This window comes from Variovorax sp. 22077, assembly GCF_052044195.1.
GTDB lineage: Bacteria > Pseudomonadota > Gammaproteobacteria > Burkholderiales > Burkholderiaceae_C > Variovorax > Variovorax atrisoli.
Genome location: NZ_JBQEQC010000019.1, coordinates 54536 through 108297, shown reverse-complemented (window position 1 = coordinate 108297; position 53762 = coordinate 54536). Strand labels below are relative to the sequence as shown.

58 protein-coding genes and 1 tRNA gene (2 of these 59 running past the window's edge) are annotated in these 53762 nt (G+C 69.4%); 29 read left to right on the top strand and 30 right to left on the bottom strand.

What is annotated here, in order from left to right; all coding sequences use genetic code 11:
- A protein-coding gene (locus ACTJLF_RS24670) for an AsmA family protein (RefSeq protein WP_019656597.1) crosses the window boundary here: on the top strand, positions 1-518 show its final stretch. 1525 nt of this gene lie to the left of the window's left edge; the window shows 518 of its 2043 coding nt (coding positions 1526-2043); its start codon lies beyond the left edge, outside the window; the stop codon is at positions 516-518.
- Here ACTJLF_RS24670 and ACTJLF_RS24665 read toward each other — a convergent pair.
- From ACTJLF_RS24665 to gpmA, 3 genes are all read right to left on the bottom strand, one after another.
- Positions 515-1282, bottom strand: a complete 768-nt coding sequence (locus ACTJLF_RS24665) for a HesA/MoeB/ThiF family protein (protein ID WP_132799332.1) — start codon at positions 1280-1282, stop codon at positions 515-517. The two genes, ACTJLF_RS24670 and ACTJLF_RS24665, sit on opposite strands and share 4 nt — an antisense overlap.
- 114 nt (positions 1283-1396) lie before the next feature.
- On the bottom strand, positions 1397-2839 hold the full coding sequence (locus tag ACTJLF_RS24660) for a S41 family peptidase (RefSeq protein WP_026346582.1): 1443 nt from the start codon (positions 2837-2839) through the stop codon (positions 1397-1399).
- Between the two features lie 126 nt (positions 2840-2965).
- Positions 2966-3709: a 2,3-diphosphoglycerate-dependent phosphoglycerate mutase gene (gene gpmA, locus ACTJLF_RS24655; protein WP_019656600.1), complete on the bottom strand. Its 744-nt coding sequence runs from the start codon at positions 3707-3709 to the stop codon at positions 2966-2968.
- A 105-nt stretch (positions 3710-3814) separates the two neighbouring features.
- Between gpmA and ACTJLF_RS24650 the strand changes: the two genes are divergently transcribed.
- The 6 genes from ACTJLF_RS24650 (at position 3815) to nadA (ending at position 8319) form a co-directional block, all read left to right on the top strand.
- Positions 3815-4198: a rhodanese-like domain-containing protein gene (locus ACTJLF_RS24650; RefSeq protein ID WP_221404345.1), complete on the top strand. Its 384-nt coding sequence runs from the start codon at positions 3815-3817 to the stop codon at positions 4196-4198.
- 155 nt (positions 4199-4353) lie between these two features.
- Positions 4354-4614, top strand: a complete 261-nt coding sequence (gene grxC, locus ACTJLF_RS24645; protein ID WP_126024726.1) for a glutaredoxin 3 — start codon at positions 4354-4356, stop codon at positions 4612-4614.
- A 119-nt stretch (positions 4615-4733) separates the two neighbouring features.
- Entirely contained in the window at positions 4734-5198 is a 465-nt protein-coding gene (gene secB, locus ACTJLF_RS24640; protein ID WP_019656603.1) for a protein-export chaperone SecB, read from the top strand.
- 35 nt (positions 5199-5233) lie between these two features.
- Positions 5234-6286, top strand: coding sequence for an NAD(P)H-dependent glycerol-3-phosphate dehydrogenase (locus ACTJLF_RS24635; protein ID WP_126183073.1), 1053 nt, complete (start codon positions 5234-5236; stop codon positions 6284-6286).
- Positions 6287-6311: 25 nt separating this feature from the next.
- Positions 6312-7190, top strand: coding sequence for a carboxylating nicotinate-nucleotide diphosphorylase (gene nadC / locus ACTJLF_RS24630; protein WP_126183074.1), 879 nt, complete (start codon positions 6312-6314; stop codon positions 7188-7190).
- A gap of 7 nt (positions 7191-7197) precedes the next feature.
- On the top strand, positions 7198-8319 hold the full coding sequence (nadA, locus tag ACTJLF_RS24625) for a quinolinate synthase NadA (protein ID WP_132753971.1): 1122 nt from the start codon (positions 7198-7200) through the stop codon (positions 8317-8319).
- Positions 8320-8435: 116 nt separating this feature from the next.
- Here nadA and ACTJLF_RS24620 read toward each other — a convergent pair whose 3' ends face one another.
- The 7 genes from ACTJLF_RS24620 to ACTJLF_RS24590 all read right to left on the bottom strand — a co-directional run bounded on the left by ACTJLF_RS24620 (position 8436) and on the right by ACTJLF_RS24590 (position 14026).
- Entirely contained in the window at positions 8436-8798 is a 363-nt protein-coding gene (locus tag ACTJLF_RS24620) for a 6-pyruvoyl trahydropterin synthase family protein (protein ID WP_019656607.1), read from the bottom strand.
- A gap of 38 nt (positions 8799-8836) precedes the next feature.
- Complete coding sequence (gene queE / locus ACTJLF_RS24615) at positions 8837-9475, bottom strand: 7-carboxy-7-deazaguanine synthase (protein WP_132753969.1); 639 nt, start codon at positions 9473-9475, stop codon at positions 8837-8839.
- Entirely contained in the window at positions 9472-10311 is an 840-nt protein-coding gene (panC, locus tag ACTJLF_RS24610; protein ID WP_132753967.1) for a pantoate--beta-alanine ligase, read from the bottom strand. The genes queE and panC overlap by 4 nt, the downstream gene beginning before the upstream one ends.
- A 26-nt stretch (positions 10312-10337) precedes the next feature.
- Complete coding sequence (gene panB / locus ACTJLF_RS24605; RefSeq protein ID WP_132753965.1) at positions 10338-11240, bottom strand: 3-methyl-2-oxobutanoate hydroxymethyltransferase; 903 nt, start codon at positions 11238-11240, stop codon at positions 10338-10340.
- Positions 11241-11308: 68 nt separating this feature from the next.
- On the bottom strand, positions 11309-12895 hold the full coding sequence (nadB, locus tag ACTJLF_RS24600) for an L-aspartate oxidase (RefSeq protein WP_132753963.1): 1587 nt from the start codon (positions 12893-12895) through the stop codon (positions 11309-11311).
- Between the two features lie 8 nt (positions 12896-12903).
- Positions 12904-13740: a segregation and condensation protein A gene (locus ACTJLF_RS24595; RefSeq protein ID WP_019656612.1), complete on the bottom strand. Its 837-nt coding sequence runs from the start codon at positions 13738-13740 to the stop codon at positions 12904-12906.
- A 79-nt stretch (positions 13741-13819) separates the two neighbouring features.
- Positions 13820-14026: a DUF3460 family protein gene (locus tag ACTJLF_RS24590; protein ID WP_019656613.1), complete on the bottom strand. Its 207-nt coding sequence runs from the start codon at positions 14024-14026 to the stop codon at positions 13820-13822.
- A gap of 70 nt (positions 14027-14096) precedes the next feature.
- On the opposite strand from ACTJLF_RS24590, the gene ACTJLF_RS24585 reads away from it, so the two are divergent.
- On the top strand, positions 14097-14573 hold the full coding sequence (locus ACTJLF_RS24585) for a hypothetical protein (RefSeq protein WP_019656614.1): 477 nt from the start codon (positions 14097-14099) through the stop codon (positions 14571-14573).
- 32 nt (positions 14574-14605) lie between these two features.
- On the opposite strand, the gene ACTJLF_RS24580 is transcribed toward ACTJLF_RS24585, so the two are convergent.
- Positions 14606-16876, bottom strand: a complete 2271-nt coding sequence (locus ACTJLF_RS24580) for an aminotransferase class V-fold PLP-dependent enzyme (RefSeq protein WP_440884077.1) — start codon at positions 16874-16876, stop codon at positions 14606-14608.
- Between the two features lie 102 nt (positions 16877-16978).
- Here ACTJLF_RS24580 and ACTJLF_RS24575 point away from each other — a divergent pair, with 102 nt between their 5' ends.
- Both ACTJLF_RS24575 and ACTJLF_RS24570 read left to right on the top strand, forming a co-directional pair.
- The gene (locus ACTJLF_RS24575) at positions 16979-17440 is read left to right on the top strand and encodes an Lrp/AsnC family transcriptional regulator (protein ID WP_126024803.1); all 462 of its coding nucleotides are present in this window, start codon (positions 16979-16981) and stop codon (positions 17438-17440) included.
- 113 nt (positions 17441-17553) lie between these two features.
- A complete protein-coding gene (locus tag ACTJLF_RS24570; RefSeq protein ID WP_440884076.1) occupies positions 17554-19266 on the top strand; it encodes an enoyl-CoA hydratase-related protein in 1713 nt (570 codons plus the stop codon).
- 22 nt (positions 19267-19288) lie between these two features.
- Here ACTJLF_RS24570 and ACTJLF_RS24565 read toward each other — a convergent pair whose 3' ends face one another.
- Together ACTJLF_RS24565 and metG are read right to left on the bottom strand one after the other, a co-directional pair.
- Positions 19289-19510: a hypothetical protein gene (locus ACTJLF_RS24565; protein ID WP_019656618.1), complete on the bottom strand. Its 222-nt coding sequence runs from the start codon at positions 19508-19510 to the stop codon at positions 19289-19291.
- A 25-nt stretch (positions 19511-19535) separates the two neighbouring features.
- The gene (gene metG / locus ACTJLF_RS24560) at positions 19536-21638 is read right to left on the bottom strand and encodes a methionine--tRNA ligase (RefSeq protein ID WP_354412481.1); all 2103 of its coding nucleotides are present in this window, start codon (positions 21636-21638) and stop codon (positions 19536-19538) included.
- Positions 21639-21729: 91 nt separating this feature from the next.
- Here metG and ACTJLF_RS24555 point away from each other — a divergent pair, with 91 nt between their 5' ends.
- The 7 genes from ACTJLF_RS24555 to ACTJLF_RS24525 all read left to right on the top strand — a co-directional run bounded on the left by ACTJLF_RS24555 (position 21730) and on the right by ACTJLF_RS24525 (position 26317).
- Complete coding sequence (locus ACTJLF_RS24555) at positions 21730-22371, top strand: LpxA family transferase (protein ID WP_440884075.1); 642 nt, start codon at positions 21730-21732, stop codon at positions 22369-22371.
- Positions 22372-22431: 60 nt separating this feature from the next.
- A complete protein-coding gene (locus ACTJLF_RS24550) occupies positions 22432-23103 on the top strand; it encodes a hypothetical protein (RefSeq protein WP_440884074.1) in 672 nt (223 codons plus the stop codon).
- A gap of 177 nt (positions 23104-23280) precedes the next feature.
- Complete coding sequence (locus ACTJLF_RS24545; RefSeq protein ID WP_440884073.1) at positions 23281-24312, top strand: isocitrate/isopropylmalate dehydrogenase family protein; 1032 nt, start codon at positions 23281-23283, stop codon at positions 24310-24312.
- A 34-nt stretch (positions 24313-24346) separates the two neighbouring features.
- Positions 24347-25036 (top strand): YceH family protein, encoded by a 690-nt coding sequence (locus ACTJLF_RS24540; protein ID WP_019656623.1) that lies wholly within the window; start codon positions 24347-24349, stop codon positions 25034-25036.
- 40 nt (positions 25037-25076) lie between these two features.
- Positions 25077-25322, top strand: coding sequence for a hypothetical protein (locus tag ACTJLF_RS24535; protein ID WP_132753951.1), 246 nt, complete (start codon positions 25077-25079; stop codon positions 25320-25322).
- Positions 25319-25678, top strand: a complete 360-nt coding sequence (locus tag ACTJLF_RS24530; protein WP_132753949.1) for a hypothetical protein — start codon at positions 25319-25321, stop codon at positions 25676-25678. Before ACTJLF_RS24535 ends, ACTJLF_RS24530 begins: the two co-directional genes overlap by 4 nt.
- A 138-nt stretch (positions 25679-25816) precedes the next feature.
- A complete protein-coding gene (locus tag ACTJLF_RS24525) occupies positions 25817-26317 on the top strand; it encodes a hypothetical protein (RefSeq protein ID WP_440884072.1) in 501 nt (166 codons plus the stop codon).
- 56 nt (positions 26318-26373) lie between these two features.
- On the opposite strand, the gene ACTJLF_RS24520 is transcribed toward ACTJLF_RS24525, so the two are convergent.
- Positions 26374-27570 carry a patatin-like phospholipase family protein gene (locus ACTJLF_RS24520; protein WP_019656627.1) on the bottom strand — a complete coding sequence of 399 codons (1197 nt, stop codon included), beginning with the start codon at positions 27568-27570 and terminating at the stop codon, positions 26374-26376.
- A gap of 85 nt (positions 27571-27655) precedes the next feature.
- On the opposite strand from ACTJLF_RS24520, the gene apbC reads away from it, so the two are divergent.
- The 5 genes from apbC (at position 27656) to tsaA (ending at position 32508) form a co-directional block, all read left to right on the top strand.
- Positions 27656-28747 carry an iron-sulfur cluster carrier protein ApbC gene (apbC, locus tag ACTJLF_RS24515; RefSeq protein WP_126183091.1) on the top strand — a complete coding sequence of 364 codons (1092 nt, stop codon included), beginning with the start codon at positions 27656-27658 and terminating at the stop codon, positions 28745-28747.
- Between the two features lie 16 nt (positions 28748-28763).
- Positions 28764-29708 (top strand): LysR family transcriptional regulator, encoded by a 945-nt coding sequence (locus ACTJLF_RS24510; RefSeq protein ID WP_019656629.1) that lies wholly within the window; start codon positions 28764-28766, stop codon positions 29706-29708.
- Between the two features lie 154 nt (positions 29709-29862).
- A complete protein-coding gene (locus ACTJLF_RS24505) occupies positions 29863-31560 on the top strand; it encodes an OFA family MFS transporter (RefSeq protein ID WP_132753943.1) in 1698 nt (565 codons plus the stop codon).
- A gap of 100 nt (positions 31561-31660) precedes the next feature.
- On the top strand, positions 31661-32008 hold the full coding sequence (locus ACTJLF_RS24500; RefSeq protein WP_019656631.1) for a winged helix-turn-helix domain-containing protein: 348 nt from the start codon (positions 31661-31663) through the stop codon (positions 32006-32008).
- Positions 32005-32508 (top strand): tRNA (N6-threonylcarbamoyladenosine(37)-N6)-methyltransferase TrmO, encoded by a 504-nt coding sequence (tsaA, locus tag ACTJLF_RS24495; RefSeq protein ID WP_440884071.1) that lies wholly within the window; start codon positions 32005-32007, stop codon positions 32506-32508. Before ACTJLF_RS24500 ends, tsaA begins: the two co-directional genes overlap by 4 nt.
- Here tsaA and ACTJLF_RS24490 read toward each other — a convergent pair.
- Complete coding sequence (locus ACTJLF_RS24490) at positions 32469-33143, bottom strand: nitroreductase (protein ID WP_309938152.1); 675 nt, start codon at positions 33141-33143, stop codon at positions 32469-32471. The genes tsaA and ACTJLF_RS24490 overlap by 40 nt on opposite strands.
- Before the next feature lie 4 nt (positions 33144-33147).
- On the bottom strand, positions 33148-33405 hold the full coding sequence (locus ACTJLF_RS24485) for a hypothetical protein (RefSeq protein WP_132799350.1): 258 nt from the start codon (positions 33403-33405) through the stop codon (positions 33148-33150).
- 107 nt (positions 33406-33512) lie between these two features.
- Here ACTJLF_RS24485 and modB point away from each other — a divergent pair, with 107 nt between their 5' ends.
- From modB to fdhD, 6 genes are all read left to right on the top strand, one after another.
- Entirely contained in the window at positions 33513-34196 is a 684-nt protein-coding gene (modB, locus tag ACTJLF_RS24480) for a molybdate ABC transporter permease subunit (RefSeq protein ID WP_019656635.1), read from the top strand.
- 155 nt (positions 34197-34351) lie between these two features.
- Entirely contained in the window at positions 34352-35101 is a 750-nt protein-coding gene (gene modA, locus ACTJLF_RS24475; RefSeq protein ID WP_440884070.1) for a molybdate ABC transporter substrate-binding protein, read from the top strand.
- Positions 35098-35889: an ABC transporter ATP-binding protein gene (locus ACTJLF_RS24470; RefSeq protein ID WP_132799356.1), complete on the top strand. Its 792-nt coding sequence runs from the start codon at positions 35098-35100 to the stop codon at positions 35887-35889. The genes modA and ACTJLF_RS24470 overlap by 4 nt, the downstream gene beginning before the upstream one ends.
- Before the next feature lie 85 nt (positions 35890-35974).
- A complete protein-coding gene (locus tag ACTJLF_RS24465) occupies positions 35975-38347 on the top strand; it encodes an FdhF/YdeP family oxidoreductase (RefSeq protein WP_440884069.1) in 2373 nt (790 codons plus the stop codon).
- Positions 38348-38408: 61 nt separating this feature from the next.
- Positions 38409-38696, top strand: coding sequence for a hypothetical protein (locus ACTJLF_RS24460; RefSeq protein WP_184606221.1), 288 nt, complete (start codon positions 38409-38411; stop codon positions 38694-38696).
- 31 nt (positions 38697-38727) lie between these two features.
- Positions 38728-39651 carry a formate dehydrogenase accessory sulfurtransferase FdhD gene (gene fdhD, locus ACTJLF_RS24455; RefSeq protein WP_132799360.1) on the top strand — a complete coding sequence of 308 codons (924 nt, stop codon included), beginning with the start codon at positions 38728-38730 and terminating at the stop codon, positions 39649-39651.
- Here the strand turns inward: fdhD and mnmH are convergent.
- Genes mnmH through ACTJLF_RS24430 form a run of 5 tightly spaced genes read right to left on the bottom strand, consistent with a single transcriptional unit; the run spans position 39579 to position 44028 of the window.
- Positions 39579-40655, bottom strand: a complete 1077-nt coding sequence (mnmH, locus tag ACTJLF_RS24450) for a tRNA 2-selenouridine(34) synthase MnmH (protein ID WP_440884068.1) — start codon at positions 40653-40655, stop codon at positions 39579-39581. The two genes, fdhD and mnmH, sit on opposite strands and share 73 nt — an antisense overlap.
- Positions 40656-40699: 44 nt before the next feature.
- On the bottom strand, positions 40700-41503 hold the full coding sequence (phnE, locus tag ACTJLF_RS24445; RefSeq protein ID WP_126183098.1) for a phosphonate ABC transporter, permease protein PhnE: 804 nt from the start codon (positions 41501-41503) through the stop codon (positions 40700-40702).
- Complete coding sequence (locus ACTJLF_RS24440; RefSeq protein WP_184606388.1) at positions 41500-42309, bottom strand: PhnE/PtxC family ABC transporter permease; 810 nt, start codon at positions 42307-42309, stop codon at positions 41500-41502. Before ACTJLF_RS24440 ends, phnE begins: the two co-directional genes overlap by 4 nt.
- 23 nt (positions 42310-42332) lie before the next feature.
- Positions 42333-43160, bottom strand: coding sequence for a phosphonate ABC transporter ATP-binding protein (locus ACTJLF_RS24435; RefSeq protein ID WP_440884067.1), 828 nt, complete (start codon positions 43158-43160; stop codon positions 42333-42335).
- 10 nt (positions 43161-43170) lie between these two features.
- Positions 43171-44028: a putative selenate ABC transporter substrate-binding protein gene (locus tag ACTJLF_RS24430; protein WP_019656645.1), complete on the bottom strand. Its 858-nt coding sequence runs from the start codon at positions 44026-44028 to the stop codon at positions 43171-43173.
- A 74-nt stretch (positions 44029-44102) separates the two neighbouring features.
- Between ACTJLF_RS24430 and selD the strand changes: the two genes are divergently transcribed.
- Positions 44103-45170, top strand: a complete 1068-nt coding sequence (gene selD / locus ACTJLF_RS24425) for a selenide, water dikinase SelD (protein WP_440884066.1) — start codon at positions 44103-44105, stop codon at positions 45168-45170.
- A 42-nt stretch (positions 45171-45212) separates the two neighbouring features.
- On the opposite strand, the gene ACTJLF_RS24420 is transcribed toward selD, so the two are convergent.
- The 9 genes from ACTJLF_RS24420 to fdxH all read right to left on the bottom strand — a co-directional run.
- Positions 45213-45305, bottom strand: a tRNA-Sec gene (locus ACTJLF_RS24420).
- Positions 45306-45322: 17 nt separating this feature from the next.
- Entirely contained in the window at positions 45323-47230 is a 1908-nt protein-coding gene (gene selB, locus ACTJLF_RS24415; RefSeq protein WP_440884065.1) for a selenocysteine-specific translation elongation factor, read from the bottom strand.
- A 13-nt stretch (positions 47231-47243) separates the two neighbouring features.
- A complete protein-coding gene (locus tag ACTJLF_RS24410; protein WP_440884064.1) occupies positions 47244-48440 on the bottom strand; it encodes a ferritin-like domain-containing protein in 1197 nt (398 codons plus the stop codon).
- Entirely contained in the window at positions 48406-49266 is an 861-nt protein-coding gene (locus tag ACTJLF_RS24405; RefSeq protein ID WP_440884063.1) for a phosphate/phosphite/phosphonate ABC transporter substrate-binding protein, read from the bottom strand. The genes ACTJLF_RS24410 and ACTJLF_RS24405 overlap by 35 nt, the downstream gene beginning before the upstream one ends.
- A 15-nt stretch (positions 49267-49281) precedes the next feature.
- Entirely contained in the window at positions 49282-50397 is a 1116-nt protein-coding gene (locus ACTJLF_RS24400) for an acyl-CoA dehydrogenase family protein (RefSeq protein ID WP_440884062.1), read from the bottom strand.
- Positions 50398-50434: 37 nt separating this feature from the next.
- Positions 50435-51883 (bottom strand): L-seryl-tRNA(Sec) selenium transferase, encoded by a 1449-nt coding sequence (selA, locus tag ACTJLF_RS24395; protein WP_440884061.1) that lies wholly within the window; start codon positions 51881-51883, stop codon positions 50435-50437.
- Positions 51883-52911, bottom strand: coding sequence for a formate dehydrogenase accessory protein FdhE (gene fdhE / locus ACTJLF_RS24390; RefSeq protein ID WP_132753913.1), 1029 nt, complete (start codon positions 52909-52911; stop codon positions 51883-51885). Before fdhE ends, selA begins: the two co-directional genes overlap by 1 nt.
- Before the next feature lie 180 nt (positions 52912-53091).
- Entirely contained in the window at positions 53092-53715 is a 624-nt protein-coding gene (locus ACTJLF_RS24385) for a formate dehydrogenase subunit gamma (RefSeq protein WP_132753911.1), read from the bottom strand.
- Between the two features lie 13 nt (positions 53716-53728).
- Positions 53729-53762: the 3' portion of a formate dehydrogenase subunit beta gene (fdxH, locus tag ACTJLF_RS24380; protein WP_132753909.1), read on the bottom strand. 935 nt of this gene lie beyond the right edge of the window; the window shows 34 of its 969 coding nt (coding positions 936-969); its start codon lies beyond the right edge, outside the window — the gene reads right to left on this strand; the stop codon is at positions 53729-53731.

Here is a 53762-nt window from a genome sequence, read left to right as displayed (position 1 = left end):
GGCAGTTCGGCAACCTGCTGCCGGTGTTCGCGACCCTGGTGGGCGGCGACATCATCAAGTTCATCCTGCGCGGCGACCGCAACGTGGAGCTGCGCTGCGCGGCCCTGGCCTTCGACGTCAACAAGGGCCTGATGACCGGCCGCACCCTGGTGGTGGACACCACCAACGCCGTCTTTATCGCCACAGGCCAGGCCAACCTGGCGACGGAGGGGCTGGATTTCGTGATCCGTCCGGAGCCCAAGAGCAAGAACATCCTCTCGATCCGCACCCCGCTGGTGGTGAGCGGCACATTCGGCGATCCCAAGGGCGGACTGGAAGTCGGGCCGCTGGCCGGACGCGGGCTGGCTGCGCTGGCGCTGGGGGCGGTCAATCCGCTGCTCGCGCTGGCCGCGACCATCGAGACGGGGCCCGGCGAGGATTCGGACTGCAAGGGCGTGATCGCGCAGGCGAACAAGCCCACGGCAGGCGCCGCCGCGACCGGCGCAGCCCGCGCGAAGGGCGCGAAGCAGAAGAACTAGGCGGAAGGCGGAGCCGTGCGCTGCGCACAGACGCTGCAGTGCGGGTCGCGCGCCACGCGCAGCGTGTCGAAGGAGGTGCTGCGCCCGTCGAACATCAGCAGCCTCCCGGCCAGCGACGGGCCGATGCCGGCCAGCAGCTTCAGCGCCTCGCTGGCCTGCAGCGTGCCGATGGTGCCCACCACCGGGCCGAACACGCCGAGCACCGCGCAGCGGGTTTCCTCGAAGCTCGCCTCCGGCGGAAACAGGCAGGCGTAGCAGGGCGAGGCTGCGTCGCGGGTGTCGTAGACGCTCAGCTGGCCGTCGAAGCGGATCGCCGCGCCCGCCACCAGCGGCCTGGCATGCGCCACGCAGGCGCGGTTGACGGCCTGGCGGGTCGCGAAGTTGTCGCAGCAATCGACCACCACGTCGGCCTCGGCCACGAGGCGAGACAGCAGCGCCTCGTCCGCGCGCAGCGCATGGGTTTCGATGGAGATCTCGGGGTTGATGTCGCGCATGGCCTGCGCCGCGGATTCGACCTTTGGCAGGCCGACGCGTGCATGCGTATGGGCGACCTGCCGCTGCAGGTTGGTGAGATCGACCTCGTCGTCGTCGACCAGCACGATGCGGCCCACGCCCGCGGCCGCGAGGTAAAGGGCAACCGGCGAGCCCAGCCCGCCGGCGCCTATGACCAGGACGCGCCCGGCACTGACGCGGGCCTGCCCGTCGATGCCGAACTCTTCGAGGAGGATGTGGCGCGAATAGCGCAGCAGCTGGTGATCATTCATGCTCGCCCCCAGGCCGGCCCGCTCGGTGCGGCCGCCCACCCCTGCCGGGGTCGATACCGGCGGCCCGGCGAGGCCGGTGCCGCGGTACTCCTGAACTGAACCGACTTGCCCGGCTCAGTTCTCCTTCTTCTCTTCCTTGTTGTCGACGATGACCTGCGTCTTGCTCACGAGCACCGGCTGGCCCTTCAGGCGGTTGAGCGCCTGCACGAGCGGGAAGTCCTTGTCGGAGCCGAATTCAGGCACCTTGCGGTCCTGCGGCGGCTTCTTGGCCTCTTCCTCGAGGCGCTTGCGGGCCTCGTCACGGGCCTTCTCGCGTTCCGGGTCCTTGACCTCGGGACCCTGGCCGCTGGCCAGGTGCTTCTCGAGGTCGGCCTCGCGCATGCGCAGGGCGGCGAAGGGGCTGCCCTCGGCGCTTTCGTCGACCAGCACGTTCGGCACGATGCCCTTGGCCTGGATCGAGGTGCCGCTGGGCGTGTAGTAGCGCGCAGTGGTGATCTTCAGGCCGGTGTCGGGGCCGAGCGGGCGAACCGTTTGCACCGAGCCCTTGCCGAAGGTCTGGCTGCCCATGATGGTGGCGCGCTTGTGGTCCTGCAGCGCGCCGGCGACGATCTCGCTGGCCGATGCCGAGCCTTCGTTCACGAGCACCACCAGCGGCACCGTCTTGAGCGCGGCCGGCAGGCTGCGCAGCGGGTCGCTACCCGAGCGGCGCTGGTAGAACTCCGGCGCAGCCTTGTAGACCGCCTTGCTCTCGGCCAGCTGGCCGTCGGTGGTCACCACGGTGACGTTCTCGGGCAGGAAGGCCGACGACACCGCCACGGCCGCGTCGAGCAGGCCGCCCGGGTCGTTGCGCAGGTCGAGCACCAGACCCTTGAGGTTCGGGTCTTCCTTGTACATCTCGTCGATCTTCTTGACGAAGTCGTCGACGGTGCGTTCCTGGAACTGCGACAGGCGGATCCAGCCGTAGCCCGGCTCGATGATCTTGCCGCGGACCGACTGCGTGCGGATTTCCTCGCGCGTGATGGTCACGGGGAAGGTGCGGCTCTCGTCCTTGCGGAAGATGGTCAGCAGCACCTTGGTGTTGGCTTCGCCGCGCATGCGCTTGACCGCCTCGTTCAGCGACAGGCCGCGCACGGCGGTGTCGTCGATCTTGGTGATCAGGTCGTTGGGCTTGAGGCCCGCGCGGAAGGCGGGGGAGCCCTCGATGGGCGAGACGACCTTGATGAGGCCGTCTTCCTGGGAAATCTCGATGCCCACGCCGACGAATCGGCCCGTGGTGCCTTCCCTGAATTCCTTGAAGGACTTCTTGTCGAAGTACTGGGAGTGGGGGTCGAGGCCGGCGACCATGCCGGAGATGGCGTCGGAGATGAGCTTCTTCTCGTCGACCGGCTCCACGTAGTCGCTCTTGACCATTCCGAAGACGGCGGCGAGCTGCTGCAATTCCTCGAGCGGCAGGGGCGCGAGCGAGCCGCGCGCGACGGTCTGCAGCGAGACGGTGGTCAGGACGCCTGCAACGGCGCCGGCGGCGACCCAGCCGGTGATCTTGAGTTTCTGGCCCATCATGAGTGGTTGTCCTTGTCGGCGGCTGTCAGTCCAATATACACAGCTTGGAAGCAAATTGTTTGCCGGGGTTCCACGGGTGGAGCGCCGGACGGGGCTTTTTCTGGGCGCTCCTGGCGGGCCTTGTCAGCCCTTGCCCTGCGATGCCACCGCGGCGGCAGCCTTCTCGGCGGCCGCGGCATCGCCGAGGTAGTAGTGGCGCAGGGGCTTGAGGTCGTCGTCGAGCTCGTACACCAGCGGGATGCCGTTGGGGATGTTCAGCCCGACGATGTCGTCGTCGGAGATGCCGTCGAGGTACTTCACCAGCGCGCGGATCGAGTTGCCGTGGGCCGCCACCACCAGCCGGCGGCCGGTGCGGATGGCCGGCGCCATCGATTCGTTCCAGAAGGGCAGCACGCGCGCCACCGTGTCCTTCAGGCACTCGGTCAGCGGGATCTGCTCGGGCGAGAGCTTGGCGTAGCGCACGTCGCCGCGCTCGCTGCGCGGATCGTCGGCTTCCAGCGGCGGGGGGGGCGTGTTGTAGCTGCGGCGCCAGATCAGCACCTGCTCGTCGCCGTATTTCTTGGCGGTCTCGGCCTTGTTCAGGCCCTGCAGGCCGCCGTAGTGGCGCTCGTTCAGGCGCCAGGAATGCACCACGGGAAGCCAGGTGCGGTCGAGTTCGTCGAGGGTGTGCCAGAGGGTGCGGGTGGCGCGCTTGAGGACGCTCGTGTAGGCGACGTCGAAGTCGTAGCCCTCGGCCTTGAGCAGCCGGCCGGCCTGCTTGGCCTGTTCGACGCCGGTTTCGGTCAGGTCGACGTCGGTCCATCCGGTGAAGCGGTTTTCGAGATTCCAGGTCGATTCGCCGTGACGGATCAATACCAGTTTGTGCATGTGGGAGGCCTTTGGCTGCGCTTGCGAAACCCCGCATTCTAAAATCCCCGGTTTGCCATTCAAGGAACCCCCGTGAAATTGATCGAATTCGTCACCGCGAACTGGATGCTGATCCTGATCGCGCTCAGCTCGGGCGCCATGCTGGCCTGGCCGCTGGTGCGGGGGGCGGGCGGCGGAACACTCACGGCACAGGGCGCCGTGCAGCTCATCAACCGCGAGCGCGCGGTGCTGGTCGACGTGCGCGAGCCCGAGGAGTTCGCCACCGGCCACATGATCGGCGCCAAGAACGTTCCCCTGAACCAGCTCGAGGAAAAGCTCGCCGGCGCGGTCAAGAACAAGAACGTGCCGCTGCTGCTGGTGTGCGCCACCGGTGCCCGCGCCCAGCGTGCGGTGGCCGTGGCCAAGAAGCTGGGCTACGAACAGGCCCAAGCGGTGTCCGGCGGGCTGAAAGCCTGGAAAGACGCTAACCTGCCTGTCGAAAAAGCCTGAATATCGACTCGTCCCAAGGCTTTGCGCACTTCGTGGCGCTGTGCCAACCCCCTGCCGGGGGCAACGTATGCGTTCCGGCCAAGCCGGTTCCGCGGCGTTCCCCCAAGGGCCGGTGGGCGAGTTGAATAAATGAAACTTTCCCCAAGGTAGAGCGCATGCAAGCCGTCAAGATGTACACCACCGCCGTTTGCCCTTACTGCATCCGCGCGAAACAGATCCTGAAATCCAAGGGCGTCGAGCAGATCGAGGAGATCCGCATCGACACCGACCCCCAGGCCCGCAACACCATGATGGAGATCACCCAGCGCCGCACGGTGCCCCAGATCTTCATCGGCGACACCCACGTGGGCGGCTGCGACGACCTGATGGCGCTCGACAGCCGCGGCGGCCTGGTTCCGCTGCTGCAGGGCGCCTGAATCCGGCCCTGCCCCGGAGCCGTCTTCCGGCCGGGCCATAATCGCCAGTTCACTCATCTGCAGCCCGCTGCGGGAGCCCCTCCCCGGCGGGCATTGTTTTGATCCTCGAAAGTTCAGCCATGGCCGACCAGCAAGCCCAAGATCCCGTGTTCCAGATCCAGCGCGTCTACCTCAAGGACCTGTCGCTCGAGCAGCCCAATTCGCCCGCGATCCTGCTGGAGCAGGAGCAGCCCACCGTCGACATCCAGCTCGGCGTGGACGCCCAGCCCGTGGCCGAAGGCATCTTCGAGATCACCGTGGCCGCCACCGTGCAGACCAAGATCGGCGACAAGACCGTGTTCCTGGTCGAGGCCAAGCAGGCCGGCATCTTCGAGATCCGCAACCTGCCCGAAGAGCAGATGGGCGCCATCCTCGGCATCGCCTGCCCGCAGATCGTCTACCCGTACCTGCGCGGCAACGTGGCCGACGTGATCCAGCGCGGCGGCTTCCCGCCCGTGCACCTGGCCGAGATCAACTTCCAGGCCATGTACGAGCAGCAGCAGGCCCAGGCCGCCGGCCAGGCCGCGCCCTCGCTGGCACAGTAATCGCGGCACTGCAGCCGTAGCAGCCACTAACGCCGATGAAGATCTGCGTTCATGGCGCCGGCGCCTGGGGCACGGCGGTCGCCGTCAATGCGGCGGCCCGCCACGAAGTCACGCTCTGGGCGCGCGATGCCGCCCAGGCCGACGCCATGTCGGCTGCGCGAGAGAACTCCCGCTACCTGCCCGGGCTGGCCCTGCCGGCCTCGCTGGCCGTGCGCGCCGGCGACATCGGCCAGGCGCAGGCCGGCGCCGACCTCGTCATCGTGGCAACCCCCATGGCGGCCCTGCGTGCGCAGCTCGTTGCGCTGCGCGGCACCAGCGCCGCGGTGGCGTGGCTGTGCAAGGGCGTCGAGCCCGCGCTCGACACGTCGTCCCCCGCATCCTTCGGCCTGCTGGCCCACGAGATCTGGGCCCAGGTTGCTCCTGAATTGAGAGCGGGCGTGCTTAGCGGCCCCAGCTTCGCGCAGGAGGTCGCCGAAGGGCGGCCGACCGCGCTGGTGGCCGCCAGCCCGCACGCCGCCGTGCGTGACATGCTCGTCGACGCCTTCCACGGCCCCGCGCTGCGCGTCTACGCCAACGAGGACATCGTCGGCGTGGAGGTGGGCGGCGCGGTCAAGAACGTGCTGGCCATCGCCACCGGGCTGTGCGACGGCCTCGCGCTGGGCCTGAACGCCCGGGCAGCGCTCATCACCCGCGGCCTTGCCGAAATGACGCGCTTCGGCCTCGCGCTGGGCGCGCGCGCCGAGACCTTCATGGGCCTTTCGGGCCTGGGCGACCTGGTCCTTACTTCCACCGGCGACCTGTCGCGCAACCGCAAGGTCGGCCTGCTGCTCGCGCAGGGCCGCACGCTGGCGCAGGCCGTCGATTCGCTCGGCCACGTGGCCGAGGGCGTCTACTGCGCCCGCACCGTGGTGCAGCGCGCCCGGGGCCTCGGCATCGAGATGCCCATCGCCGAAGGCGTGGTCGCGCTGCTCGACGGCCGCGTGAGCCCGCAGGACGCCGTGGCTGCCCTCGTCGGCCGCGAGCCGGTGCCCGAATCGGTGCAGCTCCAGCAAGCGGGCGCCGCCGCTTCCCCTCGTCAATCCTCCTGAGAAAAACGCAGAGACAAAGAGAGCCATGAGCCTTCGCTTTGATTTTTCAGCGTCGGCTGTGGCCGCGCTGGCCCTGTCAGATGCCACCCGCGCATTGCAGGAAGACGTCGCCGACGGCGACCTCACCGCCTCGCTGGTCGATCCGGCCCGCAGCGCCCGCGCCCGCGTGCTGGCGCGCGAAGCCGCCGTCGTGTGCGGCGCCCCGTGGGTCGAGGCCACGCTGCGGCAGCTCGATCCGCAGGTGCGCATCCAGTGGCTGTGCGCCGAGGGCGAGCGTTGCGAGGCCGGCCAGACCGTGCTCGAGATCGAAGGCTCGGCCCGCGCGCTGCTGACGGCGGAGCGCACCTCGCTCAACTTCCTGCAGTTGCTGAGCGCCGTCGCCACCAAGACCGCCCTCTACGCCGACGCCGTGCGCGGCACCCGCGCGCGCATCGTCGACACCCGCAAGACCATTCCCGGCCTGCGGCTTGCGCAGAAATACGCCGTGCGCACCGGCGGCGGCCTGAACCACCGCATCGGCCTGTACGACGCGGTGCTCATCAAGGAAAACCACATCGCCGCAGCCGGCGGCGTGGCGGCGGCCCTGCGTGCGGTGGCGCCTGCCGCCGCGAAGGCGGAGTTCGTCGAGGTCGAGGTCGAGACGCTGGCCCAGCTGCGCGAGGCGCTCGACGCCGGGGCGCGCATGGTGCTGCTCGACAACATGGACCTGCCCACGCTGCGAGAGGCCGTGCGCATCAACGACGAGGCCGGCGAAGACCGCAAGGCAGTGCTCGAGATCTCCGGCGGCGTCACGCTGGACGGCCTGCGCGCCCTGGCCGAAACCGGCGTCGACCGGATTTCCGTCGGGGCCCTGACCAAGGACGTCAAGGCGATCGACTACTCGATGCGTTTCCAGGAAGGCTGATCCGCCCATGTCGTCCACGGTCATCGACGTCGACTACGAGCAGCCCGCCGAAACCAGGGCCGGCGCCGTCTGCGACACCCGCCACGCCTGGGCGCGCGTGCCGCCCGAGCCATCGCCCGACGAGCGCATTGCGCTGAAGGAGCGCATCCGCCGCCTGCTGCGCGAGCGCAATGCGGTGATGGTGTCGCACTTCTACGTGCACCCCGACCTGCAGGACCTCGCCGAGGAAACCGGCGGCATCGTGAGCGATTCGCTCGAAATGGCGCGCTTCGGCCGCGACCACGCCGCGCAGACGCTGGTGGTGTCGGGCGTGCGCTTCATGGGCGAGACCTCGAAGATCCTCTCGCCCGACAAGCGCGTGCTGATGCCCGACCTCGACGCGAACTGCTCGCTCGACCTGGGCTGCCCGGTCGACCAGTTCAGCGCCTTCTGCGACCAGCATCCCGACCGCACCGTGGTCGTCTACGCCAACACCAGCGCAGCCGTGAAGGCGCGCGCCGACTGGCTGGTCACCTCCAGCTGCGCGCTCGACGTGGTGAACGCGCTGCATGCGGCGGGGCAGAAAATCCTCTGGGGGCCCGATCGCCACCTGGGCGACTACATCCGCCGCCAGACCGGCGCCGACATGGTCAGCTGGAACGGCGCCTGCATCGTGCACGACGAGTTCAAGGCGCTGGAGCTCGAGCTGCTCATGAAGGAGCACCCGAAGGCCAAGGTGCTGGTGCACCCCGAGTCGCCCTCGGACGTGATCGCGCTGGCCGACGCGGTGGGTTCCACCTCGGCCATCCTGAACGCGGCGCAGCGCATGGACGCCAAGGAGTTCATCGTCGCGACCGACAGCGGCATGCTGCACAAGCTGCGCACGCTGAACCCCGGCAAGGTCTTCATCGAGGCGCCGACGGCCGGCAACGGCGGCACCTGCAAGAGCTGCGCGCATTGCCCGTGGATGGCGATGAACGGGCTGGTGGAGCTTGCGAATGCCCTGGAGACGGGCGCGGGGGAAATCCACGTCGATCCGGCGCTGGGGCTGCGGGCGCGGGTGCCGATCGATCGGATGCTGGCGTTCACGGCCGGGCTGAAGAACGGCCAGGCGCCGGGGAGCCTGGTGGCGGGCATCGGCGCGGCCTGACCCCGCTTCGCTCCTTCCCCCGCTGGGGGAAGGTTGGGATGGGGCAGGCAGAGCGCTCGATGGTGGCGCCGCGTGCCCCCACCCCGGCCCTCCCCCAGCGGGGGAGGGATAAAAACCTAGAAATCGACGGTACAGCTGTCCCCCAGCGCCTCCCGCCACACCTTCACGCGCGCAAGCGAGGCCCGCAGGTCCGGCAGCGCATCGGCGATGAACACGCAAAGGTTCTCCAGCGTCGGCGGGTGCAGCCCCGCCACGTCGTCCAGCAGGTGATGATCGAGCTGCTCGCGCACATCCTCCAGCCGGCGGCGCAGCAGCCCCAGGTCGATCACCATCCCCGTCACCGGGTCGCGCTCGCCCGTGAGCCACACCTCCGCGTGATAGGTGTGTCCGTGGATACGGCGGCTGCCTTCCACTTCGATCTCGCGCTTGAGCGTGTGGGCGGCGTCGAAGAAAAAGCGTTGGCTGATGGTGAATCGCATTGTCGAAAGAGAAACTCGGGAAAAAAGCGGCGCCCGCCTCAGCGGATGCCGGTGATCTTGTGCGTCTGCACGCTGAGCCGCCACACGGGCTGCTTCATGCATTCCGCGATGCACAGCTCGGTGTTCGCGACGCGGTCGGGTCCGTCCATGGGCTGCAGGAAGCGGTGCGTGAACTCGCCGGTGCGCGCCATGGCGTCGAGGTCGATGCCCTGCTGCGGCCACACCAGCTTGAGCTCCTGGCCGAGCCGCTGCACCCATTGCGCGCCGGCCTTGGGGCTGATGCACAGCCAGTCGATGCCCTCCGGCGCCTCGACCGTGCCGTTGCTCTCGACCGCGATGCGGAAGCGGCGCGCGTGCAGCGCGTCGACCAGCGCAGCGTCCACCTGCAGCAGCGGCTCGCCGCCGGTCAGCACCACCAGCCGGTGGTCGGCGTCGGCAGCGGGCCATTGGGCGGCGATGGTGTCGGCGAGCAGGTCGGCGGTCCTGAACTTGCCGCCCAGCGTGCCGTCGGTGCCGACGAAGTCGGTGTCGCAGAAACGGCAGACGGCGCTGGCGCGGTCTTCCTCGCGGCCGCTCCAGAGGTTGCAGCCGGCGAAGCGGCAGAACACCGCGGGCATGCCGGCCTGTCCGCCTTCGCCCTGCAGCGTGTAGAAGATTTCCTTGACGCTGTAGGTCATGGGGCGGCCGTTTCGATCTCGAGGTTGTCGATCAGGCGCGTGGAGCCCAGGCGCGCGGCGGCCAGCGCCACCAGTGCGTCGCCGGCGGCGGGCGCCTGCAGGTCGCGGCGGCGGCGCAGCACCAGGTAGTCGGGCTGCCAGCCGCGCGCGGCCAGCGTCTGCATGGCGCGCGCCTCGATGACACCCAGGTCGCGCTCGCCCGAGCGCACCGCCTCGGCCATCGCCTTCAGCGCCTTCGACAGCTGCACGGCCTCGGCGCGCTCGCTCTCGCTCAGGTAGCCGTTGCGCGACGAGAGCGCGAGGCCATCGTCGGCGCGGAAGGTCTCGCCGCCCACGATCTCGATCGGCAGCGCGAACTGCCGGACCATGTGGCGGATCATCATCAGCTGCTGGTAGTCCTTCTTGCCGAACACCGCCGCGCGCGGCTGCACGCACTGGAAGAGCTTCATCACCACCGTGCACACGCCGACGAAGAAGCCGGGGCGGAAGTGGCCTTCGAGGATGTCGGCCAGCGCCGGGTCGGGGTGCACCTTGCAGGTCTGGGGCTCGGGATAGAGCGCCTTCTCGTCGGGCGCGAACAGCACGTCGCAGCCGGCCGAGCGCAGCTTCTCGCAGTCGCTCTCCCAGGTGCGCGGGTAGGTGTCGAAATCTTCGTGGGGCAAGAACTGCAGGCGGTTCACGAAGATGCTGGCCACGGTCACGTCGCCGAGCGGCTTCGCCTGCCTCACCAGGGCCAGGTGGCCGTCGTGCAGGTTGCCCATGGTGGGGACGAAGGCGGGGCGCCTGAAGGCGGCCAGGTGGCTGCGCAGGTCGTCGATGGTGTGCGCGATGTACATGGGTTGGTTTCCTTTTCCTTGTCTGCCTACCAGGCGTGGAGGCGGTCGTCGGGGAAGCTGCCGTCCTTGACGGCCTGCACGTAGGCCTTGAGCGCGGGCAGCACGCCCGGCGCGTCGGCCATGAAGTTGCGCACGAACTTCGGCATCTTCCCGAGGTTGATGCCCAGCATGTCGTGCAGCACGAGCACCTGTCCGGCGGTGGCCTTGCCCGCACCGATGCCGATGGTGGCGCAGTGCTTCAACTCGCCGGTGAGCTCGGCGGCCAGCGCGGCCGGAACCATCTCGAGCACCAGCATCGCGGCGCCCGCGCCCTGCAGCTCGTGGGCCTGCTGCTTCAGCAGCGCGCCGGCCGTGTCGCCCTTGCCCTGCACGCGGTAGCCGCCGAGCGCGTGCACCGTCTGTGGCGTGAGGCCGAGGTGGGCGCACACCGGAATGCCGCGCTCGACCAGGAAGCGCACCGTGTCGGCGGTCCAGCCGCCGCCTTCGAGCTTGACCATGTGCGCGCCGGCCTGCATCAGCACGGTGGCGCTGCGCAGCGCCTGTTCGCGCGACTCCTGGTAGCTGCCGAAGGGCAGGTCGGCGATGAGCCAGGCCGTGCCCTGCACGCGGCGCAGGCCGCGCGAGACGCTGTCGGTGTGATAGCGCATGGCCTCCAGGCTCACGCCCACCGTGCTGTTCAGGCCCTGGCAGACCATGCCGAGCGAATCGCCCACCAGCAGGCAGTCGACGCCGGCCGCGTCGGCCATGGCGGCGAAGGTGGCGTCGTAGGCCGTCAGCATCGCGATCTTCTCGCCGCGCGCATGCATGTCGGCCAGGCGCGGCAGGCTCACGGGCTTGCGCGACGCGGGCGGCGAAGCCGGCGGCAGCGTGCCGTAGGGCGAGGCCGGCGGTGCTTCAGTGGCGGCGGTGGCGGGCGTGGTGTTCGACATGGTTGGGTTTCTCCCTGCGGGCGTCGGTGGCCGGGCATCCTTGAGTGAAGAAAAACGAACGGTGAGGGTTATCGGTCTGCCGGAGGCACCAGCACCGTGGGTGCGGTGGGCTCGGCGAGCGAGGGGTAGTCGCGGCTGAAATGCAGGCCGCGGCTTTCGTGGCGGGCCTGCGCGGAACGCACGATCAGCTCGGCCACCTGCACCAGGTTGCGCAGCTCGAGCAGGTCGCGCGTGACGTGGAAGTTCGCGTAGAACTCCTGGATCTCGGCCTGCAGCAGCGCGATGCGATGGCTCGCGCGCTCCAGGCGCTTGTTGGTGCGCACGATGCCGACGTAGTCCCACATGAAGCGGCGCAGCTCGTCCCAGTTGTGGGAGATGACCACGGCTTCGTCGGCGTCGGTGACGCGGCTGTCGTCCCAGGCTGGCAGTTCGGCGAGCTCGCGCGCGGGCGCCGAGGCGATGGCCCCGGCCGCGGCGCGCGCGAACACCATGCATTCGACCAGCGAGTTGCTGGCCAGCCGGTTCGCGCCGTGCAGGCCGGTGCAGGCGGTCTCGCCGATGGCGTAGAGGCCCGGGATGTCGGTGCGCCCGCTCAGGTCGCTGAGCACGCCGCCGCAGGTGTAGTGCGCGGCCGGCACCACCGGAATCGGCTCGCGCGTGATGTCGATGCCCAGTTCCAGGCAGCGCGCCAGGATGTTGGGGAAGTGCTCCTTGAGGAACGCGGCCGGCTGGTGCGAGATGTCGAGGTAGACGCAGTCCAGGCCGTGCTTCTTCATCTCGAAGTCGATGGCGCGGGCCACCACGTCGCGCGGCGCGAGCTCGGCGCGCTCGTCGTGCTTCGGCATGAAGCGCGTGCCATCGGGCAGCTTCAAGAGCCCGCCTTCGCCGCGCACCGCCTCGCTGATCAGGAAGGACTTCGCGTGCGGGTGGTACAGGCAGGTCGGGTGGAACTGGATGAACTCCATGTTCGACACCCGGCAGCCCGCGCGCCACGCGGCGGCGATGCCGTCGCCGGTGGCGGTGTCGGGGTTGGTCGTGTAAAGGTACACCTTGCCCGCGCCGCCCGTGGCCAGGATGGTGTGCGGCGCGCGGAAGGCCAGCACCTCGTCGGTATGGTCGTCGAGCGCGTAGAGGCCCAGGCAGGCGGGGTCGTCGAGCCCGACCTTCGGGCCGGTGATGAGGTCGACCAGCGTGTGGTGCTCGAAGAGCGAGATGTTCGGCGTGCGCCGCACGCGCTCGATCAGCACCTGCTGCACCGCCGCGCCGGTGGCGTCGGTCACGTGCACGATGCGCCGCTGGCTGTGGCCGCCTTCGCGCGTCAGGTGCAGGCCGCCGCCAGCCTCCTCGGACTCTTCGGAGAAAGGCACGCCCAGTTCGCGCAGCCAGCCGATGGCCTCGGGCGCGTGCTCCACCACGAAGCGCGTGGCCTCGGGGTCGCACAGGCCGGCGCCGGCAATCAGCGTGTCTTCGACGTGCGCATCGAAGCTGTCGCCTGCCGCCAGCACCGCCGCAATGCCGCCCTGCGCCCAGGCGCTGGAGCCATCGTTCAGCGCGCGCTTGGTCAGAACGGCCACGCGGTGCGTGGGCGCCAGGTGCAGCGCGGCGGAAAGGCCGGCCAGTCCGCTGCCGACGATGAGGACGTCGAAGTCGCGCACGGGATGGATCAGGAAGGTGAGTACGCCAGCCGGACGTAGATGGGAGCGAAGGCTTCCGCCTGCGTGATCTCGATCAGCGTCTCCTTCGCGAGCTCCAGCATCGCGATGAACGTGACGATCAGCACCGGCACGCCGCGCGACACGTCGAAGAGCTTCTCGAACTCCACGAAGCGCTGCCCCTGCAGGTGGCGCAGCACGATGCTCATGTGCTCGCGCACGTTGAGCTCCTCGCGCGAGATCTTGTGGTGCTGCACGAGCTTGGCGCGCTTCATGATGTCGGCCCACGCGTCGCGCAGCTCGATCACGTCCACGTCGGGAAAGCGCGGCTTCAGCGACTGCTCGATGTAGACCTGCGCCTTCCAGAAGTCGCGCCCGTACTGCGGCATGGCGCTGATGGCGGCGGCCTGCAGCTTGGTCTGCTCGTACTCGAGCAGGCGGCGCACGAGTTCGGCGCGCGGGTCTTCGGCCTCTTCGCCGTCGGCCACCTTCTTGGGCGGCAGCAGCATGCGCGACTTGATCTCGATCAGCATCGCGGCCATCAGCAGGTACTCGGCCGCGAGCTCAAGATTGCTCTGGCGGATCTCGTCGACGTAGCTCAGGTACTGCCGCGTGAGCCCCGCCATCGGGATGTCGAGGATGTTGAAGTTCTGCTTGCGGATCAGGTAGAGCAGCAGGTCGAGGGGGCCCTCGAAGGCCTCCAGGAACACCTGCAGCGCCTCGGGCGGGATGTACAGGTCCTTCGGCATCGCGAAGAGCGGCTCTCCGTAGAGCCTCGCGAGCGCGACCTGGTCGACCACCTCGGGCATGTCGACCACCAGGGTGCCGTTGTCCTCGTCGCTGTTCATCGTGCCGGCGCTACCGTTTCAATAGCGGCCGACGCAATGCGGACGGGGATTTGCTGCCAGTTCGGCATCGGCTGATAGGTTACTTGGTGCGGGTCTGGTAGACGTAGGGCTGCTGGGGCACGCGGGCTTCGCTGTACTCCTGCAGCAGGCTGCGGTCGAGGTGCTTGTCCCACAGCAGGGCGCGGCCGGCGCGCTGTTCGGCCTCCAGCGTCGGCTTCTTTTCCTTCATCTCCTCGATGAAGTTCGTGATCTCGGAGGTGTAGTGGGGGCGGCGGAAGATGGACATAGACTGGACCTTTGTTGGCGCGAATTTTACCGGGGACGGCATGAAGCAAATTCGAGGATGGCGGATCGGCATGGCAATCGGATGCCTGGCGGCGGCGATCGGGCTCGCCGCGTGCGACTCGAAGAACATCAGCGAGCTGGAGGAAGGCGTCTCCACCGAGGCCGACGTGCGGGCCCGTTTCGGCCAGCCCGAGAACATCTGGGACGGCGCGGGCGGCGCCCGCGTGTTCGAGTACAACCGCCAGCCCGCGGGCCAGAAGAACTACATGATCACCATCGGCACCGACGGAAAGATGAGCGCCCTGCGCCAGGTGCTCACGCCCGAGAACTTCGCGAAGGTGCACCCCGGCATGATGATGGAAGACCTGCGCAAGATGCTGGGCAAGCCCGCGAAGGTCACGCCCTACGCGCTGCGGCGCGAGACTGAATGGGAATGGCGATGGGTGCAGCCGCCGAATTCGCCGATGGTCTTCACCGCCACGCTCGACGACGACCAGCGCGTGGTGCGCAGCGGCTCCTCGCCCGACAGGGGCACCGAGGCGCCCTAGCGACCCGTCCGATCGCGCCTCGCCATCGAGGATCAGGCCGCCTGCGCGTGCAGGAGGTCTTCGGCCGACGGCTCCCGCGGCCACAGCGCGAGCCCGCCCGACAGGCTCCAGGCCTGTGAATGTCCCAGCCTGCGCAGCGCCCTGGCGGCCTGCGCGCTGCGGTTGCCGCTGCGACAGAAGAACACCACCGGCGTCTCCTCGGGCAGCGCGAGCCAGCCTGGCAGGGCATCGGGCAGCCTCGACAGCGGCACTGCCTGCGTTTGGGCCGCCGCATCCAGCACCGGAGCGTGGCCGACGCGCTGCTCGTAGGGCTCGCGCACGTCGACCAGCACCAGGCCGGGGTGCGCCTGCTGCAGGGCTGCCAGAGCCTCGGGCTTCAGGTCGACGGCGGGGCCTGCGGTGCAGGTGTCGACCCGGGCGCCGCAGGCCATGGTCTGGTACGCCGTGAGCGCCAGGCCGCGCTCCAGTGTTTCCTTGGCGCTTGCGAAGCCGGCCGCGTCGAGGGCGCCGCAGAGAAGCTGCCTGAGCAGCGGCTGGGCCGCGCATTCGGTGTCCAGCGTGGCGGCGAAGCGGTCGTCGTAGTCGTGGCCCGGCAGCATCAGCGTATCGGGCCGCAGCGCCTGCTGCAGCTGCAGCAGCGAGGGGCCGTAGGCCAGCGGCTCGCTCTGTGCGAAGTCGCTGCGGCCGAGCGCGCCGGGCATCACGGTGTCGCCGACGAAGGCCAGGCGCAGGCCGCCGGCGTCGTGCAGCAGGTAGGCGGTGGAGTCGGCGGTGTGGCCGGGCAGCGCCAGCCGCGTGAGCCGCTGGCTGCCGAGCTCGATCTGCTGCGCGCCCTGCGGCCATCCGAGCGCGTCCACGGGGCCGGCCTCGCGTTGCGATGGGGGCACTGCGGCGAGCAGCTCGGGCCGCGACGAGGCATGGTCGCCGTGGCTGTGCGTGTCGAGCACGGCGGCCAGCGTGTAGCGGTGGCAGCCGAGCCATTGCGTGAGCTGGCCGGTGAGTTCGGGCAGCGGATCGACCACCACGCAGCGGCGGCTGGCGGCGTCGGCCAGCAGGTAGCAGCAGGCGCCGTCCACCACGAAGCGGGTCAGCCGGTCGGGCGGCAGCGCGTGGCTCTGCGGCGCGGTGCCCAGGCAGCTCTCGCGCAGCGATTCACCGCATGCCGCGATGCGGGCGCAGGCCTCGTCGATGAAGCCGTCGTCCGCGGCCGGGCCGAAGGAAAGCCGCACCGCCGAGGCGGTGCGCCACGCCGGCAGCCCCATGGCTTCCAGCACGTAGCTCGGCCGGGCCTTCGACGCGCCGCAGGCCGAGCCGCCGCTCATGCGCACGTCGGCGGCATCGAACAGGTCCAGCAGCAGCTTCGAGCTCAGTCCGGGCACCGAGAAGTTCAGGGTGGTCGGCAGGGCCAGCTCGGGCGGTGCGTTGAACACCAGCCCCGGAAACGCGTCCTGCAATGCGGCGGCAAGCCGGTCGCGATAGGAAGCGAGCGTGCAGTGGTCCTGGAAGGTCCGGCCCTCTTCGAGCGCCTCCAGCACGGCGCCCAGCGCCGCGATGCCCGACATGTTCTCGGTGCCCGAGCGCAGCGAGTCTTCCTGGCCGCCGCCGGCCATCAGCGGCGTGAAGGGAGCGCCCTGGCGCACGTACAGCATGCCGATGCCCTTGGGCGCGTAGAGCTTGTGGCCGGAGAAGGGCGCGTAGTCGATGGGCCGTTCGCCCAGCCACAGCGGCAGCTTGCCGAGGGCCTGGACGCTGTCGACCATCCACAGCGCCGGGCTGTTCGCCAGCGCAGCGGCGATGCCGTCGAGGTCGCTCACCACCCCGGTCTCGTTGTTGGCGGCCATCGTGCAGACCATGCCGGCGCGCGACGCATGAGCGCGCAGCCAGCCCAGGTCGTGGCGGCCGTCGAGGCCCACGGGAATGGCCAGCACCTGCAGGTCCAGGCCCAGCAGCGTGTTCCAGTGCCTGAGCGCCTCGGGCACGGCCTTGTGCTCCGTCGCGCCGTACAGCAGCAGCTCGGCGGCCGCATCGCCGGCCTGGCGTCGGGCGCGCAGCGCGCTCAGGGCCGAGAGCACGGCGGTCTGGATGCCTTCGGTCGCGCCGCTGAGGAACAGCAGCTGCCCCGAGGGCGCGCCGATCGCCCGGCGGGCGCGGGCGCGCACGGTGTCCATCAGCGCCCGGGCCTTCAGGCCGGTGGTGTGGATGCTGCTCGGGTTGCCGAAGTCGCCGGCCATGGCGGCGAGCGCTGCGGCGCGTGCCTGGGGCAGAACGGGGGTGGTGGCGTTGGCGTCCAGATAGATTTCCATGACGACGATTCTGCAAACCATCGGCAGGAAAAGGCTTGCGTTCCAGGCTCCATATCTTCAGTATTTGAGAATCCTGGTCTCAGAAATATGAAGAAGATAAAAATAGATTCCATGGATCGAAAGATCCTCGAACTGCTGCAGCAGAACGCCGAATGGCAGGTCGCAGAACTGGCCGCACGGGTCGGCCTTTCGCAGACGCCATGCTGGCGGCGCATCCAGCGCCTGAAGGAGGCCGGCGTGATCACCCGCAGCGTGACGCTGGTCGACCCGCAGAAGGTGAACGTGGGCGTCACCGTCTTCGTCGCCGTGCGCACCCGCACGCATTCGCAGGCGTGGTTCGACCACTTCAAGGCGGTGGTCGACGTGATTCCCGAGGTGGTCGAGTTCTACCGGATGAGCGGCGACATCGACTACCTGCTGCGCGTGGTCGTGCCCGACATCGCCGCCTACGACAAGGTCTACAAGCGCCTGACCGCCGACACCGACCTGTCGGACGTGAGCTCCAGCTTCGCGATGGAGGAGATCAAGTTCACCACCGCGCTGCCGCTCTCGTACGTCGAGTGAGTGTGTTGCCGGGCCCGCGTGCGAACTTTCAGTCAACTTATCCGGAAGGAGGCTTGCAGATACATTTTTGACATTCGTTGACATTTCGTCACCGACATTACCGGGGGCCGTCGATGCACATCCTGCTTGTCGCGAGCGCGTTCAACAGCCTGACGCAACGGGTTCTGGCCGAGCTGCAGGACCGCGGGCACACCGTCGGCGTGACGCTGGCCCTCGGCAACGACGGCGCGCTGCGCGAGGCGGTGCGCGTGCATGCGCCGCAGCTCATCCTGGCGCCGATGCTGACCACCGCGATCCCCGAGGACATCTGGCGCGCCCACACCTGCCTGATCGTGCATCCCGGCCCGCCGGGCGACCGGGGGCCCTCGTCGCTGGACTGGACGCTGCAGGGCGGCGCCGAGAGCTGGGGCGTGACCGTGCTCGAGGCCGTGGCCGAGATGGACGCGGGCGATGTCTGGGCGTGGTCGCCGCTGAGGCTGCCGCCGCTGGCCGGCAAGAGCGATCTCTACCGCGGCGAGGTGGCCGACGCGGCGCTCGACGCGGTGCTGCTCGCCGTCGAGCGCTTCGCCTCGGGCAGGCACAAGCCGCAGAGGCAGGAGGCCGAGGCGCTCGCCGCCGGCTGGCGGCCCTTCATGAAGCAGGAGCAGCGGCGCATCGACTGGGCCTGCGACACCACCGAGACGGTACTGCGCAAGCTTCGCGCGGCCGATTCGCAGCCCGGCGTGCTCGACGAACTGCTGGGCGCGCGCTGGTACCTGCACGGCGGCCATCCCGAGGACGAACTGCGCGGCCGGCCCGGCGAGCTGATCGCCACCCGCGCCGGCGCCATCTGCCGCGCGACCGTCGACGGGGCGGTGTGGATCCTGCAGCTGCGGCCCTGGCGCGAGACCGGCTCTCGCCTGCCGAGCTACAAGCTGCCGGCCGTCGAGGCGCTCGGCGATCTGCTGCCCTTCGAGGTGCCCGAGGTGCCGGCGCCGCTGCAGCTGCCGGCGGGGCGCCGCACCTGGGCCGACATCCGCTACGTGGAGCAGGGTGCGGTCGGCGTTCTGAACTTCAGCTTCCCGGGCGGCGCGATGAGCACCGCACAGTGCCGGCGGCTGCTGGAGGCGTATCGCTTCGCCCGCACCCGGCCGACCTCGGTGCTGGTGCTGGGCGGCATGCGCGACTTCTTCTCCAACGGCATCCATCTCAACGTGATCGAGGCGGCCGAAGATCCGTCGGAGGAGTCGTGGGCCAACATCCATGCGATGAACGATCTCGTCGAGGCGGTGCTCACCACCACCGACCGGCTCACCGTGTCGGCGCTCGGCGGCAACGCCGCTGCCGGCGGCGTGATGCTCGCGCTGGCGGCCGACGAGGTCTGGTGCCGCGACGGCGCCGTGCTCAACCCGCACTACCGGCTGATGGGGCTGCACGGCTCGGAATACTGGACCTACATCCTCCCGCGCCGCGTGGGCGAGAGCGAGGCGCTGCGTCTCACGCAGTCGGCGCTGCCGGTGAGCGCCACGCGCGCCGTCGAGCTCGGCATGGCGGAGCGCGTGCTGCAGGCCGCGCCCGAGGAGCTGGGGGTCGAAGTGGCCCGGCTGGCGGCGGAGCTGGCCGCATCGCCGGAGCTGGCCGATCGCATCGAGCGCAAGAAGGCGATGCGCGGGCAGGACGAGTCGATCAAGCCGCTGCAGCGCTACCGCGACGAGGAGCTCGTCCACATGCGCCGTAACTTCTTCGACGCGCGCGAGCCGCATGCAGGGCTCAGGTCGGCGTTCGTGCGAAAGGAGAAGGCGTCGAACACGCCGCCGCACATTGCCCGGCTGGGCCTGGCGGACTGAATCTACCGAGAGCCTTGCCGGCTCACTGGCTGTCGGGAATCACCGCATCGGCCGCCGCGCCCACGGCCTTGCCCGTGATGCGCGCGGTGCCGATCGCCGCATCCGCCGCGAGCCCGACCGCGCCGGCGCCGACGCTCACCGCCGTGCTGGCCACCGTCACCACCGCGCAGCCGCCCAGCAGGGCCGGTAGCGACGCAAGCAGGAGGAGGCGGCGCAGCAGTGGTCGGCGCAGCAGTGCGGTCATGGCGGTTCCTTTTTCCCGAATCCGCTCAGCGGACCCGCATGCCCGGCGTCGCGCCCGGCCAGGGTTCGAGCACGTGGATGCCCGGGTGTGCCTTCTCGTCGCCGTGGCTGGCGGCCAGCACCATGCCTTCGCTCACGCCGAACTTCATCTTGCGCGGCGCGAGGTTGGCGACCAGCACCGTGAGCTTGCCCACCAGCTGCTCGGGCTGGTAGGCCGAGGCGATGCCGCTGAACACGTTGCGGGTCTTGCCTTCGCCCGCGTCCAGCGTCAGGCGCAGCAGCTTGGTGGAGCCCTCGACCTTCTCGCAGGCCACGATCTTCGCGATGCGCAGGTCGATCTTCGCGAAGTCGTCGATGGTGATGGTGGGCGCGATGGCCTCGCCGCCCGGCAGCTCCGCGGCCTCCTGTGCCGCGGCAGGGGCTGCTGCGGCGGCGGGCTCGGGCGCGTCGAAGAGCTTGTCCACCAGCTTGGCGTCGGCGCGCTGCATCAGGTGCTTGTACTCGCCGATGGCGTGGCCCACGGGCAGCGGCTGCGCGGCGTCGGCCCACGACAGCGGCTGGATCTTCAGGAAGGCCTCGACGTTCACGGCCAGCGCCGGCAGCACCGGCTTCAGGTACAGCGTGAGCAGGCGGAAGGCTTCGATGCACACGGTGCACACGTCGTGCAGGCGCGCCTCGGCGCCTTCCTTCTTGGCCAGCTCCCAGGGCTTGTTCTGGTCGACGTATTCGTTGACCTTGTCGGCCAGCGCCATCACCTCGCGCAGCGCGCGTGCGTAGTCGCGGCCGTCGTAGAGCGAATGCAGCTGCGCCGCCGCGTCGCGCAGCGTGAACAGCAGCGCATCGCCGTCGGCCGAGACCTCGCCCAGCTTGCCGCCGAAGCGCTTGCCGATGAAGCCCGCGGCGCGGCTGGCGATGTTGATGTACTTGCCCACGAGGTCGCTGTTGACGCGCGCGACGAAGTCCTCGGGGTTGAAGTCGATGTCTTCATTGCGGCCGTTGAGCTTGGCGGCGATGTAGTAGCGCAGCCATTCGGGATCGAGCCCGATCGACAGGTACTTGAGCGGGTCGATGCCGGTGCCGCGGCTCTTGCTCATCTTCTCGCCGCTCACCGTGAGGTGGCCGTGCACGTACACCGCGTCGGGCGCCTTGCGGCCGCTGAAGTGCAGCATCGCGGGCCAGAACAGCGTGTGGAAGGTGATGATGTCCTTGCCGATGAAATGCACCTGCTCCAGGTCGGGGTCGGCCATGTACTCGGTGTACGAGATGCCGTCGCCGCCCAGCTCGATGCAGCGCTTGTCCAGCAGGTTCTTCAGCGAGGCCAGGTAGCCCACGGGGGCGTCGAGCCACACGTAGAAGTACTTGCCCGGCGCATCGGGGATCTCGATGCCGAAGTAGGGCGCGTCGCGGCTGATGTCCCAGTCGCCGAGGCCGCCCTTGCCCTCGTCGTCCTTGTAGAGCCACTCGCGGATCTTGTTCTGCACCTCGGGCTGCACGTGGCCGGGGGCGGCGGTCCATTCCTTCAGGTAGGCCTCGCAGCGCGGGTCCGACAGCTTGAAGAAGAAGTGCTCGGAGCTGCGCAGCTCTGGCTTGGCGCCCGAGAGGGCCGAGTAGGGGTTGATCAGCTCGGTGGGCGCATACACGGCGCCGCACACCTCGCAGTTGTCGCCGTACTGGTCCTTCGAATGGCAGTTGGGGCACTCGCCCTTGATGAAGCGGTCGGCCAGGAACATGCCCTTTTCAGGGTCGTAGAACTGCTCGACGCTCTTGGTGCTGATGAGGCCGTTGGCGCGCAGGTCGCGGTAGATGTCCTGCGCGAGCTGGTGGTTCTCGGGCGCGTCGGTCGAGTGCCAGTTGTCGAAGGAGATGTAGTAGCCGTCGAGGTAGGGCTTGCGGCCCGCCGCGATCTCCGCCACGAAGGCCTGCGGCGTCACGCCGGCCTTGTCGGCCGCGATGGTGATGGCCGCGCCGTGGGCGTCGTCGGCGCACACGAAGTTGACGTCGGCACCGTTCATTCGCTGGTTCCGCACCCAGATGTCGGCCTGGATGTACTCCATCATGTGGCCGATGTGGAACTTGCCGTTGGCGTACGGCAGGGCGGTGGTGACGAAGAGCTTGCGCGGGGCGGACATCGGGGAGGGCGCTTTCGGAAGTGGCTGACGGGGGAACCGGGCATTTTAGGTCGCGCGGCTTTCGGGTGCCTTCGGTGGCAGCATCGACCCCATGCCCCACGCCATCGACCTCGCCGACTACATCGCCGGATTCGCCGGCTCGCCCCTGGCGCCATGGCGCGCCTCGCTGCCCTGGGAACTGCCGCCGCGCGCCCCCGAGATCGTGCGGCGGCTGCTGGCCGGGCTGCCCGCCGGCGACTACGCCATCGAGGGCGATATCGCCATCCACCGCGACGCCCGGGTCGAGCCGGGCGCGGTGCTCAAGGGGCCGCTGATCCTCGGCGCGGGCTGCTTCGTGGCGGCGGGCGCCTACCTGCGCGGCGGCAACTGGATCGACGCCCGCTGCAGCATCGGGCCTGGCGTGGAGCTGAAGTCGTCCTTCGTCTTCGCCGGCACCGCGCTCGCGCACTTCAACTTCGTCGGCGACTCGGTGGTGGGCGCGGGCGTGAACCTGGAAGCCGGCAGCATCGTCTGCAACCACCGCAACGAGCGGGCGGACAAGCAGATCCTCGCTCGCAGCGGCGAGGGCGGGGCGCTGCAGGGCACGGGCTGCGAGAAGTTCGGTGCGCTGATCGGGGATGGGGCGCGCATCGGGGCCAATGCGGTGATCGCGCCCGGGGCGCTGCTGCGGCCCGCCACCGTGGTCGGTCGCGCTTCGCTGCTCGACCAGGAGGCGCCGGACGCCGCGCGCTGAGCAGACGAACCCGCCCGGCGTGCGTGGCATCATCCGCCCTCCAAAAACAGGGAGGAACCCATGCACAGCAGCAAGTCATTCGTTTTCAAGGCGATCGTGGGCGCGGCATTCGCTGCCGCAGCAAGCGGCAGCGCCTTGGCCGCAGCACCGTCTTTCGCCGATTGCTTCAGGCTCAAGCCCGGCGTGGCCTACACGCTGAGCGACCGCTCGAAGGTCCGGATCGTCAAGGGCCAGTTCGCGGGCAAGGCCGCGATCGGCGTGGTGAGCATCGACGAGGGCGTCAAGAGCGTGAAGTACTTCGACGAGACCGGCCGCCAGCGGCTGGGTTCAGAGCAGTACGGCATCGCGGGCCTGGGCGGCGACGCCAGCAAGGTCGTCATCAAGGAAATCTTCGCCGCGCCGTTCCCCGAGGTCCCGGCCGATGCCAGGCCGGGCGGCACCTTCAAGCTGACGGGCAAGGGCACCAGGACGACGAAGGAGGGCAGCGAGGCCTTCGACTTCGGCAGGAGGTACCAGTCCGAGCATGTCTTCGTCGGCTTCGAGAACCTGGAACTGAAGCCGAACTACAACCCCCGCACCTTCGAGAACGTCTGCCACCTGAGCTCGCGCGGGTCGGACAACTCGGTCGACTCCTGGTATGCGCCGGAGTACGGCGTCATCAAGATGCAGGTGAAGACCTCCAAGGGCGAGCCGCTCTTCAGCTACGAACTCGACGGCCTGGAAGAGCGTTGAGCGGCCGGCGGGAGGCCGACCGGGAATAAGGCCTTGGTTACGCCGCGGCACCTTGCCGTGGGATGATTCCCGCCGGAGATCGCCCGGCGGGCGTGCCGCATCCGATGGCAAGCGATGTGCACGTGGCCGGGCGGCGGTTTCCGCAAGCATTCCTGCAATCGACCTGAGCGCCCAACCATGACCACTCCCATTCCCGCAACCCTGATCCCCGGCGACGGCATCGGCCCCGAGATCGTCGACGCCACGCTGGCCGCGCTCGACGCATTGAAGGCGCCCTTCGCCTGGGACACGCAGATCGCCGGCCTGGGCGGCGTCAAGGCTTCGGGCGATCCGCTGCCGCAGGCCACGCTCGACAGCATCCGCAAGACCCGGCTGGCCCTGAAGGGGCCGCTGGAGACGCCCTCGGGCGGCGGCTACCGCTCGTCGAACGTGCGGCTGCGCGAGGAATTCCAGCTGTACGCGAACTTGCGACCCGCGCGCACCATCATCCCGGGCGGCCGCTTCGACAAGATCGACCTGACGGTGGTGCGCGAGAACCTCGAGGGCCTCTACATCGGCCACGAGCACTACGTGCCCATCGACGGCGACCCGCATGCCGTGGCGATGGCCACCGGCATCAACACCCGCCAGGGCAGCCGCCGGCTGCTCGAGTACGCCTTCGAGACCGCCATCGCCACCGGCCGCAAAAAGGTCACGCTCGTGCACAAGGCCAACATCATGAAGGCGCTCACGGGCATCTTCCTGGAGACCGGCCTGGACCTCTACGAGAAGAAATACAAGGGCAGATTCGAGCTCGACACGGTCATCATCGACGCCTGCGCGATGAAGCTGGTGCTCAACCCCTGGCAGTTCGACATGCTGGTCACGACCAACCTGTTCGGCGACATCCTGTCCGACCTGGTGGCCGGCCTGGTCGGCGGCCTGGGCATGGCGCCCGGCGCCAACATCGGCACCGACGCGGCGATCTTCGAGGCCGTGCACGGCTCCGCGCCCGACATCGCCGGCAAGGGCATCGCCAATCCGACCGCGCTGCTGCTGGCCGCCGCGCTCATGCTCGACCACGTCAGGCTGCCCGAACTGGCCACGCGCCTGCGCACCGCCATCGACGAGACCCTGAACATCGACAAGGTGCGCACCGGCGACCTGGGCGGCACGGCGGGCACCGAGGCGTTCACCAAGGCGCTGGTCAGCCGCATCAAGGGCGCCTGAGCCGCGCCGTCCTCGTCGTTCTTTCCGAGCTTCCATGTCATCGACAGCACTTCCAGTCCTTTCCCTGGTCGAAACCCGCGTGCTCGGCGTGCTCGCCGAAAAGCAGCGCACCGTGCCCGACAGCTATCCGCTCACGCTCAACTCGCTGGTGTCGGGCTGCAACCAGAAGACCAGCCGCAACCCTGTGCTCGAACTCACCGAGTCGCAGGTGCAGGCCGCCATCGACAGCCTGCGCGGTTACAGCCTCGTGGCCGAGACCAGCGGCGGGCGCGCCTTCCGCTACGAGCACAACATCGACCGAGTGCTGCGCATTCCGTCGCAGTCGGTGATCCTGCTCACCGTGCTGATGCTGCGCGGCCCGCAGACCGCAGGCGAACTGCGCATCGCCTGCGACCGCATGCACAACTTCGCCGACATCTCCTCGGTCGAGGGCTTCCTCGACGAACTCGCCGAGCGCCCGGCCGGCGCGCTGGTGGTGAAGCTGCCGCGCCTGCCCGGCGCGCGCGAGAGCCGCTGGGCGCATCTGCTGAGCGGCCCGCCGCCCGAGGAAAGCATGCGAGGCGCCGGCGCGGCGCCGGATGCTGCCCAGGCGGCGCACGACGTGTCGCTGGGCGAGGTCGCGGCGCTCAAGGCCAACGTGGCGCGTCTCGAGGCCGAGGTGGCGTCGCTGAAGGCGCTGCTGGGGCGGGTGTGCGCGGAGCTGGGGATTTCGGAGGCGGGGTGAGCGTCCAGTGCATTCACCATTCGGCTGACGTCTTGCGTCGATGAAGATCCCGCTGCCCTTTCTGCTCAAGGCCGCGGCGCTATTGGTCGCGCTGGGTCTCGTGTTCACCGTGGTGCCTCTGTTGATCGCCGCAGTGCTTCCGCGAGGCAATCGCGTGGCGGATCGCCTTCGTTTGTTTTCCAGCTACGTGCCCGAAGCGGTGATGTTCTGCATCGCCCACTTCCAAATACTTCTGGCCATGGTCGTCATCGTTGTCGGCCTCGCCATCGCGCTGCTCCACGCGTGAAACACGTCTGCCCGCACTGCAAGGCTCCCGGCATCAAAAGTCTCGCCAAGCGCTGGTCCGGCCGTGCGACCCCGGCCGAATGCTCGGTCTGCGGCGGTCTTTCGCATGTGCTGGCAAGCACCAACAGCGGCATCTGGATAGCCGGTATCGTGATCTTCATGGGCTCGTTGATCGGCGCGCTGGTGCTGCATTCGGGGCTTCTGTTCGCGAGCGGGGTGGTGCTCGTGGCGGCCTTCAACGTGCTGGCCTGGAGGCGCGCGAAGCTGTATCCGATCTCCCGGGAAAGCGCGGGCAATGCGGCAAGGGCTGGCTGGTTCGTTGCCGGCGCCTGCGCGTTCATCGCGCTTTTCCGTTAGCACTGACGTCGGGAGAGATGGCAAGGCAGCGTTCGCGCAACAGCATCCTCTGCTCACCTCATTTCACACGGGCTTCACGCAGCCCGCACATCCGGTGCCTAACTTCGGCCTCCATTGCGAAAACCACTGGAGCCCCGAATGGACAACGGACACACCATCGCCTGGCGCGACCACACGCCCTTCGACGACATCACGCGCCGTGCGCTCGCATGGCTCGCCGCGCTGGCCGGCATTGCGAGCCTGTATGCCTTCTTCTGGTGGGCTGCTTCGGCCACCGGCTTCTTCCTCTTCGACGGCTGGCGCCACACCTGGCAGAGCCTGGGCACGGCGATCGTGTTCCGTGACCTCGATACCGTCTACTACCTGCTGAGCTGGGTCTTCTCCGTTCTGGGTGGCCTCTACGGCTGGATAGCGCTCGTCGGCTTTGCCTTCACGCATCGGCGCGGCTGGGAGGCTGTCGCACCCTGGATCAGGATCGGCTGCGCCGTCGGCGTGGCGGCAGGGCTGGCCTTCGAGCCCGGGCGCCTGCTTGCGCTGGCGCCGATCGTCTGCGCGGTAGCTCTGCTGTTGCGCTCGATGATGCCGGTGCCATCCGCGGGGGCAGAGCCCGGCTCCCGGACATCGGCACGTTCAGACTGATCTTCGGCGGGTCCATCGCGACCGGCGTGCGCAAGCGCCGGGCGTCGCACCTGCCGCTACGCCGCGTTCCAGCCGAAGAAACGCAGCACCTCGTCGCGCTGCTTCATCGTGTCGGCGCGCCCCAGCGCCATCAGCTCGCGCGTGTAGCCCGATTCGAACAGCAGGTAGCTCGCGAGCGCGCCGCCCTTCACGTCGGCGGCGACCTTCGAACCACCCAGCAGATGCCGCACCGCGCCGGGCAGGGCATCCACGTGGCGCGCCGCGATCACGTCGAGGCGCTCCGAAGGCGAGATCACCAGTAGGTCGAGCGGGCGCAGCGTGCTCGCCGCGCGCGCCTCCTCTGGAATGAGCCCGAGCGTGTGGTTGATGCGGCGCAGGCGTTCGATGTCCACCGCCAGCGCGTCGAGGAAGATGCTGGACAGCGCATGGCCCGCGATCTGCGCCATGGTCGGATAGCCGCTGTGGGTGTTGGGCGCGGTGGCGTCGCGCGGCTCGTGCATGCGGCCCGCGCCGATCACCACGATGCGCTGTGCGCCGAGGTGGATGGCCGCCGCGATCGGCGCCGACTGCCGCATCGAGCCGTCGCCGAAGTATTCGGTGTGGCCCTGCATCGGCAGGGCAGTGGCCGGGAACACGAAGGGAATGGCCGACGAAGCCAGCAGGTGCGCATGCGTGATGCGGTCGCGCACCGACAGGCGCTGCGAACGCACCCATGGCTCCATGGGAACCGCCGCCTCGAAGAAGGTGACGTGCTCGCCCGAGCTGTAGCTCGACGCGGTCACGGCCAGGGCCTGCAGGTGACCTTCCTGCATGAGCTGCGGCAGGCGCTCGAGCAGCACCATGCGCTGCAGCAGTTCGGAAAGCGGCGTGTTGTCGAGCAGCGACTTCGGCTTGATGCGCATCCAGTTGGCCGCGAAGCGCCCGAAGCCCAGCAGCATGCGCCAGCGCGTGCCGCTGCCGATCACCGAGAGCGAATCGGCGCGGTACACCTGCTCGGCGCGAAACCGGCTCCAGACGTCGGCGATGTGGCCGACCACGTAGTCGAAGTCGTCGCAGCCGCAAGCCAGCGCCGCCGCGTTGATGGCACCGGCCGAGGTGCCGGTGATGACCTGAAAGGGGTTGGCGGTGCCGGTGATTGCCGTGCCGGCCGCTCGGCGGATCGCGGCGATGGCTTCCAGCACGCCGACCTGGTAGGCGGCCCGGGCGCCGCCCCCGGTGAGCAGAAGGCCGGTGACGGGGCTGGTGTCGGGCATTTTGTTCGTTGTCGGGCTATTGGATGGGCTCGGGGTGCCGGCTTGGCGAGCGCCTTAGACTACCGGCCATTCAGGAGTTTGATCAATGGCACTCACCCCAGAAGGGCTCATGGAGGCGCTCAAGGCCGTCCAGGACCCTAACACCGGCAAGCCTTTCGCGGCGACCCGCTCGCTCAAGAACCTCCAGGTCTCGGAGGGCGACGTCTCGTTCGACCTCGAACTCGGCTACCCGGCCAAGAGCCAGCATGCGGCCATCCGCAGGGAGCTGGTGGCAGCCGCCAAGGCGCTGCCGGGCGTGGAGAACGTGTCGGTGAACATCGTCACCAAGGTCATCAGCCATGCCGTGCAGCGCGGCGTGCAGCTGATGCCCAACGTCAGGAACATCATCGCGGTGGCCTCGGGCAAGGGCGGCGTGGGCAAGAGCACCACCGCCGCCAACCTGGCGCTGGCGCTGGCCTCCGAGGGCGCCACCGTCGGCCTGCTCGACGCCGACATCTACGGCCCCAGCCAGCCCATGATGATGGGCATCGAAGGCCGCCCCGACAGCGCCGACGGCAAGACCATGGAGCCCATGGAGCGCCACGGCGTGCAGGTCATGTCGATCGGCTTCCTGGTCGACCAGGACCAGGCCATGATCTGGCGCGGCCCCATGGCCACGCAGGCGCTGGAGCAGCTGCTGCGCCAGACCAACTGGAAGGACCTCGACTACCTCGTCGTCGACATGCCCCCGGGCACCGGCGACATCCAGCTCACGCTGAGCCAGCGCGTGCCGATGACGGGCGCGGTGATCGTCACCACGCCGCAGGACATCGCGCTGCTCGACGCGAAGAAGGGCATCAAGATGTTCGAGAAGGTCGGCGTGCCGATCCTGGGCATCGTCGAGAACATGGCTGTGCACGTGTGCTCGAACTGCGGCCATGCCGAGCACATCTTCGGCGCCGATGGCGGCAAGAAGATGGCGGCCGAATACCAGATGGACTACCTGGGCGCGCTGCCGCTGGACATCAACATCCGCCTGCAGGCCGACAGCGGCGCGCCCACCGTGGTGTCCTCCCCTGACAGCGAGGCCGCCGGCATCTACAAGGCGGTCGCACGCCGCGTGGCGGTGGGCATCGCCGAGAAGGCGAAGGACTTCTCCGCGAAGTTCCCGACGATCTCGATCAGCAAGAACACCTGAAGAACGGCCTTTCCCGATGAACCTGCTCGCCTCGATGCGCTACCTGGTGGCGCTGAACGAGCACAAGCACTTCGGCCGCGCGGCCCAGGCCTGCCACATCACGCAGCCGGCGCTGTCAAATGCGCTGCGCGCGCTGGAGACCGAGTTCGGCGTCGTCATCGTCAAGCGGGCCCGCGTGTACGTGGGCCTCACGCACGAGGGCGAGCGCGTGCTGGCCACGGCGCAGCGCATGCTGCGCGACAACGAGGTGCTGCTGCAGGAGCTGCGCAGCGACGCGGACAACCCGCACGGCAGCCTGCGCATGGCGGCCGTGCCCACCGCGATCCCGATGCTCTCGCGCTTTGCGGCGATGCTGCAGGAGCGGCACCCGGGCATCGTGCCGGCCGTGCTCTCGATGAGCTCGCAGGACCTGGAGACGGGCCTGGAGAACCTCTCCATCGATCTCGCGCTGGGCTACACCGAGCGCATGCATCTTCCGGGCATCAAGCTCGCCGCGTGGCCGCAGAGCGTGGAGCACTACTTCCTGCTGCGCCGCGCGAAGAAGCCTTCGTCCGACCAGCTGCGCATCGGCCAGCCGATGTCGTGGGCCGAAGCGGGCAAGCTGCCGCTGTGCCTGCTGACCTCCGACATGCACAACCGCGCCATCGTCGACCAGGCGCTGCGCGAGGCGGGCGCGCCGGTGAATCCGGCCATCGAGACCAACTCGGTGCTCGCACTCGCACTCGCAGTGAGCGCGGGCAAGGTCTGCAGCGTGCTGCCCGGCGGCATGGTGGATGCCGTGCGCACCCACCGCGAATTGGAGGCGCTGCCGCTTGTGGGGCCGGACGTGCGCACGCCCATCGGCTTCATGACGCAGGACGGCGTTCGTGCCTCGCGGGCCCTCGAAGCTGCGCTGGCGTTCATGCAGGCGACCGAGTGGCAAGCGCATCTGCAGGCGCACGAGGGCTCGCTGGGCGATTGATCGCGGCAGGGCCCCGAGGGCCAGCCAGGGCCCTTCTCATTTAGTTATTGAATCAGGCCATGCCCTGATCGAATTTGACGGCGCTTAAACCGTTCGCAGACACTCCGCGCCCCGGATTAGCAAAAACTTACACATCCGGCGAACAAGGAGAAATATGGCAGGTTCATCTGCAGGCGTTCTCGATGGAGAACGCGTGGTCGGAGGAGGGGCGCAGACGCAACCCGGCTTCCTCGAAAAAGAACGCATCATCGCGGGCCCCGGCTTCAACCGCTGGCTCGTTCCACCGGCCGCACTGGCCATCCACCTGTGCATCGGCATGGCCTACGGCTTCTCGGTGTTCTGGCTGCCGCTGTCGAAGGCGCTGGGCACCGCCGGCACCGGCGCCCAGGCCTGCGCCAAGGACATGAGCTTCTTCGCCGAGCTCTTCGCCACCACCTGCGACTGGCGCGTGGCCACCCTCGGCTGGATGTACACCCTGTTCTTCGTCTTCCTCGGCTGCTCGGCGGCCCTGTGGGGCGGCTGGCTCGAACGCGCGGGCCCGCGCAAGGCCGGCGTGGTGTCGGCGCTGTGCTGGTGCGGCGGCATGCTGCTGTCGGCACTGGGCATCCACCTGCACCAGTTCTGGCTGATGATCCTCGGCTCGGGCGTGATCGGCGGCATCGGCCTGGGCCTGGGCTACATCTCTCCGGTGAGCACGCTGATCAAGTGGTTCCCGGACCGCCGCGGCATGGCCACCGGCATGGCCATCATGGGCTTCGGCGGCGGCGCGATGATCGGCTCGCCGCTGGCGGTCGACCTGATGAAGCGCTTCTCCACCGCCACCGACGTGGGCGTGATGCAGACCTTCGTGGTCATGGCCATCGGCTACTTCGTCTTCATGATGGCCGGCGCGCTGGGCTACCGCGTGCCGCCATCGGGCTGGAAGCCCGAAGGCTGGACGCCGCCGCCGGCGCAGACGAGCAACGCCATGATCACGCAGCGCCACGTGCACGTGAAGAAGGTCTGGGGCATTCCGCAGTTCTGGCTCGTGTGGCTGGTGCTGTGCATGAACGTGAGCGCGGGCATCGGCGTGATCGGCATGGCCTCGCCCATGCTGCAGGAAGTGTTCGGCGGCGCGCTGATCGAGCTGCCGGCCAGGTACGGCGAGCTCGACAAGACCCAGCTCGCAGCCATCGCGGCGGTGGCGGGCGGCTTCACCGCGCTGCTGTCGCTCTTCAACATCGGCGGGCGCTTCGTGTGGGCGAGCATGTCGGACAAGCTGGGCCGCAAGCTCACCTACACGGTGTTCTTCGTGCTCGGCGGCATCCTGTACGCGAGCATTCCCTCTTCCGCCGGCGCGGGCAGCAAGCTGCTCTTCGTGGGCGCGTGCTGCGTGATCGTGTCGATGTATGGCGGCGGCTTCGCCACCGTGCCGGCCTATCTGGCCGACCTGTTCGGCACGCAGTTCGTGGGCGCCATCCATGGCCGCCTGCTGACGGCGTGGGCCACGGCCGGCATCCTCGGTCCGGTGGTGGTGAACTACATGCGCGAGTACCAGCTGGGCCTGGGCCTGCCGCGCGAGCAGGTCTACAACCAGACCATGTACATCCTCGTGGGCATGCTGGTGATCGGCTTCATCGCCAACCTGCTGGTGCGCCCGGTGGCCGACAAGCACTTCATGAGCGACGAGGAACTGGCCGTCGAGAAGAAGCTGGCGCACGAGAAGGCCTCGGCCGCCGAAGTGGGCAGCGGCTCGGGCCGCGCCGACACGGTGAGCCCGGCGGTCGTCGCGCTGGCCTGGCTGGCGGTGGGCATTCCGCTGGCCTGGGGCGTCTACAAGACGCTGGTGAGCGCCGCCAAGTTCTTCAACTGACGGCCGGCGGCGGCAGGCGGCGGCGCCAGCGGTGCGCCCCGGCTGCAAGCCGCTGCAGGCGGACAATGGCGCCCAGCATTGGTTTACGCTTGGCGCCCACATGAAATCCAAAGTCCAGTTCCGCCTGCGCGTCTACCGGGACGACGCCATCGCCATCGGCCCCGGCAAGATCGCGGTGCTCGAAGCCGTGGCCGAGACCGGCTCGATCTCGGCGGCCGCCCGGCTGCTGGGCATGTCGTACCGCCGGGCCTGGATGCTGATCGACGAGATGAACCAGTCGCTGGCATCGCCGGCCGTGAATACGGCGGCAGGCGGCTCGCGCGGCGGCGGCACGGCGCTCACGCCGGTCGGCGAAGAGATCGTCAAGCACTACCGGGCCATCGAGAACGCCGCGCGCCTTGCCGCCGCGGCCGACATCCGGGCGCTGACGCGGCTGTTGGCGCCATGAGCTCCGAAGCCCATGCCGACGTGGTCTGCCGCCCGGTCGGCGTCGTGCGAAGCCGCTTCACCGAAGCCACCGGCATGCCGATCCAGACCGCCGGTGCGCCCGATGAAGCGGGGCGCGTCGAGGTCTTCGCCGAATTCGCGCCGGGCCTGCGCGACATCGAGGGCTTCGACTACCTGATCCTGGTCACGCACCTGCACCAGTGCGCGCACGAGCGGCTCGAGGTGGTGCCCTTCCTGGAGCAGGGCAATGCGTCGCACGGCGTCTTCGCGACCCGCGCGCCGGCCCGGCCGAACCGGCTGGGCCTGTCGATCGTTCGGCTCACGTCGGTGCAAGGCACGACGCTGCACTTCAGCGGCAACGACATGATGGACGGTACGCCCGTGCTCGACATCAAGCCCTACGTGCCGAAGTTCGATGCGAGGCAGACCACGCGCGTCGGCTGGTTCGGCGACAGGCTCGATCAGCTGCCGCGCACCCGCTCCGACGGCAGGATGGGCTGAGCGCCCGGATCTGCGTCGTTGTCCGGGCCCGGTGGCCGCTCCTGCCAGCCTTGCCAGCATGACCACACGCTCTGCGACAGCACCTCGCGCGCCTCTGGCGGCGCCTCTCGGATGCTGCCCACGCTGATGAAGCCTGCCAGGTACTCGCCCGGCAGCACGCCCACCTGACGCGCCAGCGTCTCGTCGAAGCAGCGCTCACCGCTCAGGACGATGGCGCCGTAACCCAGTTGGTGCGCGGCGCTCAGCAGGTTTCCCAGTGCGGCGCCTGCACCCAGCCATTGCTCGCGCGCCGGGATCTTGCTGCGCTCTTGTGGCGACACGACGAAGCCCAGCAACAACGGTGGTCGCGTGGCGTGCTCGCGCGCGCGCCGGAGGTCGGCTGGGCTGGCCAGCGGATCGCGCCGGAGCTTTTCCTGCTCGAAGCACCATGCCAGAGCCTCCCGGTTCTGGTGGCGGAACTCGATGACGCGCCACGGATGCAGGCCGCCGTGGTCGGGCGCACGCAGGCCGGCCTGGATGATCGCGTCGAGCTCGTCCGGATTCGGGCCGGGCTGCTCCAGCCGGCGCGGCGATACAGACCTGCGCGTCAGCAGGACTTCGAGAATGCGCTCCGCGCCTGTCATGTGCCGCCACATGGTGTCATTGCTCCTTGATGGCCGACGTGCCGGCGTCGGCCCATGCCGCTTCGCGGCGCAGCACCTCGCCGATGTCGCCCGCATCGGTGGCGCCCACGAAGAACGACTGGCTCGCGCCGTCCGCGCCCGTGATGGACAGCACGAAGCCGGCGGCGTCCATGGTGCGTTCGATGCGCCATTCCCGTACCTGTGTCACGCGATGGCGAAGCTCCAGCCGGCCCGAGATCGAACGGACGACGGCGTCGTGGGCGGAAGTGCGCATGGGCTGTGGTCTCCTACGCTGTATCCCGCAGTATATGAAGACTCATCGGATTGCGCATCCTCGTGGGAACCTGAGGCGTCTCCGTGTAACAATCGCGCCGTATTTCCATGAACACGACGAATTCGCTCATCGCCTCGACCGACTGGTTCCCGCTGGTGCTGTCGCTCAAGGTCGCCGCCGTGGCGACCGTGCTGGCGCTGATCGTGGGCGTGGCGCTGGGCTGGGTGTTCGCGCGCAAGAAATTCTTCGGCAGCAACGTCCTCGAAGCCGTATTCATGCTGCCGCTGGTGCTGCCGCCCACGGTGATCGGCTACGCCATCCTCGTTGCGGCCGGCCGCCGCAGCCCGCTGGGCGCCTGGCTGCGCGAGCACTTCGACTACACCATCATCTTCAGCTGGCACGGCGCCGTGGTCGCCTCGGCCGTGGTGGCGCTGCCGCTGGTGCTCAAGTCGGCCAGCGCGGCCTTCGCGGGCGTGGACCGCTCGCTCGAAGCCGCGGCCAGCACGCTGCGGCAGTCGCCGTTCTCGGTGTTCCTGCGCGTCACGCTGCCGCTGGCATGGCCCGGCATCCTGGCCGGCACGCTGCTCGCCTTCGCACGCGCCATGGGCGAGTTCGGCGCCTCGCTGATGGTGGCCGGCTCCATTCCGAAGCAGACCCAGACGCTGTCGATGGCTATCTACGACGCGGTGCAGGCCGGGCACGACGACCTCGCGCTGCTGCTGGTCGTCGTGACCTCGCTGCTGTCGATCACCGTGCTGGTGCTGTCGAACCGCTTCTTTTCGCTGAAATGAGCACACCCCCAGGCTTCGCGCACTTCGTGTCGCTACGCCAACCCCCTTGCAGGGGGCAACACCTGCGGCCCGGCAAAGCCGGTTCCGCGGTGTTCCCCGAAGGGGAAGGGGTCTCTTTTCAATCCTCGGCTCCCTATCAATTCCTGGAGATCATCATGCGTCCGTTGCGTCTTTTGTCCTTCGTCGTTGCCTTGGGCTTGCCGCTGGCTGCCGCCGCGCAGCAGATCACCGTGTCCGCCGCCGCGAGCCTGACCGACGCGTTCAAGGAGATCGGACCGAAGTTCGAGGCCGCCAAGGCGGGCGCGTCGGTGCGCTTCAACTTCGCGGCCTCGGGCGTGCTGCTGCAGCAGATCGGGCAGGGCGCGCCGGTGGACGTGTTCGCCAGCGCCGACCAGGAAACGATGAACCGCGGCGTCGAGCAAAAGGCCATCGATGCCGCCACGCGCAAGGACTTCGTGACCAACAGCCTGGTGCTCATCGAGCCCGCCAGGGAAGGCGTGGGCCTGAAATCGCTGCAGGACCTCAGCGGTGCCAATGTCAAGAAGATCGCCGTCGGCAAGGTCGCGACCGTGCCGGTCGGCCGCTACACCAGGCAGGTGCTCGACGGCGCCAACCTCTGGACCACGCTCGAGCCCAAGTTCGTGCAGGCCGACAGCGTGCGTCAGGTGCTCGACTACGTGAGCCGCGGCGAGGCCGAGGCCGGCTTCGTCTATCGCACTGACGCGGCCATCGCCGGCGACAAGGTCAGGATCGCCTTCACGCCCACCGGCCACACGCCCGTGAGCTATCCGATCGCCGTGGTCGCCGAGAGCAGGCAGAAGGCGCTGGCCGGCGACTTCATCGCCTTCCTGGCGACGCCCGCCGCGCAGGAAGTGCTCGCGCGCTACGGATTCGGCAAGCCATGATCGACGTCGATCTGAAGCTCACGGTGGCCGACGGCCGCCGGCGCTTCGATCTCGCGGTGCGTTTCGCGACGGACGTGCCCTTTGCCGCGCTCTACGGCCCGTCGGGCGCGGGCAAGTCGCTCACCCTGCAGGCCATCGCCGGCCTGTTGCATCCCAGTTCGGGCCACGTGAGGCTAGACGGCCGCACGCTGTACGACTCGGCGCAGGGCATCGACGTGCCCGCGCCGGCGCGGCGCATCGGCTACCTCTTCCAGGACTACGCGCTGTTCCCGCACCTGAGCGTGCGCGAGAACGTGGCTTTCGGCCTGACCGCATGGCACCGCCCCAAGCCCGCCGCGAAGGATGCCGAGCGCGTCCACGCACTGCTCGAGAACTTCGGCCTCGCCGCCCTGGCCGAGAGCCGTCCGCAGACCCTCTCGGGCGGCCAGCGGCAGCGCGTGGCGCTCGCCCGCGCCCTGGCCTGCGAACCCCAGGTGCTGCTGCTCGACGAGCCCTTCGCCGCCCTCAACCCCATGCTGCGCGCCGAACTGCGCGAGGAACTCGCCGAGGTGCGCAGGCAGTGGGGCATTCCGGTGCTGATGATCACGCACGACATCGAGGACGTCCTCGCGCTGGCCGACGTGGCTTTCGTCTACAGCGAAGGCCGGGTGGTGCGCGAGATCGACCTGCACAACGCCGAGAGCCGCGATTTCGCGCTGCACGAGGCGGCCGGTGCCCGCCTCGTGGAAGACACGCCGTTGCGGCGCAAGTTGAGGGGGCTGCTGATGCGGGACACGCGGGGAGCCTGAGGCGGCCCGTTCATTTCCTTTTTGAATCGCCGCATGTCCCGATTCAATTTGACGCTCCGCCGGCCCGCGGCGAACACTCGCTCGCATGAGCAGCGAGCAGAAGATCGAGTTTTACAAGGGCCCGGCGGGCGGCTGGGGCGCATTGCGCAGCGTGACGAACGCGCTGCTGCGGCAGGACATTCCGATCAAGGGCGCGAAGACGCTGCTGTCGGCCAACCAGCCTGACGGTTTCGACTGCCCGGGCTGCGCCTGGCCCGACCGCAACCACGCCTCCACCTTCGAGTTCTGCGAGAACGGCGTGAAGGCGGTGGCCGCCGAGGCCACTGCACGCCGCGCCGGCCCGGAGCTGTTCGCGAAGCACACGGTGGCCGAGCTGGCCGAGCAGAGCGACTTCTGGCTCGAGGACCAGGGCCGGCTCACCCACCCCATGGCCTACGACGCGGCGAGCGACAAGTACGTGCCGATCGAGTGGGACGACGCCTTCGCGCGCATCGCCCGCCACCTGAACGCGCTGCCCGACCCCGACCAAGCCATCTTCTACACCTCGGGCCGGGCCAGCAACGAAGCAGCCTTCCTGTACCAGCTCTTCGTGCGCGAGTACGGCACCAACAATTTTCCCGACTGCTCCAACATGTGCCACGAGCCCAGCGGCAGCGGCATGCGCCCGCAGCTCGGCGTGGGCAAGGGAACGGTCACCCTCGACGACTTCGAGAAGGCCGATGCGATCTTCATCTTCGGTCAGAACCCCGGCACCAACCATCCGCGCATGCTCGGCGAGCTGCGCGCGGCATCGAAGCGCGGCGCGCGCATCGTGAGCTTCAACCCGCTGCGCGAGCGCGGCCTGGAGCGGTTCGCCGATCCGCAGGACAAGCTGGAGATGGCGACCCTGGGCTCCACGCCCATCAGCACGCACTACTTCCAGCTGCGCGTGGGCGGCGACTTCGCCGCCATCAAGGGGATGATGAAGCACGTCCTCGAGCGCGAGGACGAGGCCGTGGCGCGCGGCGAGCCCTCGGTGCTCGACCATGCATTCATCGTCGAGCACACCACCGGCTTCGAGGCGCTGGCTGCCGACCTGCGCGCCGAGCAGTGGGACGTACTCGTGCGCGAATCGGGCCTGAGCGAGGAACAGATCCGCGCCGCGGCCGACGTGTACCTGGGCGCGAAGAGCGTCATCGCCTGCTGGGGCATGGGCATCACCCAGCACCAGCATTCGGTGGCCACGATCCAGATGATCGGCAACCTGCTGATGATGCGCGGCAACATGGGCCGCGAAGGCGCGGGCGCCTGCCCGGTGCGCGGCCACAGCAACGTGCAGGGCGACCGCACCATGGGCATCTGGGAGAAACCGCCCGCCGCGCTGCTCGACCGCCTGCAGCAGGTGTTCGGATTCGAGCCGCCGCGACGCAACGGCGTCGATACGGTCGAGGCCATCCAGTCGATGCTCGACGGCAAGGGCAAGGTGTTCTTTGCGCTCGGCGGCAACTTCGCTGCCGCCACGCCCGACACCTACCAGACCTGGAAGGCGCTGAAGCAGTGCGAGCTCACGGTGCACGTGACCACCAAGCTCAACCGCAGCCATGTGATCCACGGGCGCGAGGCGCTGATCCTGCCGTGCCTGGGCCGCACCGAGATCGACATGCAGGCCGGCGGCCAGCAGGGCGTGACGGTGGAAGACTCGATGAGCATGGTGCACATCTCGATGGGCATCAACCCGCCCGCGTCGGAGCACCTGCTGTCCGAGCCGGCCATCGTGGCGCGGCTCGCGGCGGCCACGCTGGGCGCGCGCAGCAAGACGCCGTGGCTCTGGCTCATCGAGGACTATTCGCGCATCCGCGACAAGATCGAAGCCGTGTTCGACGACTTCAAGGACTTCAACGTCCGCGTGGCGCACCCCGGCGGCTTCCGCCTGCGCAACACCGCGAGCGAGCGGGTGTGGAACACCGCCTCGAGGAAGGCCGTGTTCTTCACGCACGCTGTGCCGCTGGACACGCCTTCGCACCGCGCCCGCGCGCGCTTCGCCAAGAACGGCGCCAAGAAGGGCGACACCATCGTCTTCACGCTGCTGACCACGCGTTCGCACGACCAGTACAACACCACCATCTACGGCATGGACGACCGCTATCGCGGCGTCTTCGGCCAGCGCCGCGTGGTCTTCATCCACAAGGAGGACATCCGCGCCCTGGGCATGAAGGACGGCGACTGGGTCGACATCCAGACCGTGTGGAACGACGGCCAGGAGCGCCGTGCCGACCGCTTCAAGCTGGTGGCCTACGACATCCCGCGCGGCAACCTCGCGGCCTACTACCCCGAGACCAATCCGCTGGTGCCGTTGTCGGCCGTGGCGGAAAACGCTGGCACGCCGACTTCCAAGTCCATTCCCGTGGTGCTGGTGCCGCACGAGCTGCCGATCCAGAAGCTGGCGGAGGACGAGGCCGGCGGCGTGGTGGCCGCGTGAGCCCCTGCACGGCCGCTTCGAAGAGGGCTCGCATCGCAGCACGCCGGGGCGGAGGCACGCCGTGAGCGCCCTGCTGCAGGACAGCCTGTCGGTCGCCATCCTGCGCATGCTCGCGCAGGAGCCCGAAGGCACCGGCGTCTCGCTGCCGCGGCTGGGCAAGCGGCTCGGCCAGGGTGCCAGCGTGCTGATGCGCCGGCTCACGATGATGGGCGATGCCGCCATCGGCGGCGTGCGCGGCCCGGGCTGGGTGCGGGTGGTGCAGCACGACGACCGCTGGGTCGCGCACCTGCTCGAAGCCGGGCGGGCGCAGGTGAGAACACTGCCTCCCGAAGACGAAAACCGCGACTGAGCCGACAATGGCTCGCCCAGCCGGAGCCCACATGTCGAAGCCAGATCACGACGATTCCGAAGACACCCTGCCGCCGCTGTCGCGGCATGCCGTGCGCGTGTTCGGCGAGCGCGGCGTCGCTCCGGAAGGCGAACTGCGCGACGACACGCTCGCGGCCGAGGTGCCGGTGGCGCTCGTGTTCAACGGCGTCTCGCACGCGGTGATGATGGCCACCCCGCAGGACATGGAAGCCTTCGCGCTCGGCTTCGCGTTGAGCGAGGGCATCCTCGACACCGCCGCCGACTGCCGCGGCATCGACGTGCGCACCGTCGATGCGACCGAAGCCGGCCTGCCCGAAGGCATGCCCGGCATCGAGGTGCAGCTCGAGATCTCCACGCGCAGCTTCGAGCGCCTGAAGGACCGCCGCCGCAGCCTCGCGGGCCGCACCGGCTGCGGCGTGTGCGGCGTCGAGAGCTTCGCGGGGCTCGACCTCTCTCCGCAGCCCGTGCCCCGGCGCGACTGGATCGAACGCATCGACCTCGCGACCGTGCTGCGCGCCTTCGCCGCCATGCCGCCGCGCCAGGTCTTCAACGCCGAAGCCGGTGCGATCCATGCAGCCGCATGGGCCACCGTCGACGGCGAACTCACCGATCTCATGGAAGACGTCGGCCGCCACAACGCGCTCGACAAGCTCATCGGCAGCCTCGCGCAGGCGGGCCGCCTGCAGGAGCCGGGCTTCGTGCTGATGTCCAGCCGCGGCAGCCACGAACTCGTGCGCAAGTGCGCGCGCGTGGGCATCGCGGCGATGGCGACCATCTCCGCGCCCACTGCCATGGGCGTGCGCATGGCCGAGTTGTGCGGCCTGCGGTTCTGGGGGCTGTGCCGCGCGCCGCGGGGCGTGCTCTATGCCGACGGGCTCGGCGGCGCGGCTCTTTCGAGCGCCAGCACCGCATCGGCCACGGCCTCGATGCCCTGATCCGAGAGATCGCCCGCCGTCAAGCGCTGGCGTTGCGCCCAGGCGCGGAAATGCAGCTCCTGCGACTTCTGGTAATGCGGGTCGTAGTGCAGCGACATCAGCTCCGAGAACAGATGCGGCAGGTCGGCCTCGTGCGCCCACTGCTGCCAGCGAGAGACGGTCTCCTTGCCCTGCAATTCCTTGAGCGCGCCGAGCCTGTCGGCCAGCGCGTCGCGGTCGTCGCCAAGGTAGGCGTAGTCGCGCAGCAGATAGGCCAGCCGTGCCTCGGGCGTAGCCGACACCTCGATGCACGGCGCGGCGCGCATCCGTGCCACCAGCGGCAATGGCAGCGACAGGCGGCCGATGCGGATGCTCTCGCCCTCCACGTACAGCGGACGCGAGAGGTCGAGGGTTTCGAGCACCGCCGCGATGCGCGTCTCGAAGTGCTTCTGCGAGGGCTGCGCCACGCCCGGCAGCGAACCGAGCAGCGATCCCTTGTGGCAGGCGAAATCTTCCAGGTCGAGCACCTGCGCACCGCGCGCGGCCAGCGCGTGCAGCACGCGCGTCTTGGCGCTGCCGGTGGCGCCGCAGATCACGCGCAGGTCGAGCCTGGGCGTCAGCATGTCGATCTGCGAGATCACGTGCCGGCGAAAGCTCTTGTAGCCGCCCGCGAGCTGCTGCGCGTCCCAGCCGACCAGGCGCAGCCAGGTGACCATCGAGCCGCTGCGCATGCCGCCGCGCCAGCAGTAGACCAGCGGCTTCCAGTTCTCGGGCCGGTCGGCCAGCGTCTCGCGCAGGTGCCGCGCGATGTTGGCGGCCACCATCGCACCGCCGATGCGCCGCGCCTCGAATGCTCCCGTCTGCACGTAGACGGTGCCGACGATGTGGCGCTCCTCGTCGTTCAGCACCGGGCAGTTGATGGCGCCGGGAATGTGGTCGAGCGCGAACTCGGCCGGCGAGCGGGCGTCGATCAGCGTGTCGAAGGCGTGGCGGTCGGCCACCCGCACGGGCTGGCGATGACTCATGGCAGAAGGAACCTCATGCCCCCGATTGTCGGCGACCGGGGCGCTCAGGCGTAGGCCGGCCCGAGTCCCTTGCGCAAGCGAGCGCTCGCAAAGTCGACGAGCGTGACCAGCACGAACATCGCGATCAGCACCGTCATCGCCTGCTGCTGCTGGAAGATCGACAGGTGGAAGTACAGCAGCTGCCCCAGTCCGCCGCCGCCCACGAAGCCCAGCACGGCCGCCATGCGGATGTTCATTTCCCAGCGGTAGAGCGTGTAGGCCACCCACTGCGGCAGCACGATGGGCAGGCTGGCGTAGCTGAAGGCGGCGACGGGGCCGGCGCCCGAGAGCGTCAGCGCGTGCTCGGGCTCCCGCGGGGCGTTCTCGAGCGCCTCGGCGAACAGGCGCCCCAGCACGCCCGTGGTGTGCAGCGACAGCGCCAGCGCGCCCGCGAACGGCCCGATGCCGGCGGCCAGCACCATCAGCGCGGCCCAGACGAGTTCGGGCACGCTGCGCAGGAAGTTGAGGGCAAATCGCGCCACATGGCGAGGCATCCAGCCGGCGCGACCGGAGGCAGGCAAGGCCAGCACCGCGCCCGCAAGCGCCGCCAGCACGGTACCGAGGGCCGACACCGCCAGCGTCTGCAATGCCCCATGCCCGACCTTGGCGAGAAAGTCCGGCGACATGTCGGGCGGGAAGAACTCGGCGACGAACCTGCCCATGAGCTTGAGCGATTCCGCCGAGCCCAGTGCCCGGTAGTCGATGCCGAGGTAGACGAAGCTCGCCACCACGGCCGCGCCGATCAGCAGCAGCGCGATGCGGCATCGCCAGCACGGCGGCGGGCGCGGAGGCAGCGTCTTCGTCGTCATGCCAGCAGCCTCCGCAGCGCGCTGCTCAGCAGATCGGCCAGCAGCACCAGCGCCAGGAACACCAGCAGGATGCTGCTGGCCTCGCCGCCGTTGAGCATCTTCATCGACTGGTCCATCAACTGCCCAAGTCCGCCCGCGCCGACGAAGCCCATCACCACCGACGCGCGCACCGCGCATTCCCAGCGGTAGACGGTGTAGGAGGCCAGCTCCTGCGCCGTGTTCGGCAGCAGGCCGTAGCACAGCGCAGCCAGCCGCCCGCTGCCGCCTTCGAGCAGCGCGCGGGCCGGGCGCGTGTCGGCCGATTCGAGGATCTCCGCGTAGACCTTGCCCAGCATGCCGCCGTAGGTGATGGCCAGCGCCAGCACGCCCGAGGCCGGGCCGAGCCCCAGTGCGCGCACGAACAGCAGCGCCCAGACGATCTCCGGAATCGCCCGCAGCACCATCAGCAGCCAGCGCGCCGCCTGCCGCACGATGCCGGCCTGCACCCGGCCCGGCCCCGGCCCGATGCGCGAGATGGACAGCGCGCGGGTCGTCACGAAGCCCAGCGGAGCGCCGATCAGCAACGCGAGCGCGGTGCCGGCCGTGGCCATGGCCAGCGTCTCCAGCGTGGCCTTGAGCAGCAGGGCGAGAAAGGCCGGCGAGCCGTCGGGCGGGAAGAAACCCGCCAGGAAGCCGCCGATGACCGCCAGATTGCCGTCGGTGAAGAGCGCCCACGGCTTGAATTCGGACAGCGCCAGCATCGGCCACGCGATGACGAGCGCGGCGGCGCAGGCGGCCAGCCGCCGCGCGGCGTGCGGGTCGCGCATGGACGGGGAAGCGACGTTCGTGCTCAAGGGCAGTCGGGCCGATGGAAGGCCGCCTCCACCGCCGCCGCTGTCGTCGCACCCGCCGGCAGCGGCCGTTGCGTCGCGATGCCGCCTTCGCTCGCGTAGAGCGCATCGAGCATCTCTGGCGTGACCTGAGATGCCGGCAGGTCGAACATCACCGTCCCGGCGCGCATGCCGACGACGCGCGGAAACCAGCGCAGCGCGAGGTCCACCGCATGCAGCGATGCCATCAGCGTCGCGCCGGTCGATTCGCTCTGCGCGACGAGCTGGCCGATGGCCGCGTCGGCCAGCGTGGGGTCGAGTGCGGACACCGGCTCGTCGGCCAGCAGCAGGGCGGGGCGCTGGTAGAGCACGCGTGCGATGCCCACGCGCTGCAGCTGGCCGCCGGAGAGCCTGTCGCAGCGCTCGAACAGGCGGTCTTCCAGCGCAAGGCGCGAGAGCACCTCGTGCGCACCGGCGATGTCCGAGGGATGCAGCAGCGAGCCCAGCGCGCGCAGCATCGACCATTCGCCGAGCCGCCCTGCAAGCACGGCAGTGACCACGCGCAGCCTCGGCGCGATGGGCGGCGACTGGTGCACGGTGCCGATGCGGGCGCGCAGCTTCTTCAGCGCCGCCGCGGGCAGCTGCCACGGCCTGGCGTCGAGCGCCTGCACCTCGCCTTCGCCGGGCCGCAGCGACGCGCCGAGCACGCGCAGCAGCGTGGTCTTGCCTGCCCCCGAAGGGCCGATGACGGCGATGCGTTCGCCATCGCGCGCGGACAGCGTCACGCCGGCCAGCGCACGCTGGCCGTTGGGATGGACGACGCCCGCGCCTTCCAGCGAAAAACTCATCCGCGCAGGCTCACTTGATCAGGCCAGCCGACTTGCCCGCCGTCTCGATCCCGTCGTAGTTCGACGACTTGGTCGGGATGAACTTGCTCGCGCGCTGCAGCGCCATGATTTCCTTGTGCGCCGGATTGGCCGGGTCGAGCTTGAGGAAGGCGTCGGTCAGCTTCTTCGTGACCGCGGGATCGAGGCCGGGGCGCACGGTCCAGTTGTAGTCGTAGTAGGTCGGCGTGGTGGCCAGCACGCGCACCTTGGCGGCGTTGGGGTTCTTGGCCTCGACCAGCTTGTCCCACACCGAGGCGTTGAGCACGCCGGCCTCGGCGCGCGAGGCGGCCACGAAGGCCACGGTGGCGTCGTGCGCGCCCGAGAACGCGACGGTCTTGAAGTCCTTCTCGGGATTGATGCCCGCCTGCAGCAGGAAGTAGCGCGGCATCAGGCTGCCCGAGGTGGAGGAGGGCGCGCCGAAGGCGAAGGTCTTGCCCTTCAGGTCGGCCAGCGTCTTGGCGGTGCTGTCCACCGGCACGATGAACTTGCTGGTGAACACCTCGTCCTCCGCGCGCTGCACGATGGGCACCGCGCCGCCGTTGGTGCGGATGCGCGCCTGCACGTAGGTGAAGCCGCCGAGCCAGGCCAGGTCGATCTTGTTGGTGGCCAGGCCCTCGACCACGGCGGCGTAGTCGGTCACGGGCGTGAACTGCACGTCCATGCCGGTTTCCTTCTTGAGGTAGTCGCCCAGCGGCGTGAACTTGCGCTGCAGCTCGGTGGGCGCCTCGTCGGGAATGGCCGACACGCGCAGCACGCCCTGCGCGAAGGCGCCGAGGCTCGCGGCGGAGAAGGTCAGGCCAAGGGCCAGTCGGGTGAGAGTCTTTTTCATGGATGCGCCTCTGGGACGTGCGGGATAGGAAGGGACGGGATTGTAGAAAGCGGGCCCGATTCGATAATCGCGCCATGAACCCGACTCTCATGAACCCGCTCGCGCCGCTGCGCCTCACGAGTTTTTCGCATGGAGGCGGCTGCGGCTGCAAGATCGCGCCCGGCGTGCTGTCGCAGATCCTGAAGAACCAGGCCGGCGGGCTGATCCCGCCCGAGCTCATGGTGGGCATCGAGACCGCCGACGACGCAGCCGTCTACCGGCTCAACGACCAGCAGGCGCTGATCGCGACCACCGACTTCTTCATGCCCATCGTCGACGACCCGTACGAGTTCGGCCGCATCGCCGCGACCAACGCGATCAGCGACGTGTACGCGATGGGCGGGCGCCCGATCATGGCGCTGGCGCTCGTCGCCATGCCGATCAATCAGCTGCCGGTGGAAGTCATCGCCGAGATCGTGCGCGGCGGACAGGACGTGTGCCGCGCGGCCGGCATCCCCATTGCGGGCGGCCATACCATCGATTCGGTCGAGCCCATCTACGGCCTCGTCGCCATGGGCCTGGTGCACCCCGAGCGCGTACGCCGCAACGCCGACGCGAAGGCCGGCGACGTGCTCGTGCTGGGCAAGCCGCTGGGCGTGGGCGTGCTCTCCGCCGCGCTCAAGAAGGAACAGCTCTCCGAGACCGGCTACCGCCAGCTCATCGAGAACACGACGAAGCTCAACACCCCCGGCATCGCGCTGTCGGCTCTCGACGGCGTGCATGCGCTCACGGACGTCACCGGCTTCGGCCTGGCCGGCCACGCGCTCGAGCTGGCGCGCGGCGCAAAGCTCAGGGCCGTCATCGAGTGGTCGAGGGTGCCGCTGCTCGAGAACGTGGTGGTGATGGCCGCCGAAGGCATGGTCACCGGCGCGTCCGGCCGCAACTGGGCCGGCTACGGCGCCGACGTGAAACTCGTCCCCGGCCTGCACGCCACCACGCAGAACCTGCTGAGCGATCCGCAGACCTCGGGCGGACTGCTCGTGAGCTGCGCGCCCAATGCGGTCGATGCGGTGCTGAAGGTCTTCCGCGACGAGGGCTTCGCGCGCGCCGCAGTCATCGGCCGCGTGGAAGCCGGCGAGCCGTCGCTGCACGTGGTGCCCTGAAGAAGCAGTTCTACGCCGACTCGTCGAATGCCCGCTCGACGGCGGAGGGAGGAAGGAGTCGAACCTTCCCGGCGACGGCTGGCGCCACCAACCGGGTTTGAAGCCCGGCCGCCCCACCAGGGGCGATCTCCCTCCATGATCCGATTCGTCGTTCAAGGCCTTGCCCCGAACAACGACGTATCCGGCCGCAGCAGGTGCGTGTCTTTCACGCGCCGCGTGTAGCCCACACGATCGAAGAATTCCAGCAGCTGGATTGCGCGCTTGCGCCCCAGCCCGGTTGCGTCCCTGAAGCTCGCGGCCTCAAGGCCCGCAGGCCCGTCGAGGCAATCGCGCGCGATCGCCGCAAGGCGCTCCACCGTCGCCAATGGATAGTACAGGTCCTTCACCACCTGGAAGGTCTCGCCGCGGCGCGCGAGGCTCGCGAGCGTCTGCCGCACCATCGCTTCGCTCGCCGCGCAGTCCTTGGCCAGGTCGCGCACCCACGGCGGGTCGAAGCCGCGGTCGGCCAGCCTGGGCAGCAGCTTCTGCGCGAGCTTCTGCTCCGCCTCGTTGAGGCGCGCGGCATGGTCGGGCAGGTGCAGCCAGGTGCCGCTGCGCACCAGCGTGCCCCGCGCGACCAGCTCGTCGAGCGCATGGCGCCAGAGCGCGTCGTCCGTGCGTGGGCCGGCAAGGCGCTTGAGGCGGCGCGCATCGGGGCCGACTTCGTCTGGTGCGGTGCGATGGAAATCCGCGAGGCGCTCCGCGATCTGTTCCTCGAGCACGCCCAGGTGCGACCGAGCGATGGCCGTGTGGCCGATGCGCACCGCGTCGGCCGGCAGCGGAAGAGCCTCTTCGTCGGCCAGCGAGAGCGCACGCGCCGCCTGTGCGGTGTCGATGCCCAGCGGCGCGTTGTGCAGCAGCGCGGCCACGCGGGCAGCCCGTTCGTCGATGGCCCACGCCGCCAGCGTGCGCAGCCGCTCGGGCGTGCGGCGATAGCGCACCGGCGCGAACGGATCGAGCACGCGCACGCCCGCCACCGTGCGCGTGGCCGAGGCATCGCGCAGCACGCCGCGGTCGCCGTGCCATGCGCCTGCAGGCTCGCGCAGCACCAACTGGGCAAGGGCGGTCTCTCCGGGCGCGAGGGCATCGCGGTCGAGCAGCGCGACCGACGCCATCACGTCGCTCGCGCCCAGGTGCGCATGCACCGTCGCGCCCGAGGGCAGCGGCTTCGCCTCGTCGGGCCACAGCGTGAGCAGGATGTCGATGCGCGCCGAGGCGAGCGCAACCGACGGCGTGCAGACCCACTCGCCGCGATGCACCTCGTCCTTGCCGACGCCGGCCAGTGCGAGCGCACAGCGCTGCCCCGCGTGCGCCGACTCGGCCTGCTGGTTCTGCGCATGGATGCCGCGCACGCGCACCGTGCGGCTGCCCGGCGCGATGCGCAGCTCGTCGCCGATGCGCACCGTGCCGCTGAAGACCGTGCCGGTGACGACGGTGCCCACGCCGGAGAGGCTGAACGACCGGTCCACCGCGAGGCGGAAGGCCAGGCCTTCCTCGCGTGAATGTTCCTGACGGGCGACCTCCAGCAACCGCTCGCGCAGCGCGTCGATGCCTTCGCCCGTGGTGGCCGACACCGCCAGCATGGGCGCCCCGGCCAGCGGCGTGGGCGCGAGCAGGGCGGAGATGCCGGCCCGCACCTCGGCCAGACGCGATTCGCGAACGACCTCGTCGATGCGGTCGATCTTGGTGATGGCCACCGTCGCCTCGCGCACGCCGAGCAGCGCCACCACCGCGAAGTGCTCGCGTGTCTGCGGCATCACGCCGTCGTCGGCCGCCACCACCAGCAGCGCGTGGTCGATGCCGGTCGCGCCGGCGAGCATGGTGTGCAGCAGCCGCTCGTGGCCCGGCACGTCGACGAAGCCCAGCGACACCCCGTCTGGCGCGTGCAGGTACGCATAGCCGAGCTCGATGGAAATTCCGCGTCGTTTTTCCTCGGGCAGCCGGTCGGTGTCGACGCCGGTGAGCGCGCGAACCAGCGTGGTCTTGCCGTGGTCGATGTGGCCTGCGGTGCCGATGATCATCGTGGGTATGCCGTCACATGAAGTTGCGGGTGTGCAGTTCGGCGAGGCGCTGAGCCTCGTGGTGCCCGAAGCCCAGCCGCGAGAGCCGCGCCCGGCGCCCGGCCGCCATGTCGCGCTGCAGCTGCTGCACGGCCGCGTGCCCGCGCGCGACGGCAGCGGGCGAGAGTTCGCCGGCCGCCAGCAGCACCAGTGAGTCGAACACCTCCTCGTTGAGGCCCGCCGTGCCGGCCAGCGTGTCGTAGCGCAGCTCGATGGCGTTGCGCAGCCGCACCTGGTAGTCGGGCTGCACCGAGAGCCGGTATTCCAGGTGCGCCATGCCGAAGGCGACATGGCGCGCTTCGTCGCGCGCCGCGAGCCGCGCGATCTGCCGGGTCACCGGGTCGGGCGCGTGCGCATGCAGGAAATTGAGCAGGTTCACGAAGCTGCCTTCGCCGAGCACCGCCAGCAGGAAGGTGGCAATGGAGAAATCGGGCGCATCGAACAGCGTGCGCAGCGAGGCCTGCCCGCCCGCCGTCGACAGCGCCGGCCGGTGGCCGCGCAGCGTGGCGCGGCGCGTGAACACCTCCACGTGCCGCGCCTCGTCCGCGCACTGCAGCGCCAGCAGCTGCAGCACCTCGCGGAAGTGCGGGTGGATCTGCCCGAGGTGGCGCGCCGGCACCAGCAGCGCGGCGTTCTCGTTCTCGATCAGGTAGGTCATCACCTGCACCACGGCGGCTTCGACGGCGTCCGGCAGCTCGAAGGGTGCGTCCCAGTCGATGGCGGTGGCCGGGTCCCACTGGGCTGCGGCCGCCTGCCGATAGAGCTCGCCGGCCGTGGCGGCCCAGAGCTCGTCGCGGCGGTGCAGCGCGAAGAAAAAGGGCGGGCTGCCGGCTTCCACCGTGGCGCCGCGCGCGGCCAGGCCCCAGCCGGGCGGGGCGTCCGGGGCCGGGGCATCGCCGGCGTCGCCTGTCGATTGAGCGCCCAGCCAGCGGCCCTCGGCATGCGGGCCGCGCGTGATGGCCGCTTCATCCTGCCCGGCATCGAAGCGCAGCGCATGACCCTGGCTGCGGCACCAGGCCTCCAGGTGCATGCGCCAGTCCGGCGAGCGCCCGCGCACGCGCAGCTCGCCGCCCACCGGCCGTTCGGCCAGCGCGCGGCGAATGAGCAGCAGGGCGCCCTGGTCGAGGCCCAGCGACTCAATATCGATAGTCGGGGTTGGTGATGCGGCCATCGCCGTCGTAGAAGGCTTCGTCGTCCACCGCACGTTCGAGCAGCGCATAGCCGCTGGTGCGGCCGGCGCGCCATTCGCGCAATCCTTCGAGTTCGAGCAGCGGGCGCACCTGCGGGTCGTCCCAGCGCATCGCCATCAGCAGCGAGACGAAGCGGTCGACCAGCCCGGCCGGCGCGCCGGGGCTGGTGGTGAAGTTGCAGTGGTCGTAGGCGCCGGTGCGCGCCAACACGCGCGTGGCGCCCGGCGGCAGCGTGCCGTCGAGGCCGAAGGCCAGGTGGTTGCCGTCGATCAGGCAGCAGGCGTCGATCTCGCCGGCCATCAGCGCGAGCGCCGCATCGCGCTCGCCGCCGATGTGGTCGCCGTGCTTGCCGCCGAGCACGTCGAAGTAGCGCGCCTGGAAGTCGCGCTGCTTCACCAGGCCTTCGCTGCGCAGGTGGTCGAGCGGAATCAGCGTGGCCTGCGGCGAATCGAGCGCGCCGAACCCGATGGTCCTGCCGCGCAGGTCGGCCAGCGACTGCACCGGGCCGTCGGCGCGCACGACGATGGCGGAGCGCAGGTCGCAATCGGTGTCGCGCATGGCCACGGCTTGCACCTTCAGGCCCCGGCTGCGCGCGATGCGCTCGGCGCGTACCCAGGCCAGCGGCGAGTTCCACGCGAGGTGCAGCGTGCCGTCGAACTGCGCCTCGACCTGGCTTTCGTAGTTCGAATACAGCACGTAGTCGAAGGCCAGGCCGTTCTTCGCGAAGAAGGCCTTGAAGCCCTCCCAGATGGTGACGACCTTGGGCGCGTAAGCCACCGCGCCCATGATCAGCGTGGGTTCAGGCATGGAATCGATCCTTCCTCAGAACAGCGGCAGGCCGGTGACGGCCTTGCCGATGAAGTCGTAGAGCACGTCGGAGGTCGGCGCCATCACGCTCGACGCGCGGGCGTCGCGGAACAGCCGCTCGATGCCCGCCTCCTTGCGGAAGGCCGCGCCGCCGCACACGCGCATCGCGATGTCGGTGACTTCGAGCGCGGTCTCGGCGGCGGCCGCCTTCACTTCGAGCACGCGCAGCATGGTGTCGGCGCGGCCCGCGCCGATGGCTTCGATGGTGTCGGCCAGCAGCGCCTGCGCCATGTCGGCCTTGATGCGCCCCTTCGCAAGGTAGGCGCGGATGGTGGGCAGGTCGGCCAGCGATGAGCCGAGGTGCACGTGACGCGTCTGGCCCACGTGGCCGATGGCGCCTTGCAGCGCACCTTCCATCAGGCCGGTCGAGCAGGCCGCGCTGAGCACCGAGAACCACGGCAGCACCACGCCCATCATGGTGTCGAAGCCCTTGCCGTCCTCGCCGAGCCTGGCGCTCGCGGGAACGCGCACGTTGCTCGCGGTGATCGGCGTGGAGGCGTTGCCGCGCAGCCCCAGCCCGTTGAAGCGGCCGGGCTGGCTCAGCCCGTCGGATTTCGCGTCGACCAGCCACAGCGTGCTGGCGCCTTCGGCCGCGAGCGGCTTGCTCGACCACACGTAGCTGTCGGCCTCGAAGGCGGAGGTGACCCAGCTCTTGCGGGCGTCGAGCACCACGCTGCTGCCGTCCGCGCGCGCGGTGCCGGTGGGCGCCCAGAAGTGGCTGCGCGAATCGGCCTCGGAAAAGGCCAGCGTGCTCAGGTGCTTGCCCCTGGCGACGGCGCGGCGCGTGTCCTCGGGGCCGAACTGTTCGAGCACGGCCGTGGCGCAGTAGTGCATGCACACGATCATCGCGGTGGAGGGGCAGGTCTGCGCGATGCGCGAGACCACCTGCGCGGCCTCCTTCAGGCCCAGGCCCTGTCCGCCGACCGACGCGGCCGAGACCAGCCCGAGCAGGCCGGACTCGCCCAGCGCCGAGATCGTCTCTCGTGGAAAGCGTCCCTCGGCGTCGGTGCGCTGGGCCAGGGGCTTCAGCGTTTGCGTTTCGATACCGGCGAGCACTTCGAGGGGACTCATCGCTTTCTCCAGACAGGTGGTTGAGGGAAAGGGGGCGCTACAGCAGCCGCTCGCGCAGGGTGGCGAGCTGGCCCGTGAAGGGCATGCTGTCTTCCAGGCAGCGCAGGTCGAGCAGCAGGCGGTCTTCGGCGATGCGTCCGATCACCGGCAGCGGCAGGCCGCGCAGCGCGGTGGCGAGGGCGTCCAGCGCGGTGCCGATGCCCTTCTTCGAGGTGCCGGCCGGCGCAAGCGCGAGGCCCGCGGAGGGCAGGCGCTCCACCGGCAGCGAGCCGGAGCCGATCTGCCCGAGCAGCGGCACCACCTCGACCGTGAAGCGCGGTGCCACGGCCGCCTGCACAGGCTCGCGCAACGCCTCGGCCATCTCGCGGATCGCATCGGCGGGCCGGGTGAGCAGCCGCAGCGTCGGCAGGTCCTGCGCGAGGCGCTCGGGCCGCAGGTAGAGCGACAGCGTCGCCTCGAGCGCGGCCAGCGGCAGCTTGCTCATGCGCAGCGCGCGCTTCATCGGGAACTTGCGGATGCGGCCCACGGCTTCCTTGCTGCCCACGATGAGGCCGGCCTGCGGTCCGCCGAGCAGCTTGTCGCCCGAGAAGGTGACCACGTCGCAGCCGGCCGCGAGCATCTCCTGCGGCAGCGGCTCGCGCGGCAGGCCGTAGCGCGCGAGGTCGACCAGCGAGCCGCTGCCCAGGTCGGTGGCCAGCGGCACGCCGCGCGCATGCGCGATGCCGGCGAGCGTGGCCTCGTCGACGGCCGAGGTGAAGCCCTGCACGGCGTAGTTGCTGGTGTGCACCTTCATCACGAGCGCGGTGCGATCGTTGATGGCGCGCTCGTAGTCCTGCGGATGCGTGCGGTTGGTGGTGCCGACCTCGACCATGCGCGCGCCCGCGCTGGCCATCACGTCGGGCATGCGGAAGGCGCCGCCGATCTCCACCAGCTCCCCGCGCGAGACGATCACCTCGCGTTCGCGCGCCAGCGCCGCGATGGTGAGCAGCACCGCGGCGGCGTTGTTGTTGACCACCGTGGCGGCCTCGGCGCCGGTGATGGTGCACAGAAGCTCTTCGACCAGCGAGTCGCGGTCGCCTCGGCTGCCGGTGGCGAGGTCGTACTCGAGGTTGTTGGGCGACGTCATCACCGCCAGCAGCCGCTGCAGCGCCGCATCGGCCAGCAAGGCGCGGCCCAGGTTGGTGTGGATGACGGTGCCCGTGAGGTTCAGCACCGCCTTCATGCGCGGCGCGAGGCGCGACTGGATGCGCGCGGCGAGCGCGTCGCCGAGCGCATCGGGCCGCACGTCGGCAGCGGCGAGTTTGCCTGCGACGGCTTGTGCGCGAAGCCCTTCGAGCAGCGCGCGCGCCTCTTTCACCACGAGCGTGTGGCCGTTCTCGGCCAGCAATGCACCCGGCACGGCGAGGCGCAGCAATTGATCGACAGAAGGCAGATCCTGGGGCCTTGCCGTCGAGCCGTGGACCACGGACTCTTCGGGCATCGCCATCAGCCGCCTCCGCCGTCGTCTGGTATTTCGGGGTCGCTGAACAGCAGCATCAGGTTGTGGCCGCTGCGCTGGTGGCCGCCTTCGGACACGAGCAGATCCAGCGTGACGCTCGCCAGGTCGTCTGCAACGGGTTCGACCTCGGGGTCCTTCTCCATCACGACCTGCTTGAGGTAGTGGCCGCAGCTGTCGCAGCACTCGGCCTTCACCGCGCCTTCGCGCGCGCCGGTGGCCGGAAGTTCCACGCCGGGCTGCGGCGCCAGCGACTCGAAGTGGATGCCCTTGGTGCTCTCGCAGTGCGTGCACTTGATGCGCACGTAGTGCCACTCGGTGCCGCACAGCGAGCAGTGCAGGTAGCGAAAGCCCGCCTCGTCGGCGCCGATGCGCGTGATGCTCGCTGTGGGTGCGCTGCCGCAGCAGGGGCATTCGTTGCCGGGGTCGGTGCGGCCGTAGATGTTCTCGCCTGCGCTCTCGGCCACCTGCAGCACCAGGTGCGTCCAGTAGGCCTGCAGCCCGGCGGCGATCAGCGGCGCCGCGGCAAGGTCGAGGCCGAACATGATGCGGCGCGAGAGCCGGTCGGCCTGCGCGTCGATCCATGCGTCGTCGGCGGCCGCCACGCGGTCGAGCGTGTCGCGTGCGGGGCCTTCGGGCAGCCTTGCGCGAAAGAGTGCGAGCAGCCGGCGCAGTTCATTCAGCCAGACCGGATCGCGCGTCCAGCCGAAGGCGGGCATCGGCGGCTTGAGCACCTTCGCGGCGGCCTCGAGCGCTTCGGATCCGGGCAGCTCGACAGGCGGGTAGTCCTGCAGCACCTGGTGCTGCGCCTGGGCGAGGTCGGCGATGAAGATCAGGTACTCGCGCATCGGATGCGATGCCGCGAGCTGCCGCAGCCTGAGCTGGCGGTCGGAGAAGGCGAGGGAGCGCACCGGCAGGCGCAGGAACGGCATCTGCCGCCCGGCCTGCATGGCGATCTGCTCCGGCTCGAGGACGCGGGTGGTCCGGATCGGCGGTGGATTGCCGTTGGAACTGCTCATCCGGACGACTCTACAGCCATTCGCACGATTTGCGATACGCGATCGCCCCGAGTCCCCGCAGGGCGGCCCGGGTTTGTTCGCAGGATGCCGCTGAACCGCCGTTGCCGGGCCGGAGGTATCGCCCCCGGAAGGGGGAAGGCGCGCGCCACACGAAGTGCGCGCAGCCTGGAGAGAACCAGTTCATTCCCCCCGGGTCATCTTGCGGTGCCACAGCGGATGGTTGAGCTTGGCCCAGCCTTCGGTGACCGTGCCGCGCGTCATCGCGCGCAGCGTGCCCTTGACCCAGATGGCCGCGTAGATGTGCGTGATGACCGAGAGGATCAGCACCACGGCCGAGGCCGCGTGCACCACCACCGCGATGCGCCGCAGGATGATCGGGAAGAAGCCCACGAACCACGGGCTCCAGAACATGAAGCCTGTCACCAGCAACAGCAGCAGGCTGATACCGAAGGCCCAGAACACCAGCTTCTGGCCGGCGTTGTATTTGCCCACCGGCGGCATGCTCGACTTGTCGCCCTTGAGCATCTTCGGCGCATTGGCGATCCAATCGCGGTCGCCCTTGTCGAGGATGTTCTCGCGCCACATCGTGAAGAACAGGAACACGAAGCCCAGCACCATCAGCAGCCCCATGAAGGGATGCAGGATGCGCGTCCAGGGCCCGCCGCCGAAGAGCGCGCTCAGGAAGAACAGGCTCGGGTGGAAGAAGGCCAGGCCCGAGAGCGCCGCGGCGAAGAACATGATCGCGACGAACCAGTGGTTCATGCGCGTGGCGTCGCGGTAGCGGCGAAGGTAGTAGCGTGTCATCGCGTTCTTCTCCTCATGCGCGGGGTGCGGTGGGCGGCGTCGAAGAG

What these genes read in the sequence shown, in the direction of transcription:
- gpmA (WP_019656600.1), bottom strand. Translation starts at nt 3,709, where the DNA reads ATGCACAAACTGGTATTGATCCGTCACGGCGAATCGACCTGGAATCTC.
- selA (WP_440884061.1), bottom strand. Translation starts at nt 51,883, where the DNA reads ATGGCGATGCCCGAAGAGTCCGTGGTCCACGGCTCGACGGCAAGGCCC.
- ACTJLF_RS24665 (WP_132799332.1), bottom strand. Translation starts at nt 1,282, where the DNA reads ATGAATGATCACCAGCTGCTGCGCTATTCGCGCCACATCCTCCTCGAA.
- ACTJLF_RS24590 (WP_019656613.1), bottom strand. Translation starts at nt 14,026, where the DNA reads ATGTCCATCTTCCGCCGCCCCCACTACACCTCCGAGATCACGAACTTC.
- ACTJLF_RS24635 (WP_126183073.1), top strand. Translation starts at nt 5,234, where the DNA reads ATGAAGATCTGCGTTCATGGCGCCGGCGCCTGGGGCACGGCGGTCGCC.
- fdhE (WP_132753913.1), bottom strand. Translation starts at nt 52,911, where the DNA reads ATGAGCAGTTCCAACGGCAATCCACCGCCGATCCGGACCACCCGCGTC.
- modA (WP_440884070.1), top strand. Translation starts at nt 34,352, where the DNA reads ATGCGTCCGTTGCGTCTTTTGTCCTTCGTCGTTGCCTTGGGCTTGCCG.
- selB (WP_440884065.1), bottom strand. Translation starts at nt 47,230, where the DNA reads ATGATCATCGGCACCGCAGGCCACATCGACCACGGCAAGACCACGCTG.
- ACTJLF_RS24520 (WP_019656627.1), bottom strand. Translation starts at nt 27,570, where the DNA reads ATGCCCGACACCAGCCCCGTCACCGGCCTTCTGCTCACCGGGGGCGGC.
- ACTJLF_RS24570 (WP_440884076.1), top strand. Translation starts at nt 17,554, where the DNA reads ATGCACATCCTGCTTGTCGCGAGCGCGTTCAACAGCCTGACGCAACGG.
- ACTJLF_RS24500 (WP_019656631.1), top strand. Translation starts at nt 31,661, where the DNA reads ATGAAATCCAAAGTCCAGTTCCGCCTGCGCGTCTACCGGGACGACGCC.
- ACTJLF_RS24430 (WP_019656645.1), bottom strand. Translation starts at nt 44,028, where the DNA reads ATGAAAAAGACTCTCACCCGACTGGCCCTTGGCCTGACCTTCTCCGCC.
- ACTJLF_RS24550 (WP_440884074.1), top strand. Translation starts at nt 22,432, where the DNA reads ATGCACAGCAGCAAGTCATTCGTTTTCAAGGCGATCGTGGGCGCGGCA.
- ACTJLF_RS24405 (WP_440884063.1), bottom strand. Translation starts at nt 49,266, where the DNA reads ATGCCTGAACCCACGCTGATCATGGGCGCGGTGGCTTACGCGCCCAAG.
- ACTJLF_RS24470 (WP_132799356.1), top strand. Translation starts at nt 35,098, where the DNA reads ATGATCGACGTCGATCTGAAGCTCACGGTGGCCGACGGCCGCCGGCGC.
- ACTJLF_RS24435 (WP_440884067.1), bottom strand. Translation starts at nt 43,160, where the DNA reads ATGAGTTTTTCGCTGGAAGGCGCGGGCGTCGTCCATCCCAACGGCCAG.
- apbC (WP_126183091.1), top strand. Translation starts at nt 27,656, where the DNA reads ATGGCACTCACCCCAGAAGGGCTCATGGAGGCGCTCAAGGCCGTCCAG.
- ACTJLF_RS24545 (WP_440884073.1), top strand. Translation starts at nt 23,281, where the DNA reads ATGACCACTCCCATTCCCGCAACCCTGATCCCCGGCGACGGCATCGGC.
- ACTJLF_RS24620 (WP_019656607.1), bottom strand. Translation starts at nt 8,798, where the DNA reads ATGCGATTCACCATCAGCCAACGCTTTTTCTTCGACGCCGCCCACACG.
- ACTJLF_RS24510 (WP_019656629.1), top strand. Translation starts at nt 28,764, where the DNA reads ATGAACCTGCTCGCCTCGATGCGCTACCTGGTGGCGCTGAACGAGCAC.
- ACTJLF_RS24565 (WP_019656618.1), bottom strand. Translation starts at nt 19,510, where the DNA reads ATGACCGCACTGCTGCGCCGACCACTGCTGCGCCGCCTCCTCCTGCTT.
- ACTJLF_RS24540 (WP_019656623.1), top strand. Translation starts at nt 24,347, where the DNA reads ATGTCATCGACAGCACTTCCAGTCCTTTCCCTGGTCGAAACCCGCGTG.
- phnE (WP_126183098.1), bottom strand. Translation starts at nt 41,503, where the DNA reads ATGACGACGAAGACGCTGCCTCCGCGCCCGCCGCCGTGCTGGCGATGC.
- ACTJLF_RS24485 (WP_132799350.1), bottom strand. Translation starts at nt 33,405, where the DNA reads ATGCGCACTTCCGCCCACGACGCCGTCGTCCGTTCGATCTCGGGCCGG.
- selD (WP_440884066.1), top strand. Translation starts at nt 44,103, where the DNA reads ATGAACCCGACTCTCATGAACCCGCTCGCGCCGCTGCGCCTCACGAGT.
- nadC (WP_126183074.1), top strand. Translation starts at nt 6,312, where the DNA reads ATGAGCCTTCGCTTTGATTTTTCAGCGTCGGCTGTGGCCGCGCTGGCC.
- ACTJLF_RS24505 (WP_132753943.1), top strand. Translation starts at nt 29,863, where the DNA reads ATGGCAGGTTCATCTGCAGGCGTTCTCGATGGAGAACGCGTGGTCGGA.
- ACTJLF_RS24595 (WP_019656612.1), bottom strand. Translation starts at nt 13,740, where the DNA reads ATGAACAGCGACGAGGACAACGGCACCCTGGTGGTCGACATGCCCGAG.
- modB (WP_019656635.1), top strand. Translation starts at nt 33,513, where the DNA reads ATGAACACGACGAATTCGCTCATCGCCTCGACCGACTGGTTCCCGCTG.
- ACTJLF_RS24465 (WP_440884069.1), top strand. Translation starts at nt 35,975, where the DNA reads ATGAGCAGCGAGCAGAAGATCGAGTTTTACAAGGGCCCGGCGGGCGGC.
- secB (WP_019656603.1), top strand. Translation starts at nt 4,734, where the DNA reads ATGGCCGACCAGCAAGCCCAAGATCCCGTGTTCCAGATCCAGCGCGTC.
- grxC (WP_126024726.1), top strand. Translation starts at nt 4,354, where the DNA reads ATGCAAGCCGTCAAGATGTACACCACCGCCGTTTGCCCTTACTGCATC.
- fdhD (WP_132799360.1), top strand. Translation starts at nt 38,728, where the DNA reads ATGTCGAAGCCAGATCACGACGATTCCGAAGACACCCTGCCGCCGCTG.
- ACTJLF_RS24555 (WP_440884075.1), top strand. Translation starts at nt 21,730, where the DNA reads ATGCCCCACGCCATCGACCTCGCCGACTACATCGCCGGATTCGCCGGC.
- metG (WP_354412481.1), bottom strand. Translation starts at nt 21,638, where the DNA reads ATGTCCGCCCCGCGCAAGCTCTTCGTCACCACCGCCCTGCCGTACGCC.
- tsaA (WP_440884071.1), top strand. Translation starts at nt 32,005, where the DNA reads ATGAGCTCCGAAGCCCATGCCGACGTGGTCTGCCGCCCGGTCGGCGTC.
- nadA (WP_132753971.1), top strand. Translation starts at nt 7,198, where the DNA reads ATGTCGTCCACGGTCATCGACGTCGACTACGAGCAGCCCGCCGAAACC.
- ACTJLF_RS24660 (WP_026346582.1), bottom strand. Translation starts at nt 2,839, where the DNA reads ATGGGCCAGAAACTCAAGATCACCGGCTGGGTCGCCGCCGGCGCCGTT.
- mnmH (WP_440884068.1), bottom strand. Translation starts at nt 40,655, where the DNA reads ATGAGTCATCGCCAGCCCGTGCGGGTGGCCGACCGCCACGCCTTCGAC.
- ACTJLF_RS24385 (WP_132753911.1), bottom strand. Translation starts at nt 53,715, where the DNA reads ATGACACGCTACTACCTTCGCCGCTACCGCGACGCCACGCGCATGAAC.
- ACTJLF_RS24585 (WP_019656614.1), top strand. Translation starts at nt 14,097, where the DNA reads ATGGCAATCGGATGCCTGGCGGCGGCGATCGGGCTCGCCGCGTGCGAC.
- ACTJLF_RS24490 (WP_309938152.1), bottom strand. Translation starts at nt 33,143, where the DNA reads ATGTGGCGGCACATGACAGGCGCGGAGCGCATTCTCGAAGTCCTGCTG.
- ACTJLF_RS24580 (WP_440884077.1), bottom strand. Translation starts at nt 16,876, where the DNA reads ATGGAAATCTATCTGGACGCCAACGCCACCACCCCCGTTCTGCCCCAG.
- panB (WP_132753965.1), bottom strand. Translation starts at nt 11,240, where the DNA reads ATGTCGAACACCACGCCCGCCACCGCCGCCACTGAAGCACCGCCGGCC.
- ACTJLF_RS24535 (WP_132753951.1), top strand. Translation starts at nt 25,077, where the DNA reads ATGAAGATCCCGCTGCCCTTTCTGCTCAAGGCCGCGGCGCTATTGGTC.
- panC (WP_132753967.1), bottom strand. Translation starts at nt 10,311, where the DNA reads ATGTACATCGCGCACACCATCGACGACCTGCGCAGCCACCTGGCCGCC.
- ACTJLF_RS24525 (WP_440884072.1), top strand. Translation starts at nt 25,817, where the DNA reads ATGGACAACGGACACACCATCGCCTGGCGCGACCACACGCCCTTCGAC.
- ACTJLF_RS24400 (WP_440884062.1), bottom strand. Translation starts at nt 50,397, where the DNA reads ATGAGTCCCCTCGAAGTGCTCGCCGGTATCGAAACGCAAACGCTGAAG.
- ACTJLF_RS24440 (WP_184606388.1), bottom strand. Translation starts at nt 42,309, where the DNA reads ATGCGCGACCCGCACGCCGCGCGGCGGCTGGCCGCCTGCGCCGCCGCG.
- ACTJLF_RS24410 (WP_440884064.1), bottom strand. Translation starts at nt 48,440, where the DNA reads ATGGCCGCATCACCAACCCCGACTATCGATATTGAGTCGCTGGGCCTC.
- queE (WP_132753969.1), bottom strand. Translation starts at nt 9,475, where the DNA reads ATGACCTACAGCGTCAAGGAAATCTTCTACACGCTGCAGGGCGAAGGC.
- ACTJLF_RS24650 (WP_221404345.1), top strand. Translation starts at nt 3,815, where the DNA reads ATGCTGATCCTGATCGCGCTCAGCTCGGGCGCCATGCTGGCCTGGCCG.